Origin of the sequence: Sulfuricurvum sp. (assembly GCF_030691015.1) — a bacterium.
Taxonomy (GTDB): Bacteria; Campylobacterota; Campylobacteria; order Campylobacterales; family Sulfurimonadaceae; genus Sulfuricurvum.
Map to the genome: position 1 here is coordinate 171,451 of NZ_JAUYFF010000019.1, position 57,153 is coordinate 228,603.

At 43.2% G+C, this 57,153-nt stretch carries 54 protein-coding genes (1 of these 54 only partly in view); 46 read left to right on the forward strand and 8 right to left on the reverse strand.

Going from position 1 to position 57,153, the window contains the following annotated elements:
- A protein-coding gene (locus tag Q8O20_RS11670; RefSeq protein ID WP_305531330.1) for a ferritin family protein crosses the window boundary here: on the reverse strand, positions 1-604 show its 5' portion. The gene continues 44 nt to the left of window position 1, outside the view; 604 of the gene's 648 nt are visible here — the first part of the coding sequence; it begins with the start codon at positions 602-604; the stop codon falls past the left edge of the window.
- A 152-nt stretch (positions 605-756) separates the two neighbouring features.
- On the opposite strand from Q8O20_RS11670, the gene Q8O20_RS11675 reads away from it, so the two are divergent.
- The 14 genes from Q8O20_RS11675 to Q8O20_RS11740 all read left to right on the forward strand — a co-directional run bounded on the left by Q8O20_RS11675 (position 757) and on the right by Q8O20_RS11740 (position 12,496).
- Positions 757-1,089 (forward strand): DUF2325 domain-containing protein, encoded by a 333-nt coding sequence (locus Q8O20_RS11675; protein ID WP_305531331.1) that lies wholly within the window; start codon positions 757-759, stop codon positions 1,087-1,089.
- A gap of 77 nt (positions 1,090-1,166) precedes the next feature.
- Complete coding sequence (gene ftnA, locus Q8O20_RS11680) at positions 1,167-1,664, forward strand: non-heme ferritin (protein WP_305531332.1); 498 nt, start codon at positions 1,167-1,169, stop codon at positions 1,662-1,664.
- 198 nt (positions 1,665-1,862) lie between these two features.
- Positions 1,863-2,033: a hemin uptake protein HemP gene (gene hemP / locus Q8O20_RS11685; RefSeq protein ID WP_305531333.1), complete on the forward strand. Its 171-nt coding sequence runs from the start codon at positions 1,863-1,865 to the stop codon at positions 2,031-2,033.
- 34 nt (positions 2,034-2,067) lie between these two features.
- A complete protein-coding gene (locus Q8O20_RS11690) occupies positions 2,068-4,095 on the forward strand; it encodes a TonB-dependent siderophore receptor (RefSeq protein ID WP_305531334.1) in 2,028 nt (675 codons plus the stop codon).
- A 219-nt stretch (positions 4,096-4,314) separates the two neighbouring features.
- A complete protein-coding gene (locus tag Q8O20_RS11695; protein ID WP_305531335.1) occupies positions 4,315-6,612 on the forward strand; it encodes a TonB-dependent siderophore receptor in 2,298 nt (765 codons plus the stop codon).
- A gap of 80 nt (positions 6,613-6,692) precedes the next feature.
- Entirely contained in the window at positions 6,693-7,376 is a 684-nt protein-coding gene (locus tag Q8O20_RS11700; RefSeq protein WP_305531336.1) for a Fe2+-dependent dioxygenase, read from the forward strand.
- A 28-nt stretch (positions 7,377-7,404) separates the two neighbouring features.
- Positions 7,405-7,827 carry a TonB-system energizer ExbB gene (exbB, locus tag Q8O20_RS11705; protein ID WP_305531337.1) on the forward strand — a complete coding sequence of 141 codons (423 nt, stop codon included), beginning with the start codon at positions 7,405-7,407 and terminating at the stop codon, positions 7,825-7,827.
- Positions 7,814-8,197 carry a biopolymer transporter ExbD gene (locus Q8O20_RS11710; protein ID WP_305531338.1) on the forward strand — a complete coding sequence of 128 codons (384 nt, stop codon included), beginning with the start codon at positions 7,814-7,816 and terminating at the stop codon, positions 8,195-8,197. Before exbB ends, Q8O20_RS11710 begins: the two co-directional genes overlap by 14 nt.
- On the forward strand, positions 8,194-8,871 hold the full coding sequence (locus tag Q8O20_RS11715) for an energy transducer TonB (protein ID WP_305531339.1): 678 nt from the start codon (positions 8,194-8,196) through the stop codon (positions 8,869-8,871). The genes Q8O20_RS11710 and Q8O20_RS11715 overlap by 4 nt, the downstream gene beginning before the upstream one ends.
- A gap of 109 nt (positions 8,872-8,980) precedes the next feature.
- The gene (locus Q8O20_RS11720) at positions 8,981-9,178 is read left to right on the forward strand and encodes a hypothetical protein (protein WP_305531340.1); all 198 of its coding nucleotides are present in this window, start codon (positions 8,981-8,983) and stop codon (positions 9,176-9,178) included.
- Positions 9,179-9,212: 34 nt separating this feature from the next.
- Positions 9,213-10,457, forward strand: coding sequence for a M48 family metallopeptidase (locus tag Q8O20_RS11725; RefSeq protein WP_305531341.1), 1,245 nt, complete (start codon positions 9,213-9,215; stop codon positions 10,455-10,457).
- A complete protein-coding gene (gene prmC, locus Q8O20_RS11730; RefSeq protein ID WP_305531342.1) occupies positions 10,442-11,275 on the forward strand; it encodes a peptide chain release factor N(5)-glutamine methyltransferase in 834 nt (277 codons plus the stop codon). The genes Q8O20_RS11725 and prmC overlap by 16 nt, the downstream gene beginning before the upstream one ends.
- Positions 11,268-11,747 (forward strand): DUF4149 domain-containing protein, encoded by a 480-nt coding sequence (locus Q8O20_RS11735; RefSeq protein WP_294895013.1) that lies wholly within the window; start codon positions 11,268-11,270, stop codon positions 11,745-11,747. Before prmC ends, Q8O20_RS11735 begins: the two co-directional genes overlap by 8 nt.
- Positions 11,744-12,496 carry an ABC transporter ATP-binding protein gene (locus tag Q8O20_RS11740; protein ID WP_305531343.1) on the forward strand — a complete coding sequence of 251 codons (753 nt, stop codon included), beginning with the start codon at positions 11,744-11,746 and terminating at the stop codon, positions 12,494-12,496. The genes Q8O20_RS11735 and Q8O20_RS11740 overlap by 4 nt, the downstream gene beginning before the upstream one ends.
- On the opposite strand, the gene Q8O20_RS11745 is transcribed toward Q8O20_RS11740, so the two are convergent.
- Genes Q8O20_RS11745 through Q8O20_RS11760 form a run of 4 tightly spaced genes read right to left on the reverse strand, consistent with a single transcriptional unit; the run spans position 12,493 to position 16,821 of the window.
- On the reverse strand, positions 12,493-12,783 hold the full coding sequence (locus Q8O20_RS11745) for a J domain-containing protein (RefSeq protein ID WP_305531344.1): 291 nt from the start codon (positions 12,781-12,783) through the stop codon (positions 12,493-12,495). The two genes, Q8O20_RS11740 and Q8O20_RS11745, sit on opposite strands and share 4 nt — an antisense overlap.
- Positions 12,784-12,794: 11 nt before the next feature.
- Positions 12,795-13,937 carry a cell division protein FtsZ gene (gene ftsZ / locus Q8O20_RS11750; protein ID WP_305531345.1) on the reverse strand — a complete coding sequence of 381 codons (1,143 nt, stop codon included), beginning with the start codon at positions 13,935-13,937 and terminating at the stop codon, positions 12,795-12,797.
- 18 nt (positions 13,938-13,955) lie between these two features.
- Positions 13,956-15,365 carry a cell division protein FtsA gene (ftsA, locus tag Q8O20_RS11755; RefSeq protein ID WP_305531346.1) on the reverse strand — a complete coding sequence of 470 codons (1,410 nt, stop codon included), beginning with the start codon at positions 15,363-15,365 and terminating at the stop codon, positions 13,956-13,958.
- A gap of 1 nt (position 15,366) precedes the next feature.
- Positions 15,367-16,821: a peptidylprolyl isomerase gene (locus Q8O20_RS11760; protein ID WP_305531347.1), complete on the reverse strand. Its 1,455-nt coding sequence runs from the start codon at positions 16,819-16,821 to the stop codon at positions 15,367-15,369.
- Positions 16,822-16,950: 129 nt separating this feature from the next.
- On the opposite strand from Q8O20_RS11760, the gene Q8O20_RS11765 reads away from it, so the two are divergent.
- A complete protein-coding gene (locus Q8O20_RS11765; RefSeq protein WP_305531348.1) occupies positions 16,951-18,252 on the forward strand; it encodes an adenosylmethionine--8-amino-7-oxononanoate transaminase in 1,302 nt (433 codons plus the stop codon).
- Here the strand turns inward: Q8O20_RS11765 and Q8O20_RS11770 are convergent.
- Positions 18,238-18,828 carry a class II aldolase and adducin N-terminal domain-containing protein gene (locus tag Q8O20_RS11770; protein ID WP_305531349.1) on the reverse strand — a complete coding sequence of 197 codons (591 nt, stop codon included), beginning with the start codon at positions 18,826-18,828 and terminating at the stop codon, positions 18,238-18,240. The genes Q8O20_RS11765 and Q8O20_RS11770 overlap by 15 nt on opposite strands.
- 80 nt (positions 18,829-18,908) lie before the next feature.
- On the opposite strand from Q8O20_RS11770, the gene rsmH reads away from it, so the two are divergent.
- The 14 genes from rsmH (at position 18,909) to Q8O20_RS11840 (ending at position 31,162) form a co-directional block, all read left to right on the forward strand.
- Entirely contained in the window at positions 18,909-19,832 is a 924-nt protein-coding gene (gene rsmH / locus Q8O20_RS11775) for a 16S rRNA (cytosine(1402)-N(4))-methyltransferase RsmH (RefSeq protein WP_305531350.1), read from the forward strand.
- Between the two features lie 5 nt (positions 19,833-19,837).
- Entirely contained in the window at positions 19,838-20,116 is a 279-nt protein-coding gene (locus Q8O20_RS11780; protein WP_304740505.1) for a hypothetical protein, read from the forward strand.
- A gap of 104 nt (positions 20,117-20,220) precedes the next feature.
- Positions 20,221-20,505 carry a DUF2018 family protein gene (locus Q8O20_RS11785; protein ID WP_304740507.1) on the forward strand — a complete coding sequence of 95 codons (285 nt, stop codon included), beginning with the start codon at positions 20,221-20,223 and terminating at the stop codon, positions 20,503-20,505.
- 2 nt (positions 20,506-20,507) lie between these two features.
- Positions 20,508-20,918, forward strand: coding sequence for a hypothetical protein (locus tag Q8O20_RS11790; RefSeq protein WP_305531351.1), 411 nt, complete (start codon positions 20,508-20,510; stop codon positions 20,916-20,918).
- Between the two features lie 12 nt (positions 20,919-20,930).
- Positions 20,931-21,818: a polyprenyl synthetase family protein gene (locus tag Q8O20_RS11795; protein ID WP_305531375.1), complete on the forward strand. Its 888-nt coding sequence runs from the start codon at positions 20,931-20,933 to the stop codon at positions 21,816-21,818.
- Entirely contained in the window at positions 21,818-23,110 is a 1,293-nt protein-coding gene (hemA, locus tag Q8O20_RS11800; protein WP_305531352.1) for a glutamyl-tRNA reductase, read from the forward strand. Before Q8O20_RS11795 ends, hemA begins: the two co-directional genes overlap by 1 nt.
- Positions 23,110-24,813: a proline--tRNA ligase gene (locus tag Q8O20_RS11805; protein WP_305531353.1), complete on the forward strand. Its 1,704-nt coding sequence runs from the start codon at positions 23,110-23,112 to the stop codon at positions 24,811-24,813. The genes hemA and Q8O20_RS11805 overlap by 1 nt, the downstream gene beginning before the upstream one ends.
- Positions 24,810-25,229, forward strand: a complete 420-nt coding sequence (locus Q8O20_RS11810) for an FxsA family protein (protein ID WP_305531354.1) — start codon at positions 24,810-24,812, stop codon at positions 25,227-25,229. Before Q8O20_RS11805 ends, Q8O20_RS11810 begins: the two co-directional genes overlap by 4 nt.
- Positions 25,192-26,019, forward strand: a complete 828-nt coding sequence (locus Q8O20_RS11815) for a DsbA family protein (protein ID WP_304740517.1) — start codon at positions 25,192-25,194, stop codon at positions 26,017-26,019. Before Q8O20_RS11810 ends, Q8O20_RS11815 begins: the two co-directional genes overlap by 38 nt.
- Positions 26,020-26,022: 3 nt before the next feature.
- Positions 26,023-26,964 carry a hydroxymethylbilane synthase gene (hemC, locus tag Q8O20_RS11820; protein ID WP_304740519.1) on the forward strand — a complete coding sequence of 314 codons (942 nt, stop codon included), beginning with the start codon at positions 26,023-26,025 and terminating at the stop codon, positions 26,962-26,964.
- 3 nt (positions 26,965-26,967) lie between these two features.
- The gene (locus Q8O20_RS11825; RefSeq protein WP_305531355.1) at positions 26,968-28,788 is read left to right on the forward strand and encodes a menaquinone biosynthesis decarboxylase; all 1,821 of its coding nucleotides are present in this window, start codon (positions 26,968-26,970) and stop codon (positions 28,786-28,788) included.
- A gap of 106 nt (positions 28,789-28,894) precedes the next feature.
- Positions 28,895-29,230, forward strand: coding sequence for a c-type cytochrome (locus Q8O20_RS11830; RefSeq protein WP_304740523.1), 336 nt, complete (start codon positions 28,895-28,897; stop codon positions 29,228-29,230).
- Positions 29,231-29,315: 85 nt separating this feature from the next.
- The gene (gene argH, locus Q8O20_RS11835) at positions 29,316-30,701 is read left to right on the forward strand and encodes an argininosuccinate lyase (RefSeq protein WP_305531356.1); all 1,386 of its coding nucleotides are present in this window, start codon (positions 29,316-29,318) and stop codon (positions 30,699-30,701) included.
- On the forward strand, positions 30,698-31,162 hold the full coding sequence (locus Q8O20_RS11840; protein ID WP_305531357.1) for an OsmC family protein: 465 nt from the start codon (positions 30,698-30,700) through the stop codon (positions 31,160-31,162). Before argH ends, Q8O20_RS11840 begins: the two co-directional genes overlap by 4 nt.
- Positions 31,163-31,165: 3 nt before the next feature.
- On the opposite strand, the gene Q8O20_RS11845 is transcribed toward Q8O20_RS11840, so the two are convergent.
- On the reverse strand, positions 31,166-31,522 hold the full coding sequence (locus Q8O20_RS11845; RefSeq protein WP_305531358.1) for a histidine triad nucleotide-binding protein: 357 nt from the start codon (positions 31,520-31,522) through the stop codon (positions 31,166-31,168).
- A gap of 159 nt (positions 31,523-31,681) precedes the next feature.
- Here Q8O20_RS11845 and pheS point away from each other — a divergent pair, with 159 nt between their 5' ends.
- The 6 genes from pheS to Q8O20_RS11875 are packed head-to-tail and all read left to right on the forward strand — an operon-like array spanning position 31,682 to position 40,023.
- Positions 31,682-32,674 carry a phenylalanine--tRNA ligase subunit alpha gene (gene pheS / locus Q8O20_RS11850; protein ID WP_305531359.1) on the forward strand — a complete coding sequence of 331 codons (993 nt, stop codon included), beginning with the start codon at positions 31,682-31,684 and terminating at the stop codon, positions 32,672-32,674.
- Positions 32,671-35,001 carry a phenylalanine--tRNA ligase subunit beta gene (gene pheT / locus Q8O20_RS11855; RefSeq protein ID WP_305531360.1) on the forward strand — a complete coding sequence of 777 codons (2,331 nt, stop codon included), beginning with the start codon at positions 32,671-32,673 and terminating at the stop codon, positions 34,999-35,001. The genes pheS and pheT overlap by 4 nt, the downstream gene beginning before the upstream one ends.
- Positions 34,998-36,275, forward strand: a complete 1,278-nt coding sequence (gene aroA / locus Q8O20_RS11860) for a 3-phosphoshikimate 1-carboxyvinyltransferase (protein WP_305531361.1) — start codon at positions 34,998-35,000, stop codon at positions 36,273-36,275. The genes pheT and aroA overlap by 4 nt, the downstream gene beginning before the upstream one ends.
- Positions 36,272-37,102 carry a 4-hydroxy-3-methylbut-2-enyl diphosphate reductase gene (locus Q8O20_RS11865; RefSeq protein ID WP_305531362.1) on the forward strand — a complete coding sequence of 277 codons (831 nt, stop codon included), beginning with the start codon at positions 36,272-36,274 and terminating at the stop codon, positions 37,100-37,102. The genes aroA and Q8O20_RS11865 overlap by 4 nt, the downstream gene beginning before the upstream one ends.
- A gap of 4 nt (positions 37,103-37,106) precedes the next feature.
- On the forward strand, positions 37,107-39,551 hold the full coding sequence (locus Q8O20_RS11870; RefSeq protein WP_305531363.1) for an ABC transporter substrate-binding protein: 2,445 nt from the start codon (positions 37,107-37,109) through the stop codon (positions 39,549-39,551).
- 37 nt (positions 39,552-39,588) lie between these two features.
- The gene (locus Q8O20_RS11875; RefSeq protein WP_305531364.1) at positions 39,589-40,023 is read left to right on the forward strand and encodes a bacteriohemerythrin; all 435 of its coding nucleotides are present in this window, start codon (positions 39,589-39,591) and stop codon (positions 40,021-40,023) included.
- Here Q8O20_RS11875 and Q8O20_RS11880 read toward each other — a convergent pair.
- A complete protein-coding gene (locus tag Q8O20_RS11880; protein WP_305531365.1) occupies positions 40,020-40,703 on the reverse strand; it encodes a response regulator in 684 nt (227 codons plus the stop codon). The two genes, Q8O20_RS11875 and Q8O20_RS11880, sit on opposite strands and share 4 nt — an antisense overlap.
- Positions 40,704-40,844: 141 nt before the next feature.
- On the opposite strand from Q8O20_RS11880, the gene Q8O20_RS11885 reads away from it, so the two are divergent.
- The 11 genes from Q8O20_RS11885 to Q8O20_RS11935 all read left to right on the forward strand — a co-directional run.
- Complete coding sequence (locus Q8O20_RS11885) at positions 40,845-43,538, forward strand: filamentous hemagglutinin N-terminal domain-containing protein (protein WP_305531366.1); 2,694 nt, start codon at positions 40,845-40,847, stop codon at positions 43,536-43,538.
- 2 nt (positions 43,539-43,540) lie between these two features.
- The gene (locus tag Q8O20_RS11890) at positions 43,541-45,703 is read left to right on the forward strand and encodes a POTRA domain-containing protein (protein ID WP_305531367.1); all 2,163 of its coding nucleotides are present in this window, start codon (positions 43,541-43,543) and stop codon (positions 45,701-45,703) included.
- A gap of 153 nt (positions 45,704-45,856) precedes the next feature.
- Positions 45,857-47,512 (forward strand): 30S ribosomal protein S1, encoded by a 1,656-nt coding sequence (locus tag Q8O20_RS11895; protein WP_304740978.1) that lies wholly within the window; start codon positions 45,857-45,859, stop codon positions 47,510-47,512.
- Positions 47,513-47,517: 5 nt separating this feature from the next.
- The gene (locus Q8O20_RS11900) at positions 47,518-48,003 is read left to right on the forward strand and encodes a hypothetical protein (protein ID WP_304740980.1); all 486 of its coding nucleotides are present in this window, start codon (positions 47,518-47,520) and stop codon (positions 48,001-48,003) included.
- Complete coding sequence (gene serA / locus Q8O20_RS11905) at positions 48,003-49,592, forward strand: phosphoglycerate dehydrogenase (protein WP_305531368.1); 1,590 nt, start codon at positions 48,003-48,005, stop codon at positions 49,590-49,592. Before Q8O20_RS11900 ends, serA begins: the two co-directional genes overlap by 1 nt.
- A 142-nt stretch (positions 49,593-49,734) precedes the next feature.
- Positions 49,735-51,447, forward strand: a complete 1,713-nt coding sequence (locus Q8O20_RS11910; protein WP_305531369.1) for a TolC family outer membrane protein — start codon at positions 49,735-49,737, stop codon at positions 51,445-51,447.
- A 31-nt stretch (positions 51,448-51,478) separates the two neighbouring features.
- On the forward strand, positions 51,479-53,626 hold the full coding sequence (locus Q8O20_RS11915) for a type I secretion system permease/ATPase (RefSeq protein WP_305531370.1): 2,148 nt from the start codon (positions 51,479-51,481) through the stop codon (positions 53,624-53,626).
- Positions 53,626-54,969, forward strand: coding sequence for an HlyD family type I secretion periplasmic adaptor subunit (locus Q8O20_RS11920; protein WP_305531371.1), 1,344 nt, complete (start codon positions 53,626-53,628; stop codon positions 54,967-54,969). Before Q8O20_RS11915 ends, Q8O20_RS11920 begins: the two co-directional genes overlap by 1 nt.
- Positions 54,970-55,593: a response regulator transcription factor gene (locus Q8O20_RS11925; RefSeq protein WP_305531372.1), complete on the forward strand. Its 624-nt coding sequence runs from the start codon at positions 54,970-54,972 to the stop codon at positions 55,591-55,593.
- Positions 55,586-56,377, forward strand: coding sequence for a hypothetical protein (locus Q8O20_RS11930; protein WP_305531373.1), 792 nt, complete (start codon positions 55,586-55,588; stop codon positions 56,375-56,377). Before Q8O20_RS11925 ends, Q8O20_RS11930 begins: the two co-directional genes overlap by 8 nt.
- An 80-nt stretch (positions 56,378-56,457) precedes the next feature.
- Positions 56,458-57,153: hypothetical protein (locus Q8O20_RS11935; RefSeq protein ID WP_305531374.1), on the forward strand; the 696-nt coding region annotated here is incomplete at its 3' end.

A 57,153-nucleotide genomic window follows, 5' to 3' on the forward strand; every position in this document is an offset into this window, starting at 1 on the left:
ACAGAGGGCAGGACACAGGCGGTTTTTTACCTCGGTGGATATGTCCGCACACTTCGCAGACCCAAATTTCTTCCTCTTCGCTGCTAAAAAAGCCATCGGTGATTAGTGCCTCTTTGAGTGCGGCGTATTCGCGTTCATGTTCTACTTCAACTTTGCCGATGGCGGTAAATAATCGTGCTAAATCATTGTGTCCCTCTGCTTTAGCGATTTCACTAAATCCGGGATACATAACGGTGTGTTCATAGTTCTCTCCACCCATCGCGGTATCTAGATTTGCGGCGGTTGCATCCACTTCACACCCGTGGATCAGTTTATGATACGCTTTGTACTGAGCGCGGGCGTGGTACATCTCATTAAACGCCGCTTCACGGAAATGGCGTTCTACTGCATGCCACCCCTCATCACGTGCGATATCGGCAAATAGCTCATATTTGTTTCGCGCCATACTCTCTCCGCCGAACGCTTTCATCAGGTTTACAGCCGTAAGACTCTTTGTGATCATCTCCATCTCATGGCCACAGCAGACGAGGGTTCCGCCTCCTACATGTTGCACTTCGACTTCGTTTCCGCAGGTGTTACATTGGTAGGTTTCGTATTGACGCATATGGATTCCTCTTCTCTAGTGTATGTGCAAATCATAGCAGAAAAAGTGGAAACAGAAAGAGGAGTGTAAATGATAGTATTTATCAATATCATAAAAGTTTAAGGTGAGGAGAGATAGTATTTTGATATAAATTATCATTAAGGAATATTCTCATGTCAGTACTCGTCATCGGCGGAGATAAAATTACCCGTCTTCAATCGTTGTTAGAAACGTTAGGTGCGACGAAAACTCACCATTGGGACAGCCGTCGTAATTCTACTTCCCATAAACAGCTTCCTCAACAAACCGATATGATTATTATGTTAACCGATTTTCTGAAACATAATTCGATGGATCATTTCAAACGTCAAGCAAAAAAATGCGATATCCCTTTTATTTGTGTCAAGGGGATGAGCGGATGCAGTGAATGCCAGATTACCCAAATGATAGAGGGGATTCGTCAAAATAAATGTACCACTATTTCATGTAACGGTGGTTGCAAGTAAAACAATATATGATATACTTTTTACGCAAGCCAACGCTTTATGCTATTAGCCAGCTAATATCATTTAGGAGCGTTCACATGTTAAAACCTAACATCCTCAAACTACTCAACGAACAAATCGCCCTCGAAGATTACTCTGCTAACTTGTATCTCGCGATGAGTTCATGGTGTGGACATCAAAAATTGAGCGGTTCAGCCAAATTTCTCGAAGCGCACAGCGACGATGAACATTCCCATATGCGTAAACTTTTTACCTATGTCAACGAAACGGGTGCAATGGCACGTATCGGCGCATTGAATGAGCCTCCGTATGAGTTCGGATCGATCAAAGATGTATTTGAAAAAACATTTGAACATGAAAAGTTTATTACGGCAAAAATTAATGCCCTTGTTGAAGCGTGCTTGGCGGAAAAAGATTATTCGACATTCAATTTTCTTCAATGGTATGTTGCAGAGCAGCATGAAGAGGAACATTTGTTTCGCTCAATTCTTGATATGATTGATATTATCGGACTTGATGGTCGCGGATTGTATCTCGTCGATAAAGAGATCGGAAAAATGTCTCAAATAGCGTAACACAATTTTTCGGGGCTTTCCCGAAAAAACTCACCCACTTAGTACTTTATTATAATAATGCTTATCAATATTGACAAAATCACTTTAACACGTCATAATTGCGAATAATTATCATAAAGGAATTCTCATGCAATCTTCAAAAACTCAAAAATGCTTATCCGATAGTTCAATTCACCGTCTTATACGGAGTGGACGTGCATGTTAAAAGAAGAACAAGTAATTGAACCGTCATCTGTAACAGAGTATAATAGTGTTGTTATAGAATCGAAAGAGCTGTTTAAAAACGATAATGCAATCCGTATCGTTCATGGCAATGAGATTTATACCTTGAGAATTACCAAAAGCAATAAGCTAATTCTCACCAAATAATCGGTGCTTAGGCACCGACTTTCCAAGGAATACCGTGCTTTACCGTCCCCTTATCCTCTTTACCTGTACCCTTTCTCTTGCCTGTGCCGAGGAGATACTTCAGCTTGATAAAATAGCCGTTGAAGAGACCTATAGTGTGATCGAAGAACGTAAAGAAAATTCGATAGCCAAACGTATTATCAAAGGTGAAGAACTCACACAGTACGGTGATATGAATGCCTTGGAAATGCTCAAACGCACACCTGGTGTAACGATCAGCGAGGGAAAAGGTAAAAAAGGTTCTCCCGGAAAAGGGTACACGAAAGTACTGATCGACGGAGAGGAAATTTCATCTACCAAGAGAGGAAATCCGCTCGAACATATCTCACCGGATATGATCGAACGTCTTGAAGTGATGACCAACGGTTCAGCAGAATACAGTGCCGAGTCAATGGGCGGGATTGTTAATATCATCCTCAAAAAACCCGCTTCTGAAGGTAAAACAAGTGCAAAATTGACCGCCGGAGCGTATGAAGGTGAGCCTATGGCCTCTTTGTTTGCTCAGCAGGAAGGGAAAAGCGGGAAACTCTCTTATCTTGTCAATACAACGCTCTCGAATAATTCGCAGGATGATGCTTCTTCAACCTCGACCAATGCCTATTATGCGGAAAATGACAATGAATCACGCTATCGCTCGCTCAGTCTCAATACTAAACTGATCTATACACCCTCTACTAAAGACAAATATATGTTTGATGGTGCTCTAAATCGGAGTGATTATACTAAAGAGAGTACAGAAGATAGAGTGGGAAGTGTTAATGAAACGCTTCTTCAACACGATGAAGGGGATGCGTTGATGCTCTGGGCTAAACTCTCAGGCAGTCATAATCTCTCCGGGACAGAGTTGGTCGAGTGGAAACTCAAATACCATGAAAACAATTCTGAGGGGCTAACCCGTACCGATAATGCAACAACACTAAGGGAACAAAACGATGAAGGATCGTTTCGGGTTTCGGGTGCGGAGGGGAGTTACTCCAAAGCGTATGATACACATTTTATCAAAACCGGTGTTGAATTCAAGCGTTTGCATCAGCGAGATGATGTATCCACTTCCTTGAATGGTATATTGGATCCAGATCAGCACCAGAGTTTACGCGAAGATAAAGGGTCTTTGTATCTTCAAGATGAAATTTCAATGAGTGAACAGATGATTGTGACACCGGGGATTCGCTTTGAACGCTCCATTCGCCGTTTTGAGCAGACGGCTGATATCGATTATGTAGCCCCATCGCTTCATGCAGTGTATAAACTAAATGAGAATGATAACCTGCGTGCAAGTGTCGCTAAAACGGTCAAACTTCCCCGTTTGAGCGAGCTTTCCACCTCACTTGACAGTTCACTTGATGAAAATGATCTTAACCATCCCGATGTCACCGGAAATCCGAATCTAAAAGAGGAATCCGCACTCAGTTATGAAGTGCGTTATGAACATTTTTTTGATGACAAAGGAGTATTGAGTGTCGGCGGATTTTACCGTGTAATCGATGATAAAATTGAAAAATTGACAACATGGAATGGAACCCGATATGTTGAGAGACCTGAAAATGCAGGGGAGGGAAAGCTCTGGAGTTTAGAGTTCGAACTTAAAAAATCATTGGATCGTTATGTCAGTGGGTTAGGGGTGTTCGGTAACGCAACGTTTCAAGACTCCTCTCTTGTAACTGATGGCGTGAAAAGAACCATAAAAGGAACCAATGACTATATCTACAACATCGGGGTCGATCATAGACTCGAATCATATCGTTTGACCTATGGGGCAGCCTATCGTTACGTGAGTGGTTATGATGATCCAATGGATGCGAGCGGTGTTGCTGAATCCCAAGAGGGGTATGGAACGCTCGATTTGTATGCTTCAAAGAGGCTGGATTCAATCTATAAATTAGGGCTAAACCTCAAAAATGTTACTCAAGAGAGTATCACTACTACTTCTAAACGTTATAGTGCAGGGGTACTGAACGAAACACAAATTGATCATGAACACTCCCGCTTTCATTTTCTCATTACGCTAGAGGGACGCTGGTAAAACTTCCCCTCTCTGTAAAGGGGCTATCCCTTTTCCATTAATGCATTCTTAATCTTTACAGCTGATATAATTAATAATGCTTATCACTATTGACATTAATTCAAAGATGCGTTATATTTCTACAAATGAAAGTAATTATCAATTGCTTTTAGCCAGCCAAAGCTTTCCATTATCCTTTTAAGCCTGTAGCCAGCCACTTCCAAAATTTAAGGAGTGCCGATGGCCTATCATAACCGTTTTTTACATTCACAAATGCTCCCGATCGGGGCTATGCTTCTCAGTATGAGTGCAAGCTCATTATTGGCAAACTCAGCTGATTCCAATGCTACGATTAAAGCCATTGATATCCAAGAGACAGTAGAAATAGAACTTCCTCGGTATCAGCCGGGTATTTCTAAAACTGCTAAAACCGGGCAATTGGCTCATGACGTACCTCAGGCAATTACTGTGGTAACGAAAGAGTTGCTACACGATAAATCGGAATTTACTCTAAAAGAGGCGCTTAGTAACGTATCAGGGCTCACTTTTAATGCGGCAGAAGGGGGACGTATCGGAGACAATATGAACTTACGAGGTTTCTATACTTTCGGTGATTTATATCTTGACGGTATCCGTGACGTCGCTCAGTATAACCGTGATACGTTTAATCTCGAATCAATTGATGTTCTGCGCGGCGGTGCGGCGATGTTATTCGGCCGTGGTCAAGCGGGTGGGGTTATCAATCAGGTGAGCAAAGATGCGGAAGCTGAAAATTTTGGCAAACTCTCGATCACTGTCGGCACGGATGACTATAAACGTACTTCAGCTGATGTGAACGTGATGCTAAATGATACGACAGCATTTCGTCTCAATGCAATGGGAATGGATTCCGGAAGTACCCGCGATGATGTTTATAACGAAACGGTCGGTATTGCACCGACGATTACGTTTGGAGTTAATACCGATAATGAGTTCAGTTTATCCCATTATTATATGAAAACCCATATCACGCCCGATTACGGTGTTCCGTTTGACGGTGCGACTAAAAGACCTGCCGATGTAGGAAACGAAGTATTTTATGGATTTACAGATGACTACGAAGATAACCGTGTCAATATCACAACGGCCAGCTATAGCCATAAGTTTTCTAAAGATACGCAGCTTCGTTCCGTGATCCGTCATGCCGATTATCTCCGTGATAATTGGGCAACTGCGCCGGGTGGATATGATACGAGTAGCGGGGCGGATGATACGATTACCAGAGGGACAAAAGGAAACGGTGCAAAAGAGAAAACCGATACATGGCAAAATGATTTTACGACTCAGTTTGAAGCCCTTGGAGTGAAACATGAAGCATTGGTCGGGACGGAATTTTTACGTGAAGAACAAGTACGATGGGGACATGACGGGTTGTCAACGTATTACCCCAATATATCTTTGGCGAATGGACCGGCGAATGGACTTGCGGCGGTTCCGACGAATGGGCAACGGGCATTGGCAAACAATGGAATCTGGTATCAGTACGCAACGACAGGTACACGATGGGCAGCGTCAATGCCAACCACAGCTGAATCAGGTTCAACGCTTCCGGATGCCTATAAATCAGTATATGGCAATAAAGAACGTAATATAAGCGGCGGGTACAAAGGACGTACGTGGGCGGTGTATGCGCAGGATATTGTTGAAGTCGCACCGAATTGGAAAGTCATGGCAGGGTTTCGTAAAGATTGGCTAAACATGGATTACTATACCGGAGCGAATATGGTGCAAAATGGAGAGCTCCATTTTAACGAGATGAGTTACCGTGCCGGATTGTCGTATCAGCCGAGTAAACAACACCATTATTATCTTTCTTGGAATAATTCGTTTAATACGACAGGAGATCTGTACTCTTTTTCCAATGCGTATGATCCTGAGCGAAGTGAAACGTATGAACTTGGGGCAAAATTTGAACTTTTTGAAGGAGACCTCTCGTTACGTACAGCAATCTACCGTACGATCAAAGAGTGGGAACGTAATACTGACGTAGCAAGTGCATCAACTAATCCGATCCTCTCAAAAGAGCGTCATACGGACGGTATCGAACTTGAAGTTGCAGGTCGTATTACCGATAACTGGGATGTATTTGCAGGCATCGCACTTATGGATCCGGAAGTAGATGCCGTCACGCCGGGCAAAGATGATATGTACATTGGTCAAAAACCGCCGAATTCAACCGACTACACGTTTAATCTCTGGACAACCTATAAGCTTGGCAGCGGATGGAAAGTTGGCGGTGGAATCGAGGGTAAAGGAGAGCGTGCTGTTTACAGCTATGCAAACGAAAGTGCGTCCAATGTATTTAATCCGAATATCGCACCTAGTTATATTCGCTATGACGGAATGATCTCCTATACACAAAAGAATTACGCGGTTCAGCTTAATGTGAAAAATCTTTTGGATACTGTTTATTATGAATCGGCCTATATCAATGGAGGATTTGTTGTTCCGGGAACCGGACGTACCGCACAGGTGACGTTAGACTATAAGTTTTTTTAAGACCATACTCCCCCTGCGGGAGTTTTGCAGTTAGAGGATTTTAGTCTTTTAACTTCAAAACTTAGGCAAAGGAAATAAACATGTTACTCCATATACCCAATGTCCTCACCTCTGAACAGGTAGCACAATGCCGTGAAATTCTTACCTCCTCAACGTGGGTGGACGGGAATGTTACCAGCGGAACACAGGCGGCAAAAGCCAAAAATAATTTGCAGCTTCCCGAAGAGTCTGAAGCGGCTGTAGCGTTGCAAAAAATTGTGTTAGATGCTCTAAGCAATAACGCACTGTTTTTTACGGCAGCATTGCCGAAAAAGATTTTCCCTCCGCTATTTAACTGTTATACGGGTGAATTTAATACGTTTGGCAACCATGTTGATAATGCGGTTAGAACGATGCGCGGCGGCGGTAAACGGGTGCGTAGTGATCTCTCGTTTACCCTCTTTTTCTCTGATCCCGAGGAATATGAGGGAGGAGAGTTAGTGATCGAGGATACATTCGGTTCGCAAATTGTCAAACTTCCGGCGGGTGATTTGGTACTTTATCCCTCATCGAGCGTTCATCGGGTTGAACCTGTAACACGAGGAGCACGTATTTCATGCTTTACGTGGCTGGAGAGCATGATTCGTGAGACAGACCGACGACGGTTGCTGTTTGATTTGGATATGTCGATTATGGCATTTCGTGAGCGGTTAGGGGATGATGAGGATACGGTCAAACTTACGAGTATTTATCATAATTTACTCCGTACATGGGCAGATACGTAATAAATACAATAACATAAAGGAAAAAGAAATGGAAGAGTTGAAGTTAGTCGTCGATTATGCGACCTTGGGTATTTTAGGTGTAATGAGCGTAATAGCGTTTGCGTACGGAATCGAGCGATTTTTTTACTTTCGTTCAGTAAATGTAGAGCATTATGAGACAAAAAACAAAGCGGAAGCGGAACTTTCTAAAAATTTGACAACGATTTCGGTGATAGGTTCAAATGCCCCCTATGTTGGATTACTCGGGACAGTTGCAGGGATTATGGTGGTCTTTTATGAGATTGGACAAAGTGGTGGAATGGAACCTTCAGCTGTCGTTATCGGGCTCTCTTTGGCTCTTAAAGCGACGGCGCTTGGATTGTTGGTAGCGATCCCCTCTATGATGATTTACAGTGCATGTTTACGAAAAATGGATTTATTGATGGGGGCATGGGAAGATGCGCGCGCTTAAACGAGTTGAAGGGATCAATGTCGTTCCTCTGATTGATGTCGTTCTGGTTTTGTTAGCGATCGTGCTTACCATCTCAACATTTGTGGCATCGGGAGAGATTAAACTTGACCTTCCCAAAGCTGCCAGTGCAATTCAAACACCGCCGCAAAAGATCGAAATCGCAATCAATGAGAACGGATCACTGTTTTGGAATGGTAAAGAAATGAGTAAAGAAGAGTTAAATATTCACATTACAGCACTCAACATTGATTCCAGTGTAAGTATTCTTGGGGATAAAAAAGCATTTTTCAATGATTTTATTTTCATTCTCGATCAGCTAAAGCGTCAAAAAATTGAAAAAATATCGATTGTGACGAAGAGGGACGTATGAAAACGAAACGTTATTTTTTGCTTTCCGTATTTTTACATGCAGTTCTTATTACTGGGGCAGTTGCACTATCTTCCATTCCCGAAGAGGAAAAAGAAGAAGAGATTATTTTAGAACTTTCTATGGATGCTTCTGCTCAGGAGTCTCCGATACGGATGAGTCCTCAACCAGCATCTTCTAAACTGACAACAGCCTCGACGGAACGGATTGAAAAAACTGAAATTACCTCGGTTATAAAAAAAGAAGAGCAAGAAACAATTCAAAACGAGGCTTTTGAAGAGCCAAAACCAATCGCGACTGCTCAAGCAACTGTGACAGCTGTACCGCTCAAAGAAATCATACCTACCCCTCCGCCGTCTCTTCCTGTAGAAAAGATTAATACAGAAGAAGAATATTTGGATGATCATCTCTCTTCTATTCGTGATCTGTTGGTCAAATACCGTAAATATCCATCACAAGCCGCCCGTTTAAAACAAGAAGGGGTCGTAAAAGTGACGTTTCGACTAAAACAAAATGGTGAGATCGAAGATATTCGAATCCTTGGAAGTTCGGGTTATGATATTTTGGATAGTGATGCGATGGCATTGATTCAGAAAACAGCAGAGTATTTTCCAAAACCGCCTAAAACGGTCCGTATTACAGTGCCGTTAAATTACGCATTGAAAGTTCGTACATAACGCATATGCAAAGAAAGTAATAAACCTAAAGGATCATTTTAGAGGTTATTCGTTAACTGTTGTAGGATAATATGGTTACGATTTTTACACTACATTAGAGGAGTACCTTATGAAAGATAATGAACCAACCCTTAGTTCTATCGAGGACTATAACACCCTTGAGGGATCTAAGAAAAAAGTAGTATGGGCTGTTATTATCAGCGGACTGCTTATCGGCTCTATTTTTTTAGTGGCTAAAATGGTCTATGGTGATGTGGAAGATTCTGTTCCAGTGAGCGAGAAAATCGGGAAAGTTCCAGTCAAATAATGGTAAAATCCCCTTTTTTTAATCAAGGAATTTTATGATCACGACCGTTATCGGAGTTTATACCCTTTACATTATTATCCGTTTGTATGTCAGTGTGATGCAGATCGGCTATATCAATCAGATGAAGCGTAAAGGTGCCGTTTTAATGGGGGAGCGGGAATATCTGGATGCCGCTAACTATGCGGTTGCCAAAGAGAAGCTCGGAATGATGGAGACGTTTGTTGAATACGGACTTTTTCTCCTATGGATGGGGGGGATGATGGCATGGCTCGATTCTGCTTTAATTTCCCAAACTCCACTGACACAAACGATCATAGCCGTAATGGGACTTATTGTGATCAATGCTCTTGTGATGCTGCCGTTTGGTTGGATTTCAAAATTCAAAATCGATGCTCAGTACGGATTTAACCGCTCATCACACGGTCAGTTTGTCAAAGATACCCTGATCAGTACCCTTTTAACCCTTGTTATCGGCAGTTTTATGGTTTGGATCGTATCGATGATTATAACGTCCAGTGAGTTATGGTGGTTGTGGAGTTTTGCGTTTATTATGGCCGTTGTTATTGCTATCAATATGTTCTTCCCTACCATCCGAGCGCTCTTTTTTGATAAAGTGACTCCGTTGGAAGACCCTGAACTCCGAGATCAGATCGAAGCGTTGATGGCAAAAACGGGGTTTGTCAGCAGTGGTGTTTTTATCAGTGACGCGAGTAAACGCGATGCCCGTCTAAACGCCTATTTCGGAGGACTCGGAAAATCAAAGCGGGTGATACTTTTTGATACCCTTATCCAAAAGCTTACCCCCTCAGAACTTGTCGCCGTCTTGGGACATGAGTTAGGGCATTTTGCCCATGGGGATTTGTACAAAAATATCACGATGGTAGGGGTAATGCTGTTTGGGATGTTTGCCCTTTTCGGTAATTTGCCTGAAACCCTTTATATGGAACTTGGGGTTTCACAAAGCCCTCATATCGTCATGATGCTCTTTATTCTCCTTCTCCCTGTGGTCAGTTTTGTTATGATGCCGTTGATGGGGATTATGAGCCGCCATAATGAATATGAAGCCGATCGAACGGGTGCAGAACTCGGCGGTGCCGAGCATCTAGTCAATGCCCTCAAAAAACTGGTAACAGAGAACAAAAGCTTTCCGTTATCGCATCCGCTCTATCGCTTTTTTCACACGACCCATCCTCCGGTCGTGGATCGGCTCCGTGCGTTAGGGTATGATATCAGCATTGAAAAAGATGAAGGATATGCCGACCCATGTCCAAACGACTAAAAGAACTTCACGAAGAGATTACGCTCCGATTGAACGGTGTCGTAGACTCTCCCCGCCGCGAGGCGGAACTTCTCCTTATCGCCTATTTAGGCAAAGATCAGCTCTATTTTATTACCCATCAAGAGGATATGATTGATGAGAATGATCCGAAGCTTTTGGAATGGATAGCAAAACGTAGCGCTAACGTACCGCTTGAGTATTTAACCAATCGCGTCAGCTTTTACAGCAGAGAATTTTATATTGATGAGGGAGCTTTAATCCCCCGTCCTGAGACAGAACATTTAATCGATGAAGTCTTAGCGCACGTTTCACTCGATGATGCGATGAGCGTTGTCGAAGTGGGGGTAGGGAGCGGAATTATCTCTATTCTCCTTGCGTTGCATTTACCGAATGCCCGTTTTATTGCCGTTGATATTTCGCCGCGTGCATTGGCGGTTGCCCGTCGTAATATCGACATGTTCGGTTTGAGCGATCGGATCGAACTGCGTGAGGGGGATTTGCTCTCATCTATCACTGAAAAAATCGATTTTCTCGTCTCTAACCCCCCGTATATCGCCCAAGACGCTCCGCTAGAGTCTAATCTCTCGTATGAGCCACAAAATGCCCTTTTCGGCGGGGAAATCGGGGATGAGATGATTCGTGCTTTGCTGGATGAAGTTTACGTTCGCCGTATTCCTTTCTTTGCGTGCGAGATGGGTTACGACCAGCGATTAAAGGTGCAAGAGTATCTTAAAAATTTTGCGGTACAATCTTTGGATTTTTATACCGATTACGCTGCGTTTGATCGGGGATTTGTATTAAAGGCTATTCATGAATAAGAAAGTGGTTATTGACGTTCTTTATATTTTACTCATTGCTATGACGGCAGGGGCTGTTTTGGTGCTTGGCGTGTTTGTGGCCGCCGTAGTCTTTCACTCAGAAGTCTATCTAACCCTCCCGCTTTTATCCCGCTACGAAGAGGGAAAAATCATGGGAGAAATCTTTCGCCGTTTTACCTATTGGGCCTATTTTATGAGTGCGGTCATTGCTGTGTACGAAGTTTCCCGTTACAAAGTGATGCAGATTGATAAAATTTCGATTTTGAGTGCATTGGGTTCTATCGGAACACTCCTTTTATTCAGTGCCGTCTATACCCCAAAAATTTTAGAGTATCAATCACGGGGAGAAGCGGCGATCGATGCCTCATTCGAAGCCCTTCATAAAGCAAGTGAGATCGATTTTAAAATTTTGCTCCTCACGCTGTTGATTTTATTTAGCCGTAGAGCTTATTTGATGGCGGTGAAAAAATGATTCGTTTTGAGAACGTCACCAAAAGCTTCGGAAAACGGGAAATCTTACGCGGAGTCAATCTAGAGATCGAAAAAGGGAAAACAACGGTCATTTTCGGCGTCTCAGGCGGCGGAAAATCAACGATTATCAAACATATCGTCGGACTGCTTAAACCCGATTCGGGAACCATTACCGTCGATGGAATTCGGGTGGATAACGCCGATGAGACGACACTGCGCTCCATCCGAACCAAGGTTGGATTTTTGTTTCAAAGCGGGGCATTATTTGACAGTATGAATATCCGTGAAAACGTTGCATTCCCGATGCGTGAGCATCAAAATCTTTCCCTGAAAGAGTTGGAGTACAAAATCGATGAAAAGCTCACGATGGTAGGGCTTGATCCAAAAATTGTAAAATCTCTCTACCCCGAAGAACTCAGCGGCGGGATGCGCAAACGTGTCGGATTGGCACGTACCCTTGCATTGGAACCGGATGTTATTCTTTACGATGAACCGACATCAGGGCTTGATCCCGTAACAAGTGACTTTATCACCCAAATGATCTGCCGTCTTCGTGAAGAGATTGGTATGACCTCTATCCTCATTAGTCATGATATCGCGGAGAGTTTTAAAGCGGGGGATAATTACGCGATGCTTTTTGACGGTGTGATTGTCGAATCGGGAGATAAAGAGAGTTTTAAAAATTCATCCAATGCCGTCGTTCAGCAATTCATCCATGCACGCGCTGAAGGGCCGATAGCGTTTCATTAACGCCCCCCAAACTTCTTCGTCCACCACTCCTGCGGGGTGAGGGTTTTCTCCCTCAGATGCTCTTCATCAAAGTTGAATTCATATTTGGAACAATAATCGAGTAAAACAGCATACGCTTCATTGATCTGAGTGCTCATCGCGTGTGCCGTATCGGTATCATCAGGGTGTTTATCGGGGTGCCATTGTTGCATCATATTTTTGTAGCGGGTTTTGATGTCGGAGAGGGTAGCTTTGTCGCTCAGGCCAAGGAGCGTTTTGGCCTTTATGAGCGTGTCAGAGGAGAGCATGGAAAGAGAGATTAGTCTCTTTGTTGACGCATAAACGTCGGAACATCCAAGAAGTCTTCCGTATAGTCACCGTTGGCAACCATAGCAGGGCGAACAACAACGCGAGGTTTTGCAACCGTAGCGGCTGCGGCAACCGCTTCTTTGTTTTCAAATTCACAGTTATTGATACCCTGTGCCGCTTTTTTCTCAAAACCGGTCGCAACGAGGGTGATGCGAATAAAATCTTTTGCCAATGACTCATCGGTTGTCGTACCGAAAATAACGTCAGCCGATTCATCAACGCTGTTATGGACAACGTCCATAGCGGCAGAGAGTTCCATAAATGGAAACTCAGGGTGCATACTGAAGTGAACCAATACACCGAGTGCGCCGTTAACGGACATATTGTCCAAAAGCGGAGATTCGATAGCATTTTTGATCGCTTCGTAGGCTGCATTTTCACCTTTGTATTCGCCTACACCCATAAGAGCCAAACCACGGTGGCTCATAACAGTTTGTAAGTCGGCGAAGTCAAGGTTGATGTCGTTGTCGCCGCTGGCGAGGATAACACCCGATGTTCCGCTAACAGCGCGAGCAAGTACGCTGTCAACGATTTTGAAACTCTCTTTGATTCCGAGTTTCGGATCAATGATGGAGAGGAGCTTGTCGTTCGGGATAACGACGATACAGTCGGATTCATTTTTAAGTTCAGTCAAACCGTCTTCAGCAAGTTTGAGACGTTTTTTTCCTTCAAATGAGAAAGGTTTAGTCACGACCGCGATCGTCAATGCGCCAACGTCTTTAGCACATTTAGCGATGATCGGTGCAGCACCCGTACCGGTTCCGCCGCCAAGACCTGCTGCTACGAAAACGATATCGGCACCCTGCAATGCACGTGTCAAATCTTCATAACTCTCGATAGCAGATTCTTTACCCACTTCGGGTTTCATACCCGCACCCAAACCTTTGGTTAGTTTTGCACCGAGTTGGATTTTAGTTGCAGCTGAACCTTGTTCCAATACTTGCGCATCGGTATTAGCGATGATAAGTTCGATTCCCGGAATTTGCTCTTTGAGCATATATCCGATCATATTACCGCCGCCGCCGCCGACACCGACTGCTACGATACGTGCTCCGGTTAGTGTTGTTGATTCTTCAATTGAAAATGGTTCCATGCTTGCTCCTTGACGTGATTAAAATAGTTGAGTTGCCCAATTCCAGAACTTGGAAATCGGGTTTGGTTGATCGTTTTGGACTGACTTGTTTGATCCGATATTGACCATCTTCGCCGTTTCCGCAATTTTCTCTTCCTTTGCCGGAGGCGTTTGTGCCGCAGGTGTTGGAATAGAAGCGGCTGGCGTAATAGGGTCAAATTTCGGTGCTTCTTCAGGAAGTGTTCCCCCGTGCACTGCAGCAGAATCTTCACTGGCATGGCGCATACGTCGATTAACATCGATCTCATAAGGAGTATAACCATCGGCAAGATATTTAATCAATCCGACAGCTCCTGAGTAGGAAGGATCTCGAAGGGTATCAAAAAGACCGCCGACATCGGTAGGTTTTGCAAGACGTACCGGCATGTTATCGAGTATCGCAACGGCGAGTTCGCGTAATCCTTCGATTTTAGTAAATCCTCCGGTGAGAACGACACCGGCACCCATATGCTCTTTAAGGCCACTTTTTTCAATCGATTGGGCGATAATCATCAAAGTCTCTTCAACACGAGCGTAGATGACGTTGTGTACGACTTCTAAGGATACTTCATGAGTAGATGTCTCATCACCGATCACAGGAAGCTCGATAAGATCGTTGCTAGGTGCATACAATGAGCCGTAGTTGATTTTGACATTATCCGCAGTGTGCAGCGGAGTGTGCAACGCCATTGAGAGGTCATTGGTAATATGATTTGAACCGACACCTAAAAAGTCGTTATAACGGATCGCGTGACCGGAGTGGATAACGATATTGCTCGTATTGCCACCCATGTCGACCACAGCGGCACCGAGCTCTTTTTCATCCGAATTGAGAACGGCGATAGCGGAAGCGTAACCGCTGAGTACGACACTTTCAACATCGACACCTGCTGCTTTGACTGCTTTGCGAAGATTGTTGAGATTGCTTTTTTGGGTAGTGATAATATGGGTTTCAACTTCGAGGCGTGCGGCATTCATCCCCAGAGGGTCTTCGATAAAATCCTGATCGTCTACTTTGAAGTTATACGGGAGGGCGTGTAACACTTCAAATTCATTTGGGATATTCGCGTTATACAAAGAGGTGTGCATAACACGCTGAATTTCGTTGAGGGTAATCTCTTTATTCGGGATATTAACGATACCGCTTGAATTTAAACTTTTAGTGTAGGCACCCGAAATGGTAACGATAGCACTTCGAAGTTCCGTTCCTGCGACCCGCTTGGCGTCATTGAGTGCACTTTTGATCGATTTGGATGCAAGCTCAATGTTGGTGATGCTCCCTTTGCGAAGCCCTTGTGCTTTTGCGATACCGGCTCCGATTATTTGTGCGTTGTTGTCGTCATCGATTTCCGCGATGAGCGCACAAACTTTTGTTGAGCCGATATCAATGGCTAAAACGGTTCGTTTCAAATCAAATCCCCTCTACATAGATTTCAACTGGGTACTTGCTCTCAAGTGTTTTGATCAAACCTTGATCCAACAAACTCCCTTTGAGCTTGAGTACGGCATTGGCATCCGCTAATGTTTTATCTTGAAGCAACTTTTGTTCCAAAACGTTATACAAAACAACATTTCCGCTCTCTAAAGTGATAAAACCTTGTTTTTGTTTGGAAGCAAACAATTTAGTCAAAAATTCTGACCCCTCTTGTGCACTTAAACCTGCTATTTTAGCACTGTCGGTTCGGCTGAGGAAATCGGTTGTAGAACCGCTGAATGTTTTATAACTGTTTTGGGCTAACTCTTGAAGTTTGGTTTTTTTCGCTTCGAGTGTATAGAGTGCAATAACATCTGTTTTTGCCTCTTCATAGGTTTTGATACGTGCAGGATTCATTTTTTCAAGTTTTACGATGATATAGTCATTGCCGACTTTACGTGGTTTGAGAAACGGCTTTTGATCATTCAATCCCATAATCTCTTTGGTAACCTCAGGATCAAAGCTAGATGTCTCAGTGCTAAAGGTTGCTTTTTGAGGAGCCACTCCCGCTTTCAATGCACCTTTTTTATAGTCGATATAAAGTCGAAGAGCCTCTTTCTCAGTTGCTTTGTCATTCAATGCGGCGATGATGACACCTTGTGCTTCGACTAGGGTGAGAATTTTTCCGGTAGCATCTTTGAGCATTTGGCGGTTCATATCGTAATAGTCACTAATCTCTTTTGCCGAAGGAGTTGCTGTGATCGGCGTTTGCGTTACATAACTGATTTCAAAGCTCGGAGACGTTTTAAACTCTTTTGAGCGTTTTCCCCAAAGTGCTTTGAGTTCTGTTTCATTAGGAGCAAGGGTAATCATGCTTGGTGTGAGAATTTTATAATTGAATTTATCCGAAATACCCAGAGCATTTCCGAGAGCTTTCTCTTCAATCGCTTTACTTCCCGATGCTAGTAGATAAAGTGTTTTTTGGATCAGGAGCTCTTTTTTTATTGACGCTTCATATTCTTTGATCGTTAAATTGTTTTGTTTTAATGCTTCGGCATAAATTGTTTTATCAAAGGTGCCCTCTTTGGCAAAGACAGGCTGAGACTTGATTACATTCCAAAGTTCCTCATCGGTCACCATCAATCCGTAGCTGTTGGCGAGGTTGAGTACCAATGCTTGATTTACCAGTTGGCGAAGGGCTTGGCGTTGGAGTCCAAATTGCTGAGCCTGTTTTTCATCAAATTTTCCTTGGAAAAGTTGATTGTATTGGTTAAAAAGATTGGAATAGCTTTTTTGGAGTTCTCCGGAGGTAATAGAGATGTCTCCTACTTTGGCAACCGCACCGGCTTTGTCTCCGTAGCTGTATTGTCCCCATCCGACGAATCCCGCTCCGATAAAAGCAATGGTGGAGATCCAAATCGTAATAACCAAATATTTCCGATGGCGTTGCATCCAAGTAATCATATTAAACGATCCTGTTGTAAAATTCAGATATTCTATTCACATTAGCATTAAACTTCGATGAAAATAGGTCATGACTAACAGATGTTATCATAAAATAATCAACTTTAGAGGCTTTCAATGAACAATTTAGAGATATCGACGCGGGATTTGAGTGTTTTGTGGCATCCGTGTACCCAAATGAAAGATCATGAAACTATTCCTCTCATCCCAATTGCCAAAGCGGATGGGGTCTATTTGGAAGATTTTGAAGGCAATCGGACTATCGATGCAATCAGTAGCTGGTGGGTTAATCTTTTCGGCCATTGCAACCCATATATCAACCAAAAAATCAAAGAGCAGCTGGATAGACTGGAACATGTTATTTTGGCGGGATTTACCCATGAGGGGATTGTCAGACTTTCCGAGCGGCTAGTGGCACTTTCGCCTAAGGGACTAACGCGTTGTTTTTATGCCGATAACGGTTCCAGTGCGATTGAAGTGGCATTGAAAATGTCGTATCACTCCCATAAAAACAAGGGAGAAGAGAGAGGATTATTCGTCTCTCTACGTGAGAGTTATCACGGGGAGACACTGGGAGCGCTTTCGGTCGGTGATGTCGCACTCTACAAAGAGACCTATGAGCCTTTATTGATCCGCTCCATTCAAACACCCTCACCTATCAATCAAAGTATCGAGGCGGCGTTGGAAGCGGCCAAATCGTTTGAGAGCTTACTCAAAGAACGCGGGGGTGAAATAGCGGCATTGATTGTTGAGCCGTTAGTGCAAGGGGCAGGGGGGATGAAGATGTATCATCCGCTCTTTTTGAGTGAAGCAAAACAGTTGTGTGAGCGCTATGGACTCCATTTTATCGCCGATGAAATTTTAGTCGGGTTTGGACGGACGGGGAGCATGTTTGCGTGTGAGCAAGCAGATATAACACCCGATTTTTTAGTCCTCTCAAAAGGGCTTACAGGGGGATATTTGCCTCTGTCGGTTGTACTAACAACAGAGGAAGTATACGGGTCGTTTTACTGTGATTATAACCCTTCGCGATCCTTTTTGCACTCACACAGTTATACGGGAAATGCACTCGCCTGTGCGGCGGCCAATGCCACCCTTGATATTTTTGAGTCGGAGAATGTTATTGAAAATAACCGTATGACGATTGCGCTCATTGGGGAAGAATTAAAACGCTTTGAGGGGTTGGCGAGAGTGAAAGAAGTGCGTCAATGCGGGATGATTGCGGCGATAGAGCTGGAGGGGTTTGATCCAAGTGAGCGGATAGGATTGAAAATTCATCAGCACTGTATGAGAGAAGGGGTATTGATACGACCGTTGGGAAGCGTTATCTATGTGATGGCCCCTTATGTCATCACGCCAGATGAGTTAAAAACCGTCTTTAAAGCCATCAAAGAGGCGATAATCTCAGTCAATATCTAATCGTGCCTGAGAGTGATCGAGCATCAAAATACGGCAACTCCGCTCTAGAATAGAGAGCTGTCGTACCATCGCGTGTATGTCACGACTAAAGGCATAAACTCCATACCCTCGAATTACCATGATCGCCGTATTGTTCTGTTGAAAATACTGGGGGATTTCACTCACCGCCCGCTCATACCAATCATCAAATTTTTTCGGGTCATAAATGGCAATTTTGCCGAACTCTTTAAACCCGAAATAATCTTTGGGGATGATGATAGAGTGGTTGAGTGAAAATGCCGTCGTAAAGGGGGGCATCGTAAAGGTGATGTATTTGGCATCGGAGATTTGGCGATAAATTCCCTGATGGATCGAGGCATCGATACTGGCATCTTTCCAGCGGTAATCTTTGTTATAAAACAGATCAATCAGACTCTCTTCACTGATGGAGTCGAAAACAGCATTTTTGGTGTTGATCGTAAAAAGATTGGTATCAAGTTTAGCGGAGAGTGAACCGTGATAGATGCCGAAAAAATCTTTTCGAAACATTGAAAGGGCAAAAGTGGCGAGTTGACGCTTAACGTATTGTTTATCCATAATGGGATTTTATCATATTTTAAACAATATGTTAGTGAGGGTAGGCTATTATAAGGGGACTAAAATGCAAAGGCAGTTGTGTGCAAAAAACTCCCCATATCCCCGTCCTTTACCGAGAGGTGGTCGAAGCATTCTCCCCATGCAAAGAGGGGATTGTTATCGATTGCACCATGGGATACGGAGGGCACACTTCGCTGCTGCTTGAAAATAATTCTAAATTATCGTTGATAGGGATTGATCAGGATCCTACTGCTATCGCTTTTTCATCCAAACGTCTGGAACCTTTTGGAAACCGTGTCGAGATACGACGCGGACGTTTTTCCGAGGTTGCTCACGAGGCAATTACCGAAAAAGGGGAGAAGATTTGCGGTATTTTGGCCGATATAGGGGTATCTTCATTACAGCTGGATCAGCGTGAGAGGGGATTTTCGTACGAGAGCGATACTCTCGATATGCGGATGAACCCCGATGCACCTCTGAGTGCGCGTGAGGTGGTCAATGAATATTCGCAGAGTGCGTTGGAGACGATCTTGCGCGAATACGGCGAAGTAACGAATGCCCGAAAAGTAGCGGAGACGATTGTGCATCGTCGCCCTTTCGCTTCGGCAAAAGAGCTTTCCAACGCGATTTTTCATCTAATGCCAAAGGGTAAAAAGATCCACCCCTCGACGCTCGTGATGCAGGCGATACGGATTGAAGTGAACGATGAACTGGGCGAACTGACACGGTTGCTTGATGCGATAGAGAGATCGACGATCAAGACGCTTCGTGTCGCGATTATTACGTTTCACTCGCTTGAAGATCGGATCGTCAAAAATCGCTTTACCAAATGGGGGAAAAACTGTATTTGCCCCGATGATGCGATGCGTTGTACCTGCGGTAACAAAAACGCTATCGGCAAAGTGATTACGAAAAAACCGCTGATTGCTCAGGCGGATGAGCTTCGTGCCAATTCGCGGAGCCGAAGTGCAAAATTACGAATTTTTGAAATACGAAGAGATTGATACTCATGAGCGATAAACTCGACATATTAGAAGAGACCCAACATATAATTAGCCCTGATGATTCTATGGGACCGCTCTTTTTGCGGAATGTTTTTGTGGGAATTTTTTTAGTGTTGGTGGTGGTATTTCCCAAAATATTTATCAATACCCAAATCTATTTTAAGAGTCGTGAAATTTCTACCCTCAGTCATGAACATGATGCCCTGCAAGAAGAGAACCGTCTCATAAAAGCAAAAGTTGAGTCTCTGAAATATAAAAGTCAGGTATTAGACACGCTTTTCTAAACCTATCCGCTTTCTTTTATTTTTTTTCATCATTCCCCTTTTTTTATACACCTAAGAATTGAGGTGGTATAATCGCCGACTTAAATTGATACTTTGGAGATACAATGTATAATCTGTTTGAAGACGAAGACGATATTTTCCAAGGTTCGCCGAAAAGTAAGTTTTTAGATATCGTTTTTAACGCGAATCGCGATTTGGTTCATAATGAATTAGAACGTTTGATGACGCGGATGGCGGCAATGGAAATCTTATTACAAGAGGTTCACGGGGAAGATCGGATTGATCGTGTGATTCAGAACGCTCAGTTTGAACGCTCTGATGAGATTGATATGATGGCAAAAAATCTTTACATCATTTCGGTCGGAAACGTATTGACGCAAAACGAGTAGCCGTGAAAAAGTTTTTTCTATTCTTGCTCCTTGGGTCGTTTTCATTTTTGGATGCGGCCGCGTGGAGAGAATCGAAAACCTTTCACCTCAAAAAAGACGAATTGGTTAAAGTCCTTGTAAAGAGCGAGGGGCAAGAGCGTCTTTTGAACTTTCGCTGGACACTCTATGCTGATAAGGCTTTGGTGGTGCATGAGAGTTTTGATCGGTTTGTCGGTCAGCATGTTCTTTATGTCGGGCATGTCAATCAAAGCTTTCGGAAAGTACTCTTGAGTGCTAAACGAACCCAAAAAGATGTTCCCTACGTCATTGTCGTTTTTAAAAAATTCGACGAAGGGAATAATACGGCGCAAATGGATCTATTATTGATAGATAAAGAGAATCGGATCGTGTTGGATTATTTAACAAAGAAGTGATTAATAGGTATGTTGAAAACTGTAGAAACTCTTATTGCTAAACTGGTTGATGAGGTTGATTATCCTCATGCGGCAGAACTTTTTAAAACTCTCTCAGGCGGGAAGCGGCTGCGGGCAAGACTCATTTTAACTATAGCTCCCGAAGCTCCTAATGCCCCCTTGCTCGGAGCGATTGTAGAATTGATCCATGCGGCGAGTCTTTTACATGACGATGTGATCGATGAAGCACAGCTCCGTCGCGGTGTCCCCTCAGTCAATGCGACACAGGGGAGCAAAACAGCCATTATGCTCGGCGATATTCTCTACTCAAAAGCATTTAGTGAATTGACGGCATTTGATCCTGCTATTTCCCGCGCCGTTGCCGAATCGGTAACCCGTCTCTCTGTCGGAGAGATGATGGATGTCGCTATGGCGGAGAGTTTTAATACCGATCGCGATCTTTACCTCAAAATGCTCTATCTTAAAACGGCAACGTTGATTGAAGCGTGTGCTTTCAGTGCGGCTTTGCTAAGCGGAAAAGATCACGAGGCGCACGCCACGTACGGTAAGAATCTGGGATTGGCATTTCAAATCGTGGATGATATTCTCGACATTACAGCCGATGAAGCGACACTCGGGAAACCGTCACTGAATGATTTTTCGGAGGGAAAAGTGACATTGCCGTACATCGATTTGTATGAGCGGTTGGATGAGGCGGGAAAAGAGCGTCTTGTTCAAAATCACGCCAAAGTGTTGAATGAAGAGGAAAAAGGGTGGATCCGTTCCCAAATGGATGACTATAAAATCATTGAGCACTCTTACACCTATGCAAGAGCTTTGTGCGATGAAGCGATTGAAGCCATCGGTGAAGAGACTGCACTCCGCGCTATTATTGAATCTGTAATCCAAAGAAGCCATTAATGCACTATTTGATTGCTAGTTTTTCGCATAAAAACTCAACGTTAGCGATACGGGAAAAACTTGCTTTTGTGGATGATACGGCACGACTCAATGCTATGAAAACACTGAATGCAAACAGTTGCATTAGCGAATCGATGGTTCTCTCTACCTGCAACCGTGTTGAGATTGTGTGCAGCTGTAATGATACGGAATTAGCAATAGAAGCCGTTTTTAAACTGTTGTCACATCACTCCGGACTGACTCCTCACGAACTCCAAGAGCGTGCCGATATTTTTGATGATGAGGGGGGAATCCACCACCTTTTCAGCGTAGCCAGTTCGCTTGATTCAATGGTTGTCGGAGAGACGCAGATTGCCGGTCAGCTTAAAGATGCCTATAAACTTTCCCAAGAGAATGGATACTCAGCTCAAAAAATCTCTCGTGCAATGAGCTATGCCTTTAAATGTGCCGCCGATGTCCGCAATGCCACGAATATCTCCTCTAAACCGGTCTCTATTGCCAGTGTCGCCGTAGCGAAAGTCAAAGAGTCGGTTGGAGATGTAAGCGGTAAAAGAGCGTTGGTGATCGGTTCGGGAGAGATGTCGGTGATTACCTGTAAGCATCTGAGTGCTCAAGGGGTGGATGTGACGGTTATGAACCGTACTTTTGAGAAGGCCGAAGCCATAGCGTTAGAGTGCAATGCTCGTGTCCGTTCTTTCGAGGAGATCGGTTATGCGATCAACGAAAATGAGTTGCTCTTTACCGCGACGGGATCCATCACTCCGATTATTACCGAGGATATGATACAACCGACGTCGTTTGATCGTTACTGGTTTGATATGGCGGTTCCGCGTGATATCGAATGTGATGCTGCTGCTTGGTCGATTCGACTTTTTTACGTCGATGATCTCAAAGAGATTGTTTCTGAAAATATCGCTCTTCGTGAGGATGAAGCGAAACTCTCTTATGTGATCATTCGTCGCCACGTTACCTTCTTTTTTGAATGGCTTAAAACCCTCTCAGTCGAACCTTTGATCAAAAATATGTATCTCAAAGCTTCCGATGCCGCATTCCAAGAATCGACGCGGGTTCTCGAAAACGGCTATATCCCTAAAGAATATGAGCAAGCCGTGCATAAAGCAACCCTACAGGCATTAAAGCGGTTTTTGCACCCGTTTGCCGAGAGGATGCGTGATGGTTCCGATCCTATGCGTGTTGATGCCCTGATCGAATCGATGAGTTTTTTAATGAATCGGGAAGAGGGGGATGACCTCTCCCAGAACTCCTGTACCTATTACCCTAAAGGAAAATAATGCGTTTTAGTAAAGCCTATATCCCCACCACCAAAGAAGCACCGAAAGATGCACAACTCCCAAGCCATATCTTCCTCTCACGTGCCGGATTTGTCACACAGGTAGCTGCTGGATTGTATAATTTCTTGCCGATGGGAAAACGGGTACTTCGTAAAATCGAAAACATTATTAATGAAGAGATGGCTGCATGTGACGCCCAAGAAGTCGATCTCAGTTTCGTCACTCCTGCCGAGTTGTGGGAAGAGAGTGGACGGATCGAGAAGTTCGGTAAAGAGCTTCTCCGCTTCCGCGATCGTAAAGAGAACCTTTTTGTTCTCGGGCCGACCCATGAAGAGATGATGGTGAACATTGTTCGTAACCGAGTTAATAGCTACAAACAACTCCCGATGAATCTTTATCAGATCAAAACGAAATTTCGTGATGAAGCGCGTCCGAGATTCGGTCTTATGCGCGGACGCGAGTTCGTGATGAAAGACGGCTACAGCTTTCACTCTTCAACCGAAGATCTGGATCGTGAGTTCGATGCTATGGAAGCGGCATATAAACGTATTTTAGAACGTTTGGGTCTTAACTTTCGTATTGTTGAAGCCGACAGCGGTGCGATCGGCGGTACGGGGTCAAAAGAGTTGATGGTACTTGCAGGAAGCGGTGAAGACACCCTTGCCGTGTGCGATACATGCGAATACGGTGCCAATGTCGAAGCGGCACGCCGAGCACCTAGAAGCACTTTTCCTGAAGCGCCGAGTGCCGATTTCGCCCGTTTTAAAACTCCTGATATCAAATCAATCGATGATTTAAGTAACTTTTTCCATGTCGATCCGTATTACACCCTCAAAGCTGTAGTTCAGCGTGCGGTTTATACTGAAGGGTCTGAATTGGTCTGTTTCTTTATTCGCGGATGCGATGAGCTTCAAGAGGTAAAAGCACGTAACAGTGTCGGAGCGATCGATTTGGTCGATGCAACCGAAGCTGAGCTTACTGAAATCGGTTTGCTTCCGGGATTTATCGGGCCGCTCGATCAAGATAAAATCCGTATCGTTATGGATAACGATACACGCGGGGCAACGACGATGATTACGGGTGCCAATGAAGCCGATTACCATTTTGTCGGAGTTGATCTCTCTGTGATGAATGAAGCCCATTTTGCTGATCTCATCAGCGTTCAAGAAGGGGACGGGTGTCCTCACTGCGGCGGTAAAATTCTCCATACCAAAGGGATTGAAGTAGGGCATATCTTCAAACTTGGGACCGTCTATTCCGCACCGCTTAAAGCGGAGTTTTTGGATGAAAACGGCCGTTCACAGCCCTTTATTATGGGAACCTACGGGATGGGTGTCAGCCGTCTTGTCGCTGCCGTGATCGAACAACACCATGATGAAAAAGGGTGTATTTGGACTCACGCAACGGCTCCATATTTGGTCAATGTTATGGTCTCAAACATCAAAGAAGAGAGCCATATGGCGTATGCCGAAGAGCTTTACGCATCTTTGCAATCTCGCGGTATCGAGGTTATGCTGGATGATCGTAAAGAGCGATTCGGATTTAAAATGTCCGATGCGGAACTGATCGGTTTTCCGTTTACCGTTATTGTCGGAAAAGAGTTGGAGAACGGCTTGGTACAGATTATGGTACGCTCTACCCGAGAGATGATTACCGTTAACGCGGCAGACGTACTGACTAAAATCGAGGAATTACGACAGTGATCTATTTTCTGATTTACCTTTTTGCAGAAGTCTTTATCACCATTGAGATTGCCACGCAGATGGGTGGATTAGCAACCTTCTTCGAGATTGTATTCAGTGCCTTTTTAGGAATTTTCATCTTAATGAATTTTCGTCATACGTTGAGTGAGAATCTTGACGCACTCCGTACGCGTCAAATCGATATGCAGGGATTTTCAAATCGAAATATTATGGGGCTATTGGGGGCAATTCTCCTGATTCTCCCAGGATTTTTATGTGATTTTATCGGTATTTTAATGCAATTTTCCCTTTTAGGAACACTGATCATTAACCGTTTTACGCGAAAATATCCACCACACAACACTACCCAAACCACACGAAAGGATGACTATGTCATTGATGCCGAAATTATCGACGATACTCCTTCTCTCCGCTAGCCTTATGGCTGCAACCGATGCTGAAGTTATTTCGTTTTTAAAAAAAGGGATTGGTAATAACCCGAATATTACCAATTTGTCAGTTGAAGTAAGCGGAAAGAAAAATCTCCCCGCAATGACTGGGTGGCAGGCTTATTTTATGAGCATTGAGGCAGATGTAAAACAAGGGAGTGATACCCGCCATATTAACCAAAATGCTACCTATTTTGTCAATGGCAATGTTATTGCCCCTGAACTGATTAACGTAAAGAGCGGTGAGCGCTACAACGATACGGTCTCTCCTGATTTCAGTAGCGGATTTTATACAAAATCCAACCGTATCAGCGGGGAAGCTAACGCAACCCATAAAGTAGCTATTTTCTCTGATCCTCTTTGCCCGTTTTGTCGTCGTTATGTTCCCGAAGCAATCTCGTATATGGCAAAATATCCTAAAACATTTGCCCTTTACTACTACCATTTTCCACTTGCAACTCTTCATCCTGCGGCGGTAACGTTGACAAAAGCAGCGATTGCAGCGGAGCAAAACGGGACGGAGAATGCTGTTTTGAGTCTTTACAAAGTTGATATTAATGCGAATGAAAAAGATGACCAAAAAATTCTCAATGCTTTTAATAAAACATTCGGTACAAAAATCGACCTAAAAGACATTAGACGACCTTCTGTCATAAATCAGTTTGAATTTGACCAAAAAGTGGCACAATCGATGATGGTTGTCGGAACACCTACCGTCTTTTTTAACGGTCAAAAAGACGCTTCAAAAAATAAATATAAAGAGATTAAGGTTAAGTAATTTATGAAAAAACTCACAATCGCAACACGCGGAAGCAAACTTGCCCTTTGGCAATCCAACCATATCAAGTCGGTTATTGAAACACAATTTCGCGACGTCGAAGTGGAACTTAAAATTATTATCACCTCCGGGGATAAAATTTTGGATGTCCCTTTGGCAAAAATCGGGGGTAAAGGGCTATTTCTTAAAGAGATCGAAGAGTCTATGCTTCGCGGTGAGGCACAGATGGCGGTACATTCTCTCAAAGACGTTCCTACCGTGATGCCGGAGGGGTTATTACTCTCGGCGATCACTCTGCGAGAAGATGTCCGTGATGCGATGTTGAGTGAAAAGTACCCTGATATTATGTCGCTTCCTCAAGGAGCGATCGTCGGTACATCGTCATTGCGTCGTCGCATGCAGCTTGTGAAACAGCGTCCCGATTTAGTGATTAAAGATTTACGGGGGAATGTTGATACCCGTATTCGTAAACTCAAAGAGGGTGAGTTTGACGCGATTATCCTCGCTGCGGCAGGGATCAATCGTTTAGGATTTTCGGATTTGGTAGAGTATTTTTATCCGATTTCTCTGGATGAGATGCTTCCGGCTATGGGGCAGGGGGCACTTGGTATCGAGACAGTTAACGAGCCGTGGGTATTAGAGATCGCGTCATTCCTCGAAGATGAGAACAGCCGTATCGAGACCACCATTGAACGCGGGTTTGTCGACACGTTGCAGGGGGGATGTCAGGTTCCAATCGGTGTTAGTGCACGGGTTCAAGAAAACGGAGATGTGATTGTTCGCTCAACGCTCGGTATGCCTGATGGCTCTGAAGTGATGGGAGATGAGATTACTGTTTCTAAGCAACAAACAAAACGTGTCGGTGAAGCGATGGCGGAGCGTTTGATTGCACAAGGTGCGATGGAATTATTACAGCGCGCCGAAGCTATGGCAAATGAGGGTTAATCTGTGACATTAGAAAAAACCATTGATCTACTCCAAAGCAAAGGGGAATTGCGTATTATCGATACCCCTTTGGATATAAAACTTGAAATTCCCCATTTAGCGTATGCTGAAGTCAAAAAACAAGATGGGGGGAAAGCACTCCTTTTTACCCATCCGATTGATAAATCGACAGGTCAAAAGTTTGATATTCCCGTTGTGATGAATCTTTTCGGCTCATTCCGCCGTACTGAACTTTTATTCGGACGCGAAGTGGAAGGGGTGGCAAGTGAGATTGAAAAACTTCTCCACATGAAGCCCCCTCAAGGATTTAAAGAGAAAATAGGGATGCTCGGCGATCTTTTTTCAATGAAAGATATTTTCCCTAAAAAACTCAAAACGCGCGGAAGCTGCCAAGAGATCGTCCAACAGGGTGATGACGTTAATCTGTATGATTTACCGATCCTCACAACGTGGGAAGAAGACGGCGGTCCGTTTATTACAATGGGGCAGGTCTATACTCAAAGTCTTGACGGAGCGCTCGTTAATCTCGGGATGTACCGATTGCAGGTGTATGATAAAAACCATCTCGGTATGCACTGGCAGATTCATAAAGACTCATCTCACTTTTTCGATCAGTATCAACGTGCCGGCAAAAAAATGCCGGTATCGATTGCGATCGGAGGCGATCCTCTTTATACATGGTGTGCAACGGCTCCGTTGCCGTATGGGGTTAATGAACTGCTCCTATATGGACTTATCAAAAAAGAGTCTCCAAAACTGGTTGAATCGCTCACGACACCGCTATTTATCCCTGAGGATGTCGATTTTGTCATCGAGGGGTGGGTAGACACTGAAAAGCTTCGAATAGAGGGCCCTTTTGGGGATCATACCGGCTATTACACCTTGGAAGAGCATTACCCCGAGCTGGAAGTGAGTGCGATCACTCATCGTAAAAATCCTTATTATTTGGCAACCGTAGTGGGCAAACCGCCGTTGGAAGACAAATATATGGGATGGGCGACTGAACGAGTATTCTTGCCGTTGTTGAAAACGAATGCGGCCGATTTGATCGATTATCATATGCCGGAAAACGGAGTGTTTCATAACCTCATTCTGGCAAAAATGAAACCGCTTTATAAAGGGCATGCAAAGCAGTTTATGCATATTTTTTGGGGTTCAGGCCAAATGAGCTTTGTCAAACATGCCCTTTTCTTCGGGGAAGATGCACCGAAGCTGACAAACTATGAAGCATTGATTACCTATGCACTGAACCGATTTATCCCTAAATGCCTTTTTATCTCTGAGGGGATTACCGATGCACTGGATCATTCCAGTCCCGAATCGCTCGTCGGCGGCAAGCTCGGTATCGATTTTACCGCATCGTATTCACCGAGCGCACCTGAGTCAGTTGATAGCCCTGCATTGTTAGAAAAAATACGTCACCTTGTTCCTGAAGTTACCGGATTGACTCAATATATGCGTCATACCGCCAACCCGATCACTGTGATAAGTGTTGATAAAACCCGTTCGATGAAAATCTGTTTCAGTGCTTTGGATGCTCTAAAATCGTATTTACGGATTGTAATTTTTGTGGATGACGCTAAAAACGATATTCATAACCCCTATATGCTCCTTTGGCGTGTCAGTAATAATATCGATGCGTCACGTGACTTATATGTTTCAGACCCTATAGTAGCGTTTGATGGGACGATGAAAACGGCAGTTGACGGATATGAGCGTGAGTGGCCGGGTGATGTAGAATGTACCCCGGCTGTTATAGAGCGACTAAAAGGGCTCAACCTTTGGGATTTAGACTTGAAATTAGAGAAAAAATATCAACTTTGATCCCCTATTTCCCCTTGTTTAGGGGAATAAACTTAAGCAATTTATTAGAATTACTAATGTAATATTAACTTAATAGATATACTATAAATAGGGAAGATCAATTCCGATGCGCACCTTTTATGCTACAGTAGCAATTACACTTTTAGCCGGTTCAACCCTTCTTAACGCGGCCACATACAAAGGTCAAAAAATTTACATTGATTCTTGTAAAGAGTGTCATGGCGGCGGTCAACAATTAGCCGGATCTAAAAAACAGCGCGTATGGGAAAAATTGATGGATAATAAAGGTGAGAAACTCGCCGATATTCATCTGAATTCCAAAAAAGCGCAGCCGTCTTGGGATTATTTCAAAGATCGCAGTTTTACAAAAGGGGCTAAACATCTGGAAGATTTTCTGGTTGAATATGCATCCGATAGCGGCAATGTCCCTGCCTGTAACTAAATAAACCCTTCATCCTCTGCGGGATGATTTTCTTCTAAACCAAACTTCGCTAAAATACCCCACTTTTACACACTTCGGAGATACCATGGAAAAGATGTGGTCAGGACGCTTTACGCAAGATGCGTCAACCCTTTTGGAAAAATTTAACGCCTCGATCATGTTTGATCAAAAACTTTACCGTGAAGATATCGAAGGCTCCATCGCACATGCGAAAATGTTGGCTCATCAAGGGATTTTAACCGATGAAGAGTCTACTTTGATCGAAAAAGGGATGGCTCAAGTACTCAGCGAAATTGAATCAGGATCGTTTGAGTGGAAAATCGGTGATGAAGATCTCCATATGGCGATTGAAAAACGGCTCACGGCGATTATCGGCGAAGCAGGAAAAAAACTCCATACCGCACGTAGCCGCAACGATCAGGTCGCTCTTGATTTCCGTCGTTACGTACTTCGCAAGAATCGTGAGATAGTTGAACTGATCAAAGCCCTTATGGAAGTCGTTGTTGATATTGCAAGAGATCATACTGCGACATTATTACCGGGAATGACCCATCTGCAACACGCACAACCGATTAATTTTGCATTTCATTTACTGGCATACGCTTCGATGTTTAAACGTGATATAGAACGTTTTGAGAGCTCTATGGCACGTAATAATATCTCTCCGATCGGATGCGCCGCACTTGCCGGAACACCGCACAATATCAACCGTGAAATGACGGCAAAAGAACTTGGCTTTGATTCGGTGAGTATCAACTGCCTCGATACGGTGAGCGATCGTGATTTCGCGCTGGAGATTTTGTTTAATATCTCGACGTTGATGATGCACATTTCCCGTTTGTCGGAAGAGATTATTTTGTGGTCAAGTTACGAGTTTCGTTTCGTTGAACTTTCCGATCAATATTCGACCGGTAGCTCTATCATGCCGCAAAAGAAAAACCCCGACGTTCCTGAGTTGCTTCGAGGAAAAACAGGACGGGTGTTCGGTAACTTGATGGGACTTTTGACTGTAATGAAAGGGTTGCCGCTAGCTTATAACAAAGATACCCAAGAGGATAAAGAGGGGGTGTTTGACAGTGTTGAGACGGCTGAACTCTCCCTTGAAATTCTCCGCGAAGCATTGCGTACAATGACAATTAAACCTCAGAATATGGCTCGCGCGTGCAAGCTGGGGCATCTATCCGCTACCGATTTGGCGGACTATCTGGTCGAGCACTGTGACGTTCCGTTTCGTGAAGCGCACCACATCACAGGACGCGCCGTTGCCCGTGCCGAAGTGCTCGGAATCGATTTGAGTGATATCGACTATCCTGAACTTCACGCTATCGATGAACGAATTAAAGAAGATGTTATCCCCTATTTGGCGATTGAACACTCGATGAATGCCCGTATTTCCCAAGGGGGAACGGCGGAAATTCGTACACTAGAGCAAATTATCTATTTTGACCATTTCCTCAAGGATGTACAATGAAGATTACCGTTTCTCATCAGGATGCAATGCGCTTTGAAGCTAAAACAGAGAAGAGCAGTTTTATTATCGATTGCCCCCAAATCTCTCCGATTGAGTATTTTTTAAGCGGGATTATCACCTGCAGTGCGACCGATATTGTACTGCTTCCTAAACAGCAGGGGTATGAAGTAAAAAATCTTGAAGTAAGCGGTGAAGTGGTTCGTAATGAGTCTGCTCCGCGAAAATTCAACTCGCTTCACCTCGAATACCGATATGAATCGAATGCGGACGATACACTCGCAGCACGTTGGGTGATGGCGAGTCTGGAGACCTACTGCTCAACGATCAATACGATTCGCGACACCACAGCGATCAGCTATACGATTATCCATAACGGCAAGGTGATTCGTGAAAATGAGAAGATGATTAGCGGTGGTGGAAGTGCCGTCGATTTTGGTGCATTGCAAGGGTGCAATGCGTAAGGATTAAAAGAAATCCTTAGGATCAGCGTCAGCAAAATGACCCCATTTGAGCTTCGCTCCGCCGAGGATGTGAAAATGGAGGTGCCCTACCTCTTGAGCGCCATTTTCCCCGATATTACTGATGATTCGGTAACCACTCTCGTCAATTCCGCACGCTTTGGCGACCTCTTGCATAAACGTTGACATTCTCCCCATCACATCTCCGGGAATATCGTTAAAACTTTGATAATGTGCTTTTGGAATCGCTAAAACATGAACGGGCGCTTTGGGATTAATATCATGAAACGCATAAAATTCTTCATTTTCGGCAACGGTATTGGAGGGAATTTCTTTGTTAATAATTTTACAGAAAATGCACATGCTAAACCTCTTTTTTTGTGCTATTGTAGCATATGGAAGATCGCTTGAAGCTATTTATAAAAGAGATTTGACTACAATATCCCCTAAATTGAAAGCACTTTCAGAAATAGTGATAACGTATTTAAAAGCTTTCAGAAAATCATCAATGGAGACTCTATTTTGCAAGAGTGGTATGACGCTATAAAATCGGCTGACTCGATTGATAAAATCGAAGAGATCCGAATCGCCGTTTTCGGAAAAAAAGGGATAATGAACGCTGAGTTCGCCCGTATGAAAGATGTTCCTGACGCGGAAAAAGGGACATTTGCCAAAGAGTTAAATATTCACAAAGAGGGGTTGAATGCCCTTTTGGTCGATCGTAAACTTTTCTTAGCAATGGAACATTTGCAAGCGACGATGAAAGCGGAAGCGATTGACGTAAGTCTTTACTCCGCCACTACGGAACACGGATCACTGCACCCTGTTATGGAGACTATGGATCGAATCGTGGAGTATTTCGTTGCGATGAACTTCTCGGTACAAACGGGCCCGATGGTGGAAGATGATTTTCACAATTTCGAAGCGTTGAATCTCCCTAAATACCATCCGGCACGCGATATGCAGGACACGTTTTATTTTAAAGATTCTATGCTGTTGCGTACCCATACCTCGCCGGTACAAATCCGTACTATGCTCTCTACTCAACCGCCGATTCGGATGATTGCTCCGGGCGCCGTATTTCGCCGCGATTACGATATCACCCATACTCCTATGTTTCATCAGGTAGAGGGGTTGGTTGTTGAAGAGGCGGGAAAAGTCTCTTTTGCCAATCTCAAATTTATCCTCGAAGATTTTTTGAAAACAATGTTCGGCGATGTCGAAGTCCGTTTCAGACCGAGTTTCTTCCCGTTCACGGAGCCTTCAGCTGAAGTCGATATCAGCTGTATTTTCTGCGGCGGGGAAGGGTGCCGAGTTTGTTCGAAAACAGGATGGCTCGAAGTTCTCGGTTGCGGTATTGTCGATCCGAACGTTTTTAAAGCGGTCGGTTATGAGAATGTCAGCGGTTATGCGTTCGGTTTAGGGGTTGAGCGTTTTGCGATGCTGATCCACCGAATCGGTGATTTACGCTCTTTATTTGAGGGAGATACGAGATTATTGGAGCAGTTTAGATGATCGTAACAAAAAATTGGCTAAATGAATGGATCGATCTTACTGATGTAAGCACCGATCTGTTGCTTAAAACATTAAATTCGATCGGTTTGGAAGTAGATGCTCATGACGTTGTCCGTGTCGCTGATGGAGTGGTTGTCGGATACGTCGAGTCGTGTGAAAAACATCCTGATGCTGATAAACTCAATGTTTGTCAAGTTAATGTCGGGAAAGAAGTGCGCCAGATTGTGTGCGGTGCTTCGAATGTTCGTGCAGGACTATACATTGCGTTAGCAACGGTCGGTGCGGAACTTCCCGGCGGTCTTAAGATCAAAGAGGCAAAGCTGCGCGGTGTCGATTCCCACGGTATGATCTGCTCCGCTAAAGAGATTGGCCTTCCTTCTATGGGTGAGGGAATTATGATCCTCGATGAGAGTATCGGTGAATTGGTAAAGGGTAAAAATCTCAATGAATACGGTGTATTCAATGATGATGTTATCGAGATTGAACTGACCGCCAATCGCGGTGATTGCTTGAGTATTTACGGAATTGCGCGCGATTTGCGTGCAGCACTTTCTCGTCCTCTTCGTGAGAAGAATATCAAAGATAACCAAGAGGGTCGCTTGGGGATCGGACGAATTTTGCAACTGCAGCATACGGAAACGTTTAATGCAGATTTGTTATTCAGTGCCGTAGAAGTTAAAGAACTCACTGTTCCTTTGATCATTTCCCTCCGTTTGGCAATTATTGATCAAGCGTATACCACAACCGTTGATGCAATATTATTTTATGCGACGCAGAGTACGGGAGTTATCTTACGTGCCTATCCGTTTGAAAAATTCGGAGATGTGGAAAATAAAGGGATTATTACCCTTGAAAATGATGAAAACGGTTACGCGTCGTTGTATGGCAAAGGAAAAGTTTCTGTCATCGGTGTCTCTCAAGAAAAAGAGGCTCATTTTAGTGCTAACGAGGGGTTGGCAATTATCGAAGCGAGTTATATCGCTCCTGAAGTGATTGCAAAACAAATGGGGGAGAAGAAAATCCCTAGCTGTCCTCATTATTACCGTACGTCACGCGGAAGCGAGCCGACTATTGAAATGGGTATCCGATATGCAGCGGAATTGTTTGAAAAATATTCAACGTCGCAAGTATATGGGGGAAATATTGAGTTAACCACGACGTATGAACCTCGTATTATCAGTATGGTTGAATCTGAATTTGAATCGTTTATCGGTCTTAAAATCGATAAAACACGTATCACTCAGATTTTTAAGAATCTAGGGCTAGATATCGGTAAGCCTAAAGGCTCTACATTCGCTATTTCGGTTCCTAAATTTCGCCATGACATTGTGAATAAACAAGACATTATCGAAGAGATTGTCCGTATTGTCGGAATTGACAATATCCCTTCCAAGCCTCTTGTTTTTGCTGAAGCAAATCAGATGAGCAGTGATTTGGCAGAGTACAAAAAAACGCGACTGTATCGCCATCGCGCTGCACAAAGCGGATTTTACGAGTCTGTCCATTTTGTCTTTAATGAACGTGCGCAAGTAGAAAAATTCGGATTTGTCTGTACTGAGAGTTCAAAAGAGCTTTTAAACCCGATCACGGCTACCTTTGATACGCTACGTCCGACCCTTTTGGTAGGACTTTTGAATTCGGCGTCTGCCAATGTCAAAGTAAATCAAAAGAAAATTGCTTTGTTTGAAGCAGGGATGGTTTTTGACAGCGAGCGCCGCGAGTCAAAGCGTCTCGGATTTATCGTATCGGGTCCCATGGAGAATGAAAAGATTTCCAATGCGGGTAAACCTGCCGTTATCGATTTTGCTTCTTTTACGAAGTTGATCGCGGATGTAGCGGGATCGTTTGAACTGGTATCGCATACCACAAGCCACTCGTTAGCCCATCCGTATGTGTGTGCAAAAGTAATGATCAACGGTGAAGAAGCGGGTGAATTGTTCCGCCTTCATCCTCAAGTAGAAGAAGAATTTGACCTTGCTCAAACGTTTATGTGTGAACTCAAAACCGATTGCCTCCCTTATGGACTCATCGAAGCGCAACCGTATTCGAAATATCAAGCCTCTTTTAGGGATTTGAGTATTTTGATCTCCAAAGCGGTGACGTATGAGAGCATTAAAGCCGTGATCGAAAAACACGCCTCTGCACAAGTAAGACGTTTTTATCCGGTAGACCGTTATGTATCCGAGAACTTGGGAGAACAGATGAGTCTTACCCTTAGATTTGTCCTCCAATCGGATGAAAAAACACTCGAAGAAGAGGATATCAATGCCGCTATGGAGTGGATTCTCAGCGGTCTTAAAGATGAGTTGGGAGCAGGTTTGAGATGATGTCCGCCAAGGTTTATTCTGCACAGCCATTCGAATTTAAAAGTGATGCGATTGCGCCCGATAAATCAATTTCGCACCGATGTGCGATGTTTTCTGTTTTAGCGGAGGGGGAGAGCAGAATCGAGAATTTTCTCCGCGCGGAAGATACCCTTAACACCCTCAAAATCGTCGGACATCTTGGGGCAGAGATCACCGATGACGGGAAAATAATCACCATCCGTTCCAACGGGATACAGGAAACGTCCGAAATACTCGATTGCGGTAATTCGGGAACCGGAATGCGCCTTTTTTGCGGGCTTCTCAGTTCGGCTGAGGGACATTTTATCCTTACGGGCGATGAATATCTTAAACGCCGTCCGATGAAACGGGTCACTCAGCCGTTGCGTTCTATCGGAGCAAAGCTGGATGGCCGTAATAATGGTGATCTCGCACCCCTCTCCATCCGAGGAGCATCCCTTAAAGCATTTGATTATACCTCTCCTATCGCTTCGGCACAGGTAAAAAGTGCGATGATGCTTGCAGCACTCCGTTCCGATGGGGTGTGTACGTTTCGTGAACCTGAGCTTAGCCGTGACCATACAGAGCGGATGTTGCGCGGTATGGGTGCTCGTGTTGAGATCAATGCTCTTGAGACGAAAATTTGGCCACTGAAGACGCCTCTTAAACCTCTTGATATCCGTGTTCCCGCCGACCCTTCCAGTGCCTTCTTCTTTGCGGTAGCGGCAGCTATTATCCCCGGTTCTTCCGCAACGATAGAAGGGGTTACCCTTAACCCCACCCGTATCGAAGCGTTTAAAGTGTTGGAGCGTATGGGGGCGAAAATCACTTATACACTCAATGATGAGCGGTATGAGCCGATCGGATCGATCAAAGTGGAATATGCGCCTCTACAAGCGGTCATAGTGGAAGAGAATATCGCATGGCTTATCGACGAACTTCCGGCTCTCTCCATCGCTATGGCGTGTGCAGAGGGGAAAAGTGTTATTAAAAATGCCGAAGAGCTTCGGGTCAAAGAGTCTGATCGTATTAAAACGGTTGTTGATAATTTGAACCTTTGCGGGATTGAAACCGAAGAGTATCCTGATGGATATGCGGTACTCGGCGGAGAATTAAAATCGGCTGTAGTAAACAGTTTCGGTGATCACCGTATCGCGATGAGTTTTCTTATCGCCGGGCTTAAATGCGGTATGGAGGTTGTGGATATCGAGTGTATCAACACCTCTTTCCCGAACTTTTTTGAACTTTTGGGAATCTGCACAAAGGTTGAGCGATGAAAATCGAGTTGGCGGAGAGTTACGGGTTTTGTTTCGGAGTAAAACGGGCGATTAAAATTGCCGAAGAGAACCGAAATTCCGCAACATATGGTCCTCTTATCCATAACGCCAATGAGATTGATCGGCTTAAAAACGATTTCAATGTCGCCCTCAGTGAAAATCTCGATACCTTTAAAGCGGGTGAAACCGCGGTCATTCGTACCCATGGTATCCCCAAACAAGAGTTGACGTTATTGCATGAGCGTCACGTAAATGTGGTGGATGCAACCTGTCCGTATGTGACCAAGCCGCAGCAAATTTGTGAAGAGATGAGTGCTCAAGGGTATGATATCGTCATCTTCGGCGATGAAGCGCATCCTGAAATCAAAGGGGTTAAGAGCTATGCCAAAGATAATGTGTACGTTGTCAATAGCCCTGATGAAATAGATGCCTTACGGTTGCGTGAAAAAGTTGCAACCGTAGCTCAGACTACCCGTAAAGTTGAAGAGTATCAGCAAATCGTCGGCAAATTGATGGCTACGCATAAAGAAGTACGTGTTTTTAATACGATTTGCAATGCAACGTTTGATAACCAGGATGCCGTACGTAAACTTGCGCAGCAAGCCGATGTCATGATTGTTATCGGAGGTAAAAACTCTTCCAATACAAAACAGCTCCATTCTATCGCGCAGGAGTTTTGTCCGGAGAGTTATCATATCGAGAGCCAAGAAGATTTACAGCCGGAGTGGTTTAGCGGCAAAATTTTTTGCGGTATCAGTGCAGGAGCTTCTACCCCTGACTGGATTATTAATCAGGTTATTGAAAAAATAAGATCCATTACCGTTTAATGTAATGCGATTCATTTTTGTATTATTCATTTTATTTTCATCATTATGGTCACAAAAAAATCTTGAAAAAGTATCCATTCAGCTTGATTGGAAATTTCAGTATGAGTTTGCGGGATTTGTAGCGGCAAAAGAAAAAGGGTTTTACCGTGATGTCGGATTGGATGTCGATCTAAGAGAGTATCACAACAGTGTGGATACGGCATCTGATATAATCAACCGTAAAGCCACTTACGGTTCGTATAATAGCAGTATTATTATTTCAGGCGGGAAACCGGCACCTGTTGTGTTGCTTGGAACCTATTTACAACGCTCTCCCCTCGTATTCGCTGTACGTAAAGGGATTAATAATCCTGCCGATTTAATCGGGAAGAAGATTATGGCTACGAAAGACGAGCTTCGATCCTCCTCTCTTGGACTGATGCTTAACCACTTCGAAATCACACCTACTAATGCAACTATTTTACTCCATTCTTTTGATATCAACGATTTTATTAACGGAAAATGCGATGCAATTACAGTATTCCGCTCGAATCAGCTGTATGAACTGGATCGTTTGAATATCCCCTATTCAGTTATCGATCCGGCAGATTACGGATTTGTAATGAGTGCCGTGAATGTCTTTACGTCACGGAATGAAGCCCTTGAAAATCCTGAACGGACGCAAAAGTTTATTGAGGCAACCAATCGCGGGTGGAAATACGCTTTAGATCATCCCGATGAAATTATTGATCTGCTCCTGAACAAATACAACACCGGAAAATCCAGAGATGCACTTGTATACGAGTACAAAGTGACAAAAAAATTGATGATGACCGATTTTTATCCGATTGGTCAGGCCAATGAAGAGTTGACCGTTCGAGCCTATAAACAACTGGTTCAGTCAGGAAGGCTCTTAGTCGGGCAGAAGCTTGGAAAATTTATGTTTCAAGACATTATTGCTTCGAACAATGATGTTCAGATGACGACGGCTCAGAAACACTATTTACTGAACAAGAAAAAAATTGTCATGTGTGTCGATCCTGAGTGGTATCCGTTTGAAGCGATTCGTGAGGGGCGTCATATCGGGATCGCTTCGGATGTGATGAGTGAGTTTGAAAAGCGGCTCGGGGTTCCGATCGAATTTCATCCTGTCGAATCGTGGGAAGAGTCGATTACTCTCGCAAAAAAACGGGAATGCGATATTCTTTCCCTTGCTTCAAGTACGCCTGAGAGACTTCAATACATGGATTTCACTTCACCGTATGTGACGTTGCCTATCGTGATGGCTACAAAGATGGATAAACCGTTTACGGAAGATATTACATCTTTGGGAAATGTTAAGTTAGGTTCCGTAAAAGGGTATGTGATAACGGAACAGTTAAAAACACACTATCCTGATCTCAATCTTGTTGAAGTAGCGTCTATAACGGACGGTCTTAACCGCGTTGAATCCGGCGAATTATACGGCTATATCGATAATCTTATGGTTGTCTCTTCGTACATCCAAAAAGAACATACCGGAATGTTGAAGGTATCATTACGGTTAAAAGAGAAGGTCGAGTTGTCGGTGGGAACCCGAAATGATGAACCGATTTTGAAAGATATTTTTGAAAAACTGGTTTTGGGTATGGATCCGATTCTGATGCAGCGTTTTTATAACCGTTATACAACGGTTATAAGAGAACAAAATCCTTATGGGATGATTGTTCTTAGCGTACTCGCATTGGTTGCCCTGATCAGCGCATTAATGATTGGATGGAATTATCTGCTTCGTAAAAAAGTGCATTTGGAAGTGGCGAAAAATCTTCAAATTAAAGATCAGCTCTATCAAAAAGCAAAACAGGCTGAAATAGGTAACCTGATTGCCAATATTTCCCATCAATGGCGTGAGCCGCTCTCGAAACTCAGTTCACTTAATCTTCTCACCATTGCCAAGATAAGAATGGGGCAGCCGATAGAAAAAGAGTGGCTTTTAGAGCAGTCTCAAAAGATCGAAAATACGATTGATTTTATGTCTCATACCATGCAAAACTTTTTAGAATTTTACAAACAAAACAGTGTTAGAAGTGATTTTTCTGCGTATGATTCGATAGAAAGTTCTATTTCCATCATTGAAACGAAAATCCTTGATTTCGGCGTTCTTGTGGTGATAGAAGGGGAAGATACCGTATTAAACGGCGTTAAAAACGAATGGATGCAGGTTTGGCTCAATCTTTTAAATAATGCGGTTCAGGTATTTTCAGAGCGAAAGATCGAGAATCCGACGATACGCATCGAGGTGAGTTCGAATAGAATTATGTTTTGCGATAACGGCGGCGGGATGAATTTAGGAATATCTTCGAGCGGGTTAGGTTTGCCGATGTGCAAGGAGATAGTTGGAAAATACGGTGCTCGTTTGGAAGTGGATAATTGTGACCGCGGTGTATGCGTAACAGTTGTTTTGCGATCCGTTTGCGATATGAAGAAGTAATAATAACGAATATTATTTGAATCAAGGGATCATCATTATGGCAACAGGTTTGGAGTGGAGCGAAGAATACCGACTCGGAATTAGCGGGATTGATGCTCAGCACGAACATCTTTTTGATATCGTGGGGCGGATTGCGGCACTCGATGCGCTCACTTCGACTAAAGAGGAATTGAAGGCAATTTTAGGAGAACTTAACAGCTATATGAGCGAGCATTTTCGCGATGAAGAAATCTATATGAGACGGATCGGTTTCCCTGCATACGAGTATCACCGAAATTTACACCATGAAATTATCGAATTTGTAAACCAATCGATCACAAGCTCTCCGACATTGGCTATGATTCGAACCAAACTTAAATTTATTATCAAAAAAGCATTGATCGATCATATCGTTACCGAGGATATGAAATACAAACTTTACGTAGAAACCCTCAAAGACTATGTTGACGAATGTACTGTTGAATTGGATTAAAGTTTAAATCGATATCCGAGATCAGGAATCGTATAGATAAACGTTTTTCCAAATCTACGACGGATTCGGAGGATAAAGTTTGTTAGTGCAGAATCACTCATATCTTCAAATTCCCATACGGCTGATTGAATCATATCTTTAGTAATTAATCGGTCTCGATTATGGGCTATCAACTCCATAAAAAGGGCTTCCTTTTTATTGAGAGAGAAATTACCCCCATCTTGTATGAGTATTTTGTTTTCTGTATCAAAATACCACCCCTCTTTGAGTTCTATTTTTTGCATTTGATTTAGCCCTAGCTTTTCACTGCATTGTTCTAGTGCTTGAATCAACTCATCGTACTTAATCGGTTTGAGGAGATAGGCTGTAAGTCCCAACGGAATCGAGCGTAATAAAAAATCTTCGTCTTTGTGTCCGCTAATGATTAAAATAGGTATTTGAACGTTTGTGCTGCGAATTTTACGGATAAAATCGAGACCGTTTTCATTTTTGAGTTTGATATCGCTGATTATGATATCAATATGCGATTTTTCAAAAAGTAATTCAGCCTCTGCAATAGTAGATACATGATGCACTTTTTGGACAAAGATATTGAGTAAGCTGGTTGCATTTAGCGCTAATTCAACATTGTCTTCGAGAAAGAGAACCGTTTTGTCTTTGAGCTGTTCAAGAGTATTCACCGCTGGATAGTCCTATTTATTATGTAAATGGCAGTCTATCAGACTACTATCGTAAATATGTCGCAAAAAACATAAATTAGTGCGATATTAGTGCGATTTTAAGATGGAATAATCATGGTAATGAAATTTCTCAAAGGATGAATGATGAAATACACACCCGATTTTAGTTCCCGTTTTCGTATTTTAAAAGGGGGAAAAATTTCCCTTGTCGTTTCGGCTCTCGTAGCCGGAAGTACGATGAGTTTTGCTGCTCCAAGCGGTGGGACAGTCACAACTGGTTCAGCTACTATCAACCAAAGCGGCAGTGTCACCACGATCAACCAGTCCACCAATAAAGCTTCGATTAATTGGAACAGTTTTAGTATCGCTCCGAGTGAAACGGTGAACTTCGTACAACCCTCCGCACAATCGGTAACATTGAACCGTGTAGTAGGGACATCTCAATCCCTAATACAAGGGGCAATGAATGCAAACGGTCAAGTATTCCTCATTAATCCCAATGGCGTCTTGTTTACTAACGGATCGCAGATCAATGTAGGAGGTTTAGTAGCCTCTACTCTTAACATTACTGATGCAAATTTCCAAGCCGGTAACTACGTCTTCGAAGGAAACTCGCAAAACTCGATTATCAATATGGGAACCATCACCGCTCACAATGGCGGATATGTTGCGATGATGGGTAAAACTGTCCAAAATGAGGGAACTATTGTCGCAACGATGGGGAATGTCCAAATGGCATCCGGTGAGAAGATCAGCCTTAACCTAAACGGTAACTCTCTGGTAAAACTCACGATTGATCAGGGAACCCTCAATGCTCTCGTCGAGAATAAAGGGCTTATCCAAGCTGACGGTGGTCAAGTGTATCTCACCACTCAAGCACTGAACACTATTCTTGATGGTATGGTGAATAACACGGGGATTATCGAAGCACAAACCCTAAACGATGTGACAGGTAAAGTAATCCTCTTTGCTCATGGGGGGACAGCTAATATTGGTGGGACGATCAAGGCTGAGGGCGGTTTTGTGGAGACTTCGGGAAAAGAGTTTGCTATTGCCGAAGGAACTACGGTTCAAGCCGAAGAATGGTTGATTGATCCGGTGAATATCACTATCAATGGTGCGTTGGCTACAGCGATTCAAACCGGGTTGGCAAGTGGCAATGTTAAGATTACCACAGATACGACCGATGGAACACGCTTGGATACATCAAGCGGAGAAAGCGGTTCAGAAGGAAATATCAATGTTAATTCCGCAATAGCATGGTCATCAGATAACACGTTAACCCTTTCAGCCTATAACAACATTTATGTCAATCAAAATATTACACATACGGGAACATCGGCTGGCGGTGTTATTTTTCTCTACGGCCAAGGAACAGCTGATGGTGGTACAAGCACCTATAGCGTAGCATCGGGCAAAACGGTTACTTCCCCTTCGCTACAATGGAGAAAAGGGAGTGATATGGCAAGTACCCGCTATGCAATGGTTAATGGAGATGTATTTTTTGGTGGGAAATATATTGAAGTAGGTATAAACTCTGCATCCGGTGGTAAATTCGGTACAACAAGTAAACCGAGTTTATTTTTTGGACGACAAGGCGGTCTATCAGGTGTCGGTATGACAGGAGATGCGGATGGTTTTGGTACGGGTGCTGATTTACGAATCGATTATTTTTTACCCGGGTCTCCTTATGAAGCATTCTCAGCTAAATATGATATCAGCGGTGTAACTACGACAGGGTCGAATTTTGTTTCAGTGGGGAACTCAGGGACAATTGAACTATTGCCTCTTGGGGCAGATAATACTATGTCTGCAAAAGTTACAACAACTTTGGGCGGCAATTTAAAAACGGAACAGCTTGTTACTCTAGGTATAAATGATAAGTATTTTAAAAATAAAGTAACGTTGAGTAATGTGGGTGCGTCTACATTAGATAATGTAGCTTTTGTAAGAAGTTTTGATCCTGATAATACAAAAGATATGGGTGGGAGTTATTCCACTATTTTAAAAATTGAGGAAAAAGTTTCATCCGGTGATACTTCTACCGTTGTGAGTGCGACTAGTTTAGATAGCGATGCATATGCAACGGCTTCAGGCGGTAATCAATCCAAAATTATATATTATACGACAGATACAAGAGCCAATGTAGGATTTGGCGGACCTTTTTTTGGTGGAACAATTACTGATATGCTAACGACTGCCTCTGGACAGTCCAAAGGTGCAACAGCAACAGCAGATCAGGGTATGGGAATTATATTAAGTGCCGGAACTCTTGCCGCAAGTGGTACAGCAACGTTTAATTATCTAACCTCTCTTGACAATCGTGACATGTCCACGATTCTGTCTGAACTGAGTACAGCATCAACCCCCATTCCGACGCCAGCACCGGAACCAACAGCTGTTGAACCGGTACAGGAACAAATAGTCAACAGTATCGTGACGACGATTGTCAATTCAACAACCGTTACTCTACCAGCACCTATCGTGGTAGCGCCGTTGGCACCACAACCGAAACAAGTACAAACGCAAGCACAGAATAACACACTCCTTCAAACCATCCTGCCGCAAAGCTCAACTAACGGCGAATCGTTTGGACTGGTCGGATCTACTGATGGTAGTAGTTCAGTACAAACGGTAACAATGGAGCAACTTCAAAGTGCGGCAACGGCACAAGGGATGGGAGAGATCCGTGTACCGCTGGCAAACAATAGTATGGTCGAATTGGTGAACGGCGGTGTAAATCTTCCGAATGGTGTGAGCCAAGAATTTTATGTTGTTGATAACAGTGCAGGAAGTAATGGGACATCTAATACCAAAAAAGACAAAAAGGACTAAATATGCAAAAGAAAGCTCTTACATTATCTCTTATTTGTGCTGTTGCACTTTCGGCTGCACCAATTAATACAGGTGATATTTTACGTCAGGTAGAACCAGTGAAGTTGCCAATCGAAGAAAAAAAAATACCTACTGTAATTCAGCGCGATTCCAATACCTCTGATCAAAAATTGCAGCAACCAAAAATGAAAGACGAGGTGGAAAAGCTGTCTCCACCTGTAAAAATTATTAAAAAAAATGATTTACTTGATCGACAAGTTGTAACAAACAAAGACAATACGGTCAAAATAAAAAAGTTTCTTTTTAGAGGGAATAATAGTATTAAAGCAGACGAATTACGGAAAGTTATAGTTGACTATAATAATCGTGAGCTAAATGTTAAATCAATACTTGATGCTACTGATGAAATTACAGCATATTACCGTAATAAAGGGTTTGTAAATGCTCATGCTTATGTTTATAAAAAAGATATTCATGAAGATACTATTACTATCACAATATCTGCAAAAAATCATAGTGAAGTCATCAATGATCCTGAATTATTAAAGCAAGAAGAGGTATCAGCTAGTTCTTCAATATCATCTGCAAAAGAAACCCAACACGATGTTCAGAATACCATGGTAGCTGATCGAGTTCGCCAAGCCGAACAATTAGAACCACAATCTACCCTTTATGTCAAAGAATTTTACTTCAGCGGTAATACTGCTTTTAGTTCCGAAACTCTCGCTTCTCTCGTAAAATCGTATGAGGGAAAAGAACTCGGAATTAATAGTCTTAAAGAAGTGGCATCGGTCATTACCAAATACTACCGTGACAACAGCTATTTCGTTGCCCGTGCATATATTCCAAAACAAAATATGAAAAATAATAGTGTCGAGATCGCGATTATCGAAGGAACTTATGGCGCATTCGATATGAAAAACACTTCGTTGGTCGATACTGCAGAAGTACAAGGATTTATGGATCACCTCAAAGGGGGAGAACTCGTCTCTACCATGAGCTTAGAGCGTCAAATGCTCCTCATCAATGATCTCTCAGGTGCTCAAGTTACCAATGCCGAAGTTTATCCCGGAGAGGCAGTGGGAAGCAGTGACTTTCGTATCACCGTATCCCCAACCCCTAAATACACAGCCTATGCTATAGGTGATAACTACGGTTCACGCTATACCGGAGAGAACCGCCTGAGTGCAGGTGCTTCGATCAACAGCCTAAGCGGTATCGGCGATACCCTAAGCTTAAGCGGAATGATCTCCAACACAAGTGATCTTAAAAACGTTCGTGCAGGATACGACCGACCACTGGGTTACAACGGTCTTAACGGGGGAGTCAGTGCCAGTATCACCAAATACATCATTGATGAGATTAACAACTACGAAGGATACGGTCAAACCAACAGCTACAACGCGTATGTTGCCTATCCCTATATTAAAACTCGATCCCATACCCAAAGTATCCAAATGGATTACGACCATAAAGATATGAAAGACTCAAGCGGTGCAACCGGAGCTGTTGATGAGAGCCAAAAAAGCCTCGATGCACTAACCCTAAAACTAAGTGACAAACGTAACACGTCTCTCTTGAGTCTTCCGGGTAGCCTTTACGCTTCTGCTGGAGTCACCACAGGACATATCGGAATGGAGAATGATGTTGCGTATGTCAATGATGCAGGGCTTAACAGCGTCGGCAACTATATGAAAGCCAATCTAAACCTGACACACAGTCAATATCTTTTAGAGAACACCACACTTCAAACCAACTTAAAAGCCCAAAAGAGCTTTGGAAATAACCTTGATTCCGCCGAAGATCTCTCGGTCGGGGGATCTAACGGTGTACGAGCGTACGAAGACAGTGAACTCAGCGGTGACCAAGGATATGCCATCAGCTTTGATCTGATTTACAACTTACCAAAAATCAGCCAAATCATCCATAACACCAGTATGTTCCTCGATCACGCACGTATTTGGAAGAACGATACACTCTTCAACAATGACGATAATACCCGTACCCTCAATGCAATCGGTTTGGGCTACAGTTTAAACTATGAAAACTTCGATCTAAAAGCGACTCTTGCACACGGCTTCGCTGACGAACGCAAACCTACTACTGAAACTGAATTCCATACCAACTCTAACAAGTTCCTTATTCAGGGGATGATGCGCTTTTAAACAATTTTCGGGGAATCCCCCCGATTTCTTCATTAATGCGTATCATTTTCTTTTTATAAAGAGCAAAATTTCATCTTATATTTCTCAATTATAAATCAAAAAACAAGCATTTTTTCGCTATAATCAGCCAATTTTTAGTTACAAGGGATAGGCATGGCTTTCGATAACGAATCGTTCGAAGAAGAAAATTTTGCTGAGATGTTAGAGGCATCTTTCAAAGAGCAAGAATCTACACGCATTACAGAAGGTGAAGTAGTAGAAATTCAAGAGAGTGACAACCGCGCGTTGGTAGGCGTCGGTGAAAAACTCGAAGGGATCCTTTCACTGGATGAAATCCGTGACGCTGAGGGAAAACTTCTTTTTAACGTCGGCGATAAAATTATGGTTATGGTTATGGGTCACTACAATGAGCGCCCAAAAATTTCGTACAAAAAAGTGCTTGAGCAAGAGAAAACGCTCGCATTTATCAATGCACACAAAGAAGATTTCGAATCTATCGTGATCGAAGCATTGGTGACGAAGAAAAACAAAGGGGGCTACCTTTTGGAAGCGGATGATGTCCATTTCTTCCTTCCTCGTTCACTTGCTGCATTCAAAGAGACCGATCAAGTAGTCGGTAAAACGATCAAAGCACAAGTGGTAAAAGTTGATGCTGCTGAGGCTTCAATCGTTGTTTCTCGTCGCAAGCTTTTCAATGATGAGCGTAAGCGTAAAAAAGAGGTTATCGATGCATTGATGGAAGAGGATAAAGTTATCCAAGGTACCGTCAAAAAGATCACTAGCTACGGTATGTTCGTTGATGTCGGCGGAATTGACGGGTTGGTTCATTACAATGAAATCAGCTACAAAGGGCCGGTTAACCCATCAAAACTCTACAAAGAGGGCGACATTGTTAATGTGAAAGCAATTTCATACGATAAAGACAAGCGTCATTTATCTCTCTCCATCAAAGCGGTACAATCCGATCCGTGGCAAGAAGTTGAAGAGGCGTTGGAAGAGGGTGATACTATCACCGTTACTGTCAGCAACATCGAGCCGTACGGTATTTTTGTCGATCTTGGAAATGACATCGAAGGTTTCCTTCATATCTCTGAAATTACATGGGATAAAAATATCAAACACCCTAAAGACTACCTCACGGTCGGTCAAGAAATTGATGTTGAAGTTATCGAAATCAATTCTAAAACTCATAAATTGCGCGTATCGTACAAACGTCTTCAACCGAAACCTTTCGAAGAATTTAGCAAAAAATTCAAAGAGGGTGATGTTGTTACAGGTACTATCACGTCATTAACCGATTTCGGTGCATTTGTTAAAGTAGGCGGAGTAGAGGGGTTATTGCATAACCAAGATCTTTCATGGGACAAAAATGTTAAATGTAAAGAGACCCTCACTGTGGGTGATGAAATCGAAGTAAAAATTGCAAAAATCAATGCGGAAGATGAAAAAATTTCGTTGAACCGCAAATCACTTGAAGAGAGCCCGATCGATCAATTCGCTACCAATCATAAAATGAATGAAGTAGTAAAAGCAACGGTTCGTGATGTGAAAGATTTTGGTGTATTCGTTTCATTAGAAGGGGGTGTAGATGCCCTTATCCGTAATGAAGACCTTTATCCTCTCATCGCTGAAGAGCTTGAAATCGGTCAAACCATCGAAGCGGCTATTTTAGTTATTGATGCGAAACGTGATCGTATTCGTCTCTCCGTTAAAAAATTAGAGCGCCTTAACGATCAAAAAATGTTGGACGAAATCAATGACAATGACGCACACAGTCTTGGTGATTTGATTAAAGATCAATTGAAATAAATTCAATGAGACGTGCTGCTTTTTGGCTGTTTCCCCTTATAGCCTTCGCGGTAGCACTTTTCATCGTCTTATTTTTGGTGCAGATAAATCCTTCTGCGCCCAATATGAGTTTGACAGAAAATAACGATGAGATAAAATCCTCTGAGGGACTCAAAGGGAAATTGGGAAGCTGGATCAGTCATTTTTCCACTACGGAGGAGAACGGATACTTTTATCCGGTCAATGAAGTGACGTTGAATCTTGATATGGGCGGCGAGAGCGCTGTATCCGAAATGTACAGACTCACGATCAAACCTCAGAATTCGGATGAACTTTTGCAGGTTATAGAAGAGCTGAAACAAAGTACACTCCCTTATGTTATGCAAAATAATGAGGATATGAAATATATCACGGTTGATTCAACCGATCAGTTTCAACTGCAATCACTTGTAACAAAACTAAAAACCTACCAAATCACGGCGACAGTGGCGCCGTTTACCGAGGAAAAATAATGGAAAAATTTAAAATTGTTGTTTGTGATCATATTCACGAAGAGGGACTCAATATTCTTCGCCGTGATGAGCGAATAGAGATGATTTTTGCTGCGGATATGGATAAAACAGCTCTTTTGGATGTCATCAAAGAAGCTGATGTCGCTATCACCCGTAGTTCAACCGATGTTGATGATAAATTTATTGCCGCTGCAAAAGGGAAAATGAAAGCGATCGTCCGTGCCGGTGTCGGCGTGGATAATGTTGATATTCCCGGATGTTCAAAAGAGGGGATCATCGTTATGAACGTTCCTACAGCGAATACCATCGCTGCGGTTGAACTCACGATGACCCATATGCTCTCCTGTATGCGTATGTTCCCGTATTCCCATGACCATTTGAAAAATCAACGTGTTTGGAAACGTGAAAAATGGTACGGATATGAGCTGAAAGGGAAAAAACTCGGTGTTATCGGTTTCGGAAACATCGGAAGTCGAGTCGGTATCCGCTCTAAAGCGTTTGAGATGGAGGTCATCGCGTATGACCCGTATATTCATCCTTCAAAAGCGACCGACGTCGGTGCCAAATATACGACTAATTTTGAAGATATTTTAGCGTGTGATATTATCACGATTCATACGCCGAAAAATAAAGAGACGGTCGGTATGATCGGTGCAGATGAAATCGCGAAAATGAAAGACGGAGTTGTCCTTATCAATTGTGCACGCGGTGGGTTATACGATGAAGAGGCTCTTTATGACGGGCTTAAATCGGGTAAAGTGCGATTCGCCGGAATCGATGTATTTAACAAAGAACCGGCAATAGATCATAAATTACTTGATTTGGACAATATTTGTGTCTCTCCTCACTTGGGTGCCAATACATTTGAATCTCAATATAACATAGCAGTAGAAGCAGCACAGCAAGCAATCGAAGCGGCAAAAGGGATTGCGTATCCGCATGCGTTAAATTTGCCGATCGACGAGACAAAAATTCCTCCGTTTGTTAAACCGTTTTTAGAAATGAGTCAAAAAATAGGTTTCTTGGCCTCTCAAATCAACAAATCACCGATTGTAGGGGTCAAAGTAAGCGGTCGTGGTGATATTTCAGAGTATGTAAACTCTTTGGCAACGTTTGTTACCGTCGGCGCTTTGGCCGATATCTCCGGGGATACGATTAACTACGTTAATGCCGATTTCGTGGCAAAAGAGCGCGGTATTAAAGTGGAAACCGAATCACTGCCAGAGAGCCCGGTGTATAAAAATCTCGTAACGGTACGTTTGACAACGGACAAAGATGTTATCGAGATCAGTGCAACGATGTTTGGTGATGATGTTCAGCGTATTGTCGACATTAACGGTTTCGGTGTCGATGTTGAACCGAAAGGGAACATGATTCTCTTTAAAAATACGGATGTTCCGGGGGTTATCGGTCAAGTGGGTACACTTCTTGCCGCACATGAAGTGAACATCGCCGATTTCCGTTTGGGTCGTAATAAAAGCGGTGAAGCGCTCGCTGTTATTATCGTAGACTCTGCGGTTAATGATAAAACTCTTAAAGAACTTTCTGCCCTTAACGCGTGTATTAGCGTCTCTTACGCACGCATCTAATCTCTCCTTCGGGAGTAGATATATTTTTCCATATATCTTCAGTTTTTCTTTCCTCTTTCCTCCATTTGGTGTGTTATAATGTGTGACTAATTTTTTTTAACTTGTTTTTTTTTGTAAATTATATCAAAGAATAGGAACCTATATGGGTAGATATGCAGTTACTTTTCCTACTATTTTTGGAACCTTTTTTGTATTAGCTTCATTGAATCTTTGCGCACTTGATTTGAAATCAACTCTACACGAGAGTCTTAATACGAATCCTGAAATAAAACAAAAATACCAAGAACTTTCTGCAGCGTATCATGAACTTGATATTTCCCGCTCAGGCTATTTACCGAAACTGGATGTTCGAAGCAGTATTGCTAAAGAGCGTGCTAACACACAAATGACCGGTTTTGAGAGTCGTTCTTTTAAAACGGTGAATACCAATATAACCCTCTCTCAGAACCTTTTTTCAGGCTTCATGACCGATTCGGAAATGAGGGTTAAGCGCCATCATATTCAAATGAAGTCCTTTGAATATGATGAAAAAGTAAATGATCTTTCTTTGCGTTTGATTAAGGGGTATTTGGATGTGCTGAAAGCGCACGAATTATTGGAAGTTGAGCGTGATAATTCGAAAACTCATGAAAAAATCTATCAAAAGATTTCACTTCGTCTTGAAGCAGGCGGCGGTAGAGTTGCTGATCATAAAGAAGCCTTGGCGAAGCTCTCCCTTAGTTATGTTAATGCCTTAACACAAGATAACAATTATAACGATGCAGCGAATATATTACACACATTAACAGGGCACTATTTAGATATCAAAACACTTCAAAAACCTTCTATAAACTCTTCTTTACTTCCTCGGACACTCGAAGAGGCTATGGAGGATGCGATCCAAAAAAACGTATCGGTTATGGTTGGGCAATCGGAAGTGGAAAGTGCGAAAGAGTCGGTTGATCTGGAACGGAGCACCTATTATCCGAAAGTTGATGCGGAACTTAACTCACGTACCTATGATAATGCTAACGGTACCGGAAATATTGATAAAACAGCCGCCGCCATGGTGACGTTGAGCTATAACCTCTATAACGGAGGGGGCGATGAAGCACGGGTTAAACGAAGCCTGAGCCAAACGTATAATGCAATGGAACATCTTAGGTCGCTGAAGCGTGATGTGATGGAAAAAATGGCGATTGCCTACAATGCCTATACCGTCTTTAATCGTCAAAAACCTTTTTTAGATCTCTATCGTGAAGCAAATTTTGATAAGACACATTTTTACCATGAAGAGTTTGATCTGGGACGGCGAAGTTTGATCGATCTTTTAGACTCTGAAAATGAATACAGTACGGCTCGTCGTAAAGCGATTGAAAACGAGTATGATCTTCTCTACTCTTTTTTCCGTGTATTAGCGGCAAAAAATGAGTTAGTCTCTTATTTTAATATTGAGACGGATAAAGAAAGTGGGATGAAGTCCACCGATCCTATCCCTACTAACAGTGAATTTGCCCCCTCCGTCGGAGAATACCCGATGATTCCGACATTAAAGATGAACACTCAAGAGATCAATCTCCCTAAAGCGGAGGGTAACGTAACTTCTCAGAGCGTTACACAGGATCAAAAAGGGTATGCATACCATCTTAAAGCGGCACGTTCGGGAGACCTGCAGAGTCAGTGCAAACTGGTGTACTTGTATGAGCAGGGGATAGGGACGGTAAAAAATACAGATAAAGCGCTGTATTGGAAAAAACGGTGTGTTCCAAAACCAAAAGCTGAATTTGTGTCGCCCCCTAAAGAAAAAGCCAAATCATTGGATGAGAGGCTTAAAGAACTCGGGATACTGTTAGAAGAATCGCAAAAGGGAAGATAAGCCAGATGAAAGCACTATATAAAGGTAAGCAATGAGTCTTAAATACGATGATAAAACCGATCCGTTATTAAAATGTCTGGTCCTTTTTACCAAGCTGTATCACACCCCTTACAGTGCTGAAGCCTTAACCTCTGATCTGCCGCTTAAACCGGGTGAGAGCACCCCTGAACTGTTTGCCCCCAACAGTTCCAAAGGGCTTTTTTCCCGTGCTGCCCGTAAAGCCGGTCTCACCAGCCGTATCGCCCATAAAAAACTTTCTGAAATATCTCCGCTGGTACTGCCGGCAATTTTGATTCTCAACGGAAAAAAGGCTTGTATCCTCGAATCGTATAGTAAGGATCGAAAACAAGCCAAAATTATTTTGCCCGAATTGGATGAATCTGAAACATGGGTTGATATCACCGAACTTGAAAAAGAGTATATCGGGTACGTTTTCTATTTGAAAAAAGAGTATGCCCTCGAAAAACGATCCCAAAAAGCGACCGATCATACGACAGGGCATTGGTTTTGGGGGACATTGTGGATGTCCCGTTTTATTTACCGTGATGTTATTCTCGCTTCGTTGATTATCAACATCGGTATTATCGCCAGCCCCCTCTTTACTATGAACGTTTATGACCGTGTTATCCCTAATGATGCGATGGAGACGATGTGGGTATTAGCCAGCGGTATCGTTTTGGTGTATGTGTTGGAAGCACTGATGAAATTTACCCGCAGCTATTATCTCGAAACGGCCGCTAAAAAAAGTGACGTGATTATGTCGTCGATCATTTTTGAAAAAGTGCTCGATATGAAACTCGAAGCGCGCCCGAAATCGGTCGGATCATTTGCCAATAATTTGAGAGATTTTGAATCGGTGAGGGGGTTTATCTCATCCTCTACGCTGACGGTATTGGTCGATATGCCGTTTTTAGTTATCTTTTTAATCATTATATGGATGCTCGGGGGGTTGATGGTCTTTATTCCGATTTTTATGGGACTATTGATCTTACTCTATACCGTTTCCATTAAGCCCCAGCTTCAAAAAAGTATTGAAGCGACCCATCAGGCATCGGCCAATAAAAACAGTGTTTTGGTTGAGAGTTTGATGAATCTAGAGATGATTAAGACCATGGGTGCGAATGGAAGGTCTCAGTACGAATGGGAAGAGGCAAACGGTCATATAGCCAATGTCAGTCTTAAATCAAAATTACTCACGGCTTCAATCCCTACCGTCACCGGATTTTTGACGCAGGTGACAACCGTAATGCTAATTGTCGCCGGGGTCTATATGATTCAGGATCGTTTAATGACGATGGGGGCTTTGATCGCGATCGTCATGCTCACGTCGCGGGCGATGGCACCGATGGGGCAGGTTGCCGCCTTGATTTCCAGCTATCAAAACGTTAAAAGCTCCTATGACACCTTAAGCAAAATCATTCAAATGCCCGCAGAACATCCTAACGGAACTGAATTTTTGAAACGTGTCGGATTAAAAGGGGATATAGAGTTTAAAAATGTCTCTTTCCGCTATCCCGATGAGGATAAATACTCTTTGAAAAACGTCAGTTTTAAAATCAAAGCAGGGGAGCGAGTCGGGATAGTCGGACGGATCGGATCGGGTAAAAGTACGATTGAGAAGATCATATTAGGGCTTTACAGCGTCAGTGAAGGTTCTGTATTGGTTGACGGTGTCGATATGTTCCAAATTGATCCGATTGATTTGCGTAAAAGCATCGCGTATGTTCCGCAGGATCTATCGTTGATTAAGGGGACGGTACGGGATAATATCATTTATCGCGACCCTTCCGCCGATGAGCGGATGATTTTCCGTGCCGCGAAAATCAGCGGTGTCGAAGATTTTGTAAATCGCCATCCTAGAGGATATGAGATGAATGTCGGTGAGCGTGGCGAGGGGATCTCAGGTGGGCAACGTCAAAGTATCGCCATTGCCCGCGCCGTTATCTCGGATGTACCGATTATCCTTTTGGATGAGCCGACCAATATGATGGACAGCCTTACCGAAGAGAAAGTCAAACACAATCTTAAAGAAGTATTGGGCGGAAAAACAGTCATACTTGTAACTCACAAGACATCACTCCTTGATCTTGTCGATCGCTTAATGGTGGTAGAAGAGGGTAAAATAGTGGCGGATGGTCCTAAAGAAGACGTGTTAAAAAAACTCGCAGGAGGTAAGTGATGAAATTCTCTAACGATCGCGGTTTTGACGATTCCGATTTGGAGTATATGTCCAGTCTCTCCACGGCGGCAAATCGCAATACGGCGCAATCATCCCGTATCTTTTTATGGTCGGTTTTGGCGCTGGTTAGCGGAACATTGATTTGGATGAGTATTGCAGAGGTCGATGAAATTACCAAAGGGGAGGGGAAAGTAATCCCCTCTACCCATCTGCAGGTGATTCAAAATCTTGAGGGCGGGATTGTTGAAGAGATACATGTCAATGAAGGGGACAGCGTCAAAAAAGGGGATTTGCTGATTCGTTTAAGTGATATAAAACCCAAAAGTGAATTTGACGGTAACCGAATCCAATACTATGAATTAAAATCAAAACTCTATCGTCTCCAAGCGGAAGCGTCAATGGGGAATTTTTCGATAGATCCACCCCAGCGGCAAGAACTCGATGGATTTATTGAGCGTGAAGAGGGGGTATTTCACTCGAATCGAAGTCTACTCATTAGTAAAATAAATATTTTGAATGAACAAATGAATCAGCGCTTAAGCGAACTCTCGGATGCCAAATCAAAAGCGAAACTTCTCTCGGAAACTCGAGAAATGATCGCTAAAGAGGAAGCACTTTCTCAGTCGATGTTTCAAAAAGGGGTTGAATCCAAGAGTGATTATTGGAAGGTTCAACGAGAACGGAGCCGAATAGAACGAGAATTGGAAGAGGCTCAAAACTCCATTCCAAGGCTGGAGTATGCGGTAGCGGAACTCAAAGAGAAGATGCTTCAGGAAAAAATAGATTATCAAAACAAAGCGAAGCTTGAACTGAGTGCAACCAATGCGGAACTTGGGCGGATTGATACGAGTTCTATGCCGTTATCCGATCAAGTCGATCGCTCTAAAATCATTGCTCCGGTAACCGGTGTTATGAAGCAGATGTTTATCAATACCGTCGGCGGTGTGGTGCGTCCCGGGATGGATATCGCCGAGATTGTTCCGACCGAAGACTCCCTGCTGATCGAAACAAAAATCAAACCTTCTGATATAGGATTCCTTCATCCGGGACAAAAAGCAATTGTTAAATTTTCCGCTTACGATTTTTCGATTTACGGTGGAATGGTGGGTGAAGTGTACCAAATCAGTTCGGATACGATTATCGATCAGCAAAAGCAAGAGAGCTATTATTTGGTGAAAGTTAAGATCAATCAAAAACTGGCTATCAACTCTAAACTAGCAAAGGTCACAATTATGCCGGGTATGACGGCAAATATTGATATCCTTACCGGCAAAAAGACGATTTTACAGTATTTGATGAAACCGATCATCAAAGCGCGTCAAAATGCCCTTACGGAGAAATAAATGTATCGCATAATCTTAGTAAGTGAATCAGAATCGTTTGTCAAAACTCTTGGAATTAAACTATCCGAGATTGGGTATTCTTGGCTCTCTTTCGATGAGATGAAGTCCGATGAGAAAACGCAAGATTCCTTTATTGTCATCTTGGATATTCAATCCTTTCAGATGACATTCCACGCATTGGGAGAATTTTTAAAAGAGTATCCCTATCCTGTTTTGGTCATGAGTGCGATTCCTACCTTTGAAGAGGGATATCCTCTGTTGCGTATGGGGGTCAGAGGATATGCCAATAGGCATATCGGCTCGGTTCATCTCCAGAGTGCGCTGAGTGTTCTTGAATCAGGGGGAAGCTGGTTTGATCCTGGATTTATGAATGATTTGATTCGTCATATCGATTATCGAGGTACTCCGAGTGAGAGCGGACAAGAGTCGTTCGAAATATTGAGCGAGCGTGAACGGGAGATTGCCCGATACATTGCGCAAGGGCTTAGTAATCATCAAATAGCAGAGGTACTGGAGATCACAGAACGTACGGTAAAAGCACATCTTCTTTCATGTTATAAGAAATTGGGATTAAATGATCGTGTGAGTCTTGCCTTGTGGGTCAAAGAGGCAGGGTATGTCTAAATCCTATCAAGAGAACGGCTCCAAAGCGATAGAGCGTTATTTGGCTGACGTTGCCCCTTATGCGGCACAAAAGGTTGAAGAGGAGCAACCGCAGGCGGCTGAAGTGACGGTTTTGTCCATTCGAGCTTTTAACGGGATTGTCGCGATGTGTCAAGAGGAGTTGTCTAATGCCGATGAAGAGCATCTTCAGCATATCTTATTGATGATGTGTCATATCGATGTAAACGCTTCAGGTGAAGTGCTTTGCGGACAAATAAACGGATTTATTTCTCATTATATCGAATATTATAGACCCCTCAGCGAGGGAGATGACCCCTATTCAGCCATCAGCGAAGAGAATTTCAACAAATTAATTCGATTAAAACACTACGGAGAAAAACTTCGTTATTATGTAAAAAATTTTATCGCACAGAGCAAAAAAAGAAAATGGTATCAGTTGAGTATTTCTGCATCAAAGTACCAATGGGCGGAAGATCAAGTACACGATCTTGAAACGGCGCTGGCCACAATTAAGTATCGACTTGAGGAAGACAGCGATAAAATGATCCAAAAAATTGTTGATAATTTTTATATTATCTATATTTGTCTTTTGGCTTTGGTAAAATATTCGAAATTGAAACAAGATTTGATATTAGAGCTAAGTGCCAATGCCCAAATTGACAGAATCTTAGATATGATCGATCCTTCGTTTCAAGCGCATACGCTAAAAAATAAATATCTTCTTTATTATCATCTGGTTTATGAACTGAAAGAGCTTCATACCAGCGTCCTCTCCGACATGTAAAGTTGTCCGATCGGACAATTGACCTTCACTCTATAGTATGGAATAATTTGACACTGAAAATTTCCTAAATGGAGCAAGTCATGTCAAAAGCGATTGGTGAAGTAACCCGTATTGATGGAGAGTATATTGTTAAATCAGGTGATGGGTCATTAAAGATCTTAGCACCAGGGACACTCCTTTTCGAAGATGACGTGATTCAAGGGCGCGGCGGTAGTCGCGAACTTGAGATTGAGCTTGTAAATGGGGATAAACTTGTTTTGGGCGGAGATGAAGTGGTCACGCTCAGTGAAAGTGTTATTTCCAAAGAACCGTTTGATGCGCAAGATACACAGATAGAGCCTGAGCAAATTGTGAGCAAGGTTGATTCAAGTGATTGGACCATGAGTATTGATCCAGAAATGATTATAGGATCGATCGAACCGGAACATTTTGTGGCGAGAGCGTTTCTTGATCATGATATTTTGGATTTAAATAACGGGCCAGCTTTCAATACAAATGGGGCAGCTTTCAATGATGGGTTAATCGGATTGACTCCGGAAAATGAAGTGACTGCAGATGTTGACGCAGTTGAAGCTGCCGTGGAAACGGTAGAATCAACAGATGTGCTGGAAGCACCGGCAGCAGAAACGATAGTTGATGCTGCGGCTGCACAAGCTGCTGCAGAACAAGCGGCTGCACAAGCTGCTGCAGAACAAGCGGCTGCACAAGCTGCTGCAGAACAAGCGGCTGCACAAGCTGCTGCAGAACAAGCGGCTGCACAAGCTGCTGCAGACCAA

Excerpts from the sequence above, each read along its gene's own strand:
- Q8O20_RS11675 (WP_305531331.1), top strand. The coding sequence starts at position 757 with ATGTCAGTACTCGTCATCGGCGGAGATAAAATTACCCGTCTTCAATCG.
- Q8O20_RS11915 (WP_305531370.1), top strand. The coding sequence starts at position 51,479 with ATGAGTCTTAAATACGATGATAAAACCGATCCGTTATTAAAATGTCTG.
- Q8O20_RS11760 (WP_305531347.1), bottom strand. The coding sequence starts at position 16,821 with ATGCAACGCCATCGGAAATATTTGGTTATTACGATTTGGATCTCCACC.
- Q8O20_RS11770 (WP_305531349.1), bottom strand. The coding sequence starts at position 18,828 with ATGGATAAACAATACGTTAAGCGTCAACTCGCCACTTTTGCCCTTTCA.
- Q8O20_RS11890 (WP_305531367.1), top strand. The coding sequence starts at position 43,541 with ATGCAAAAGAAAGCTCTTACATTATCTCTTATTTGTGCTGTTGCACTT.
- ftnA (WP_305531332.1), top strand. The coding sequence starts at position 1,167 with ATGTTAAAACCTAACATCCTCAAACTACTCAACGAACAAATCGCCCTC.
- hemP (WP_305531333.1), top strand. The coding sequence starts at position 1,863 with ATGTTAAAAGAAGAACAAGTAATTGAACCGTCATCTGTAACAGAGTAT.
- Q8O20_RS11735 (WP_294895013.1), top strand. The coding sequence starts at position 11,268 with ATGAATAAGAAAGTGGTTATTGACGTTCTTTATATTTTACTCATTGCT.
- exbB (WP_305531337.1), top strand. The coding sequence starts at position 7,405 with ATGGAAGAGTTGAAGTTAGTCGTCGATTATGCGACCTTGGGTATTTTA.
- Q8O20_RS11725 (WP_305531341.1), top strand. The coding sequence starts at position 9,213 with ATGATCACGACCGTTATCGGAGTTTATACCCTTTACATTATTATCCGT.
- Q8O20_RS11840 (WP_305531357.1), top strand. The coding sequence starts at position 30,698 with ATGAAGATTACCGTTTCTCATCAGGATGCAATGCGCTTTGAAGCTAAA.
- Q8O20_RS11805 (WP_305531353.1), top strand. The coding sequence starts at position 23,110 with ATGCGTTTTAGTAAAGCCTATATCCCCACCACCAAAGAAGCACCGAAA.
- Q8O20_RS11720 (WP_305531340.1), top strand. The coding sequence starts at position 8,981 with ATGAAAGATAATGAACCAACCCTTAGTTCTATCGAGGACTATAACACC.
- Q8O20_RS11865 (WP_305531362.1), top strand. The coding sequence starts at position 36,272 with ATGAAAATCGAGTTGGCGGAGAGTTACGGGTTTTGTTTCGGAGTAAAA.
- Q8O20_RS11925 (WP_305531372.1), top strand. The coding sequence starts at position 54,970 with ATGTATCGCATAATCTTAGTAAGTGAATCAGAATCGTTTGTCAAAACT.
- argH (WP_305531356.1), top strand. The coding sequence starts at position 29,316 with ATGGAAAAGATGTGGTCAGGACGCTTTACGCAAGATGCGTCAACCCTT.
- Q8O20_RS11930 (WP_305531373.1), top strand. The coding sequence starts at position 55,586 with ATGTCTAAATCCTATCAAGAGAACGGCTCCAAAGCGATAGAGCGTTAT.
- Q8O20_RS11920 (WP_305531371.1), top strand. The coding sequence starts at position 53,626 with ATGAAATTCTCTAACGATCGCGGTTTTGACGATTCCGATTTGGAGTAT.
- Q8O20_RS11785 (WP_304740507.1), top strand. The coding sequence starts at position 20,221 with ATGTATAATCTGTTTGAAGACGAAGACGATATTTTCCAAGGTTCGCCG.
- serA (WP_305531368.1), top strand. The coding sequence starts at position 48,003 with ATGGAAAAATTTAAAATTGTTGTTTGTGATCATATTCACGAAGAGGGA.
- hemA (WP_305531352.1), top strand. The coding sequence starts at position 21,818 with ATGCACTATTTGATTGCTAGTTTTTCGCATAAAAACTCAACGTTAGCG.
- Q8O20_RS11870 (WP_305531363.1), top strand. The coding sequence starts at position 37,107 with ATGCGATTCATTTTTGTATTATTCATTTTATTTTCATCATTATGGTCA.
- Q8O20_RS11815 (WP_304740517.1), top strand. The coding sequence starts at position 25,192 with ATGCCGAAATTATCGACGATACTCCTTCTCTCCGCTAGCCTTATGGCT.
- Q8O20_RS11875 (WP_305531364.1), top strand. The coding sequence starts at position 39,589 with ATGGCAACAGGTTTGGAGTGGAGCGAAGAATACCGACTCGGAATTAGC.
- Q8O20_RS11740 (WP_305531343.1), top strand. The coding sequence starts at position 11,744 with ATGATTCGTTTTGAGAACGTCACCAAAAGCTTCGGAAAACGGGAAATC.
- Q8O20_RS11845 (WP_305531358.1), bottom strand. The coding sequence starts at position 31,522 with ATGTGCATTTTCTGTAAAATTATTAACAAAGAAATTCCCTCCAATACC.
- Q8O20_RS11765 (WP_305531348.1), top strand. The coding sequence starts at position 16,951 with ATGAACAATTTAGAGATATCGACGCGGGATTTGAGTGTTTTGTGGCAT.
- ftsZ (WP_305531345.1), bottom strand. The coding sequence starts at position 13,937 with ATGGAACCATTTTCAATTGAAGAATCAACAACACTAACCGGAGCACGT.
- Q8O20_RS11715 (WP_305531339.1), top strand. The coding sequence starts at position 8,194 with ATGAAAACGAAACGTTATTTTTTGCTTTCCGTATTTTTACATGCAGTT.
- prmC (WP_305531342.1), top strand. The coding sequence starts at position 10,442 with ATGTCCAAACGACTAAAAGAACTTCACGAAGAGATTACGCTCCGATTG.
- Q8O20_RS11910 (WP_305531369.1), top strand. The coding sequence starts at position 49,735 with ATGGGTAGATATGCAGTTACTTTTCCTACTATTTTTGGAACCTTTTTT.
- aroA (WP_305531361.1), top strand. The coding sequence starts at position 34,998 with ATGATGTCCGCCAAGGTTTATTCTGCACAGCCATTCGAATTTAAAAGT.
- Q8O20_RS11895 (WP_304740978.1), top strand. The coding sequence starts at position 45,857 with ATGGCTTTCGATAACGAATCGTTCGAAGAAGAAAATTTTGCTGAGATG.
- Q8O20_RS11780 (WP_304740505.1), top strand. The coding sequence starts at position 19,838 with ATGAGCGATAAACTCGACATATTAGAAGAGACCCAACATATAATTAGC.
- Q8O20_RS11695 (WP_305531335.1), top strand. The coding sequence starts at position 4,315 with ATGGCCTATCATAACCGTTTTTTACATTCACAAATGCTCCCGATCGGG.
- Q8O20_RS11885 (WP_305531366.1), top strand. The coding sequence starts at position 40,845 with ATGATGAAATACACACCCGATTTTAGTTCCCGTTTTCGTATTTTAAAA.
- Q8O20_RS11700 (WP_305531336.1), top strand. The coding sequence starts at position 6,693 with ATGTTACTCCATATACCCAATGTCCTCACCTCTGAACAGGTAGCACAA.
- Q8O20_RS11710 (WP_305531338.1), top strand. The coding sequence starts at position 7,814 with ATGCGCGCGCTTAAACGAGTTGAAGGGATCAATGTCGTTCCTCTGATT.
- Q8O20_RS11745 (WP_305531344.1), bottom strand. The coding sequence starts at position 12,783 with ATGCTCTCCTCTGACACGCTCATAAAGGCCAAAACGCTCCTTGGCCTG.
- Q8O20_RS11900 (WP_304740980.1), top strand. The coding sequence starts at position 47,518 with ATGAGACGTGCTGCTTTTTGGCTGTTTCCCCTTATAGCCTTCGCGGTA.
- hemC (WP_304740519.1), top strand. The coding sequence starts at position 26,023 with ATGAAAAAACTCACAATCGCAACACGCGGAAGCAAACTTGCCCTTTGG.
- Q8O20_RS11830 (WP_304740523.1), top strand. The coding sequence starts at position 28,895 with ATGCGCACCTTTTATGCTACAGTAGCAATTACACTTTTAGCCGGTTCA.
- pheT (WP_305531360.1), top strand. The coding sequence starts at position 32,671 with ATGATCGTAACAAAAAATTGGCTAAATGAATGGATCGATCTTACTGAT.